We start from the raw sequence: 56,819 nt of genomic DNA on the forward strand, positions 1-56,819 counted from the left end.
ACGATTGATGCTACTTGAATCTAAGATCAGCACTGCATAAAGTTTTTTATCGTTTATATAGCCGATCGTTTATAGGACGGGAGCAGGATGAAGAACGCCACGCTGCGGCAGCTGAAGGTCTTCGAGACCGTAGCCCGCCATATGAGCTTTTCCCGCGCCGCCGAGGAACTGCACCTGACCCAGCCCGCGGTATCGACCCAGGTGCGGCAACTGGAGCACCACGTGGGGCTGCCGCTGTTCGAGCAGCTCGGCAAGAAGATCTACCTGACGCCGGCGGGCCATGAAATGCTGCATTACAGCCGCAGCATCATCCAGCAGTTCCGCGAGGCCGAAGACGCCATGTCACAGCTCAAGGGCATTTCCGGCGGCCGCCTCAACGTCGCGGTAATCAGCGCCGGCGACTATTTCTTTCCGCGGCTGCTGGCCGAGTTCATGGACCGCCACGAGGGCGTGACGCTGAACCTGGCCGTGCACAACCGCGAGGAGCTGCTGCACCAACTGGCCGGCAACCTGACCGACCTCGCCGTGATGGTGCGCCCGCCCGAGGGCATGGACACCATCAACGAGGCCTTCGCCCCGCACCCTTACGTGATCGTCGCCGCGCCCAGCCACCCGCTGGTGGGCGCGCGCAATATCCCCCTGGCCGAACTGGCCGACGAAGCCTTTGTCTCGCGCGAGAAAGGCTCGGACACCTGGAACTCGATGCAGGAAGGCTTTGCCGGCCGGCTGTCGAACCTGCGCATCGCCATGGAAATCAAGAGCACCGAGACCATCAAGCAGGCGGTGATCGCCAATATGGGCATTGCCTTCCTGTCGGCCCATACCGTGGGACTGGAGCTGCAGGCCGGCAAGCTCGCCGTGCTCGATATCGAAGGCTTTCCGGTGATGCTCAACTGGTACGTGGTGCACCGCAAGAACAAGCGGCTGCCGCCGGTGGCGCTGGCGTTCAAGCAGTTCTTGATGGAAGAAGGCGCAGACCTGATCCAGACCATCACGGGTGTGGAAGGGCTGATCCGCCAGGACGCCTGAAGGCATCCATAAACGATAACTTATGATTTCTCTATGAAACTTTAATTATCGTAAATTGTTCGCCGTCCCTATGCTTGTCTCAACCCAACTGCCAGCGCGCATCCGAGGAGACCAGCATGAACCCAGCCCAGCAGGAAAGCCGCCACGCCGCCATCACGGTCGGCGCCGACAACCAGCCGATCCCGCGCGAGACCCAGCTCGCGGCGTATAACGCGGCCTTCATCGAACTGGGGCTGCGCTTCCGCTGGGACGCCGCCATGTATGAATGGCTGTGCGGCATCGAATGCGAAAAGGGACGCGTGGCCCGCTATATCGAGGAACACCACCCTCACCTGCTGGCCGCCTACGACGCCGCGTTCCTGAGCGGGCTGATCTTCGAGAAAAAGAACGAGTACCTGCGCGCGGTCGGCCACCTCAACTGAGCGGCCCGATCGGTTCACGGCGAGGCGCGCGACAGCCGCCTCGCCGTTTTTTGTTCAACTGATCTTGGCCACCATCAGGTAGAAGATGGCAAGGAACGAGAACAGCGCCGGAAAGCCCAGGCCGAACCACCACCAGAACAGGCGCCAGTAGACACGCGGCAGCTGGGGCCCGGTGCAATCCAGCGCCACGTCGCGCATGCGCTTCTGCAGCCAGACCACCGGCAGCCAGCAGGCAATGGCGACGGCGTAAAGCACCACCGACCACTTCAGCCACGGCACCGACCACGAGAACCCGGCCATCTTCACCAGTGCATAGCCGGTCAGCGGCTGCAGGATGGCGGTGGAGGCCGTGAAGATCCAGTCGGCGATCACCACCATGCGCGCGGTCGCGGCGACGGTGCGGACATTGCGCGTCAGCGTCGCGCCGACCAGGTAGAAGGCGCTGCCGACGCCGGTGCCGAACAGGAAGGTGGCCGACATGATATGCAGCCATTTCAGCGTGACGTAGTCCATGCCCGCTCCTCGGTCAGGTGCAGCCACCACAGCACGGCCAGCATCGGCACGTTCTTGCTGAGCGGGCCATACGGATGCAGCCAGTATTCCGGCAGGCGCACGCTGATGATGGCGGTGTAGCCCAGGATCAGCGCGATCTGCGCCAGCCACAGCCAGCGCGGGCGCCGCGGCAGCACGCACAGCACGCCGAAGGCCAGGTCGAGCAGCGCCGCGCCATAGAGCGCGAGCGGCTGCAGCGCAGGCGGCACGCCCGCGCGCGCCAGCAGCGCATAGCTGTCGGCCACCGGGTACAGGCCCAGCGAAACCGCCGCGGTGACGATCCACACAAAGGCCAGGCTCCAGCGCAGCAGCGGATGCATCCAGCGCTGCAGTGCCTGCGCGCGCAACGCGCCGCGCAGTCCCGGCGGGATGAAGGCATGCGCCGCCTGCGGCGAGCGCCCGAGCACGCGCGCCAGTCCGGACGGATCGGCCACGCTGCCCTGGTCCAGCATGGTCAGCGCATCGCGCCCGAGCACGCCGCCGGTGGCGCGTTCGGCCAGCGGCATCACCGCGCGGGCCAGCGCGCGCGGCAACGGCAACAGCCAGGCCTTGCCGCGCAAACCCATGCCATGCCGCAACGCCTGCAGGTAGCCGGCCAGCGGCATCGGCGCCGGCCCCACCAGCGCCAGCCGGCCGGAGCGCCAGGGCGCTGCGCCGCCCCATCCGGCAAGCAAGGCCACGATGGCCTGCGCCACATCGTCGACATGGACCGGCTGCACCGGCTGCCTGCCGCCGCCGGGCAATGCCAGGCAGGGCAGCGTCGCCAGCGCGCAGAACAGCTGCGCACTGGTGCCGTCGGCACCGAACACCAGCGACGGCTGCAGCACCACGGCATCGATGGGCAGGCCGAGCAGGTGCTGGTCGGCCGCGCGCTTGCTGCGATGGAAGTCGGTCAGCGCGTGTTCGTCGGCACCCAGCGCCGACATCTGCACCACCAGCCGCACGCGCTGCCGCAGGCAGGCATCGAACAGCGCCTGCGGCGCCGCGCGGTGCAGCACGTCAAAGCGCTGCGTGGCGGTCTCGCGGAAGATGCCGACCAGGTTGACCACCGCATCGATGTCGGCCAGCACCGGCGCCCAGTCCGCCGCCGTCATCCGCGCGAAATCGACGGCACGAAATTCGCTTGCCGCGCAGGCATGGCCGCTGTGCGGCGCTTCGGGTGCATCGTGCGCGGGCACGCGCCGCACCCCCGCTATCACATGGAATCCTCGATCCAGCATTGCGGCACAGGCATGCCGGCCGATAAAGCCGCTGGCCCCGAGCACCAGCACGCGCTGGATGCGGTCACCGTGCTGCGCCGGGCCGCGGTCTCGGGCACTTGCGCCAGCCTGTTGTCGACCGGCATGCTCGCCTGCGGCGGCAGCGTCGACTGCGGCAGCGCGTTCGCGCCCGTCAACGCCGTCAGCCACTGGATCTGGGGCGATCGGGCCATTCACACCAACCGGCCGTCGGTGCGGCATACCGTGCTGGGCTATGTCATCCATCATGCGATGTCGGTGTTCTGGGCGGCGTTCTACGAAGGCGCGATGGCGGTGGGCGGCACACATGGCGATGTCCATGCCAGCGCGCGTCCTGCCGCATCCCCCACGGCGCCGACGCGCGTGCTCGGCGGCCTCGCGATTGCCGGCATTGCGTGCTTCGTCGACCTGAAGTGCACGCCCCATCGCCTCACCCCTGGCTTCGAGCGCCGGCTGTCGCCCGGCATGCTGGCGCTGGTCTACGTCGCCTTCGGTCTGGCGTTGCCGCTGGGCGCGATGCTGCTGCGGCACGCCGGAAAGCGCGCCTGATTCCGGCCCCAGCCCACGGTCTTTGTCCGCGTTGCTGCTGCACGCAGCGCTAGTAAATTTCACACGCCTCTCCCGCTTTTTACCGTTCCCGTCGCGCCGCGCGGGTCTTTGCGCTGCGCCCGGCAACGCGCTGTATCAGCCGTGCAAGCTCCACGCCACCGCCCCCGGCCGGATGGTGGCAGCCGGGCATGATCGTTGCGGCCGCGAGCCCCCGGTCGGTCCGTCGCCTCCACACCGCCTGACTCGACCGCTGCGACACGCCGCCCGCTCACCTCTACCGGAGAATCCACCATGTTCATGCACAACAAGCGACTGCAGTACACCGTGCGCGTCTCGCGTCCCGATCCCGGCCTGGCCAACCTGCTGCTGGAGCAGTTCGGCGGCCCGCAGGGCGAACTGGCCGCGGCATGCCGCTATTTCACGCAGGCCCTGGCCGAGGAAGATCCGGGCCGCAAGGACATGCTGCTCGATATCGCCACGGAGGAACTGAGCCACCTGGAGGTGATCGGCTCGATCATCGCCATGCTCAACCGCGGCGCCAAGGGCGAGCTGGCCGAAGGCCTGGACCAGGAAGCCGAGCTCTACCGCTCGCTGCAGGGCGCGGGCAACGACAGCCACGTGACGCAGGTGCTGTTCGGCGGCGGGCCGGCGCTGGTCAATTCGGCTGGCGTGCCGTGGACGGCCGCCTATGTCGACACCATCGGCGAGCCCACCGCCGACCTGCGCTCCAACATCGCCGCCGAGGCGCGCGCCAAGATCATCTACGAGCGGCTGATGAACGTGACCGACGATCCCAGCGTGCAGGAGGCGCTGGGCTTCCTGATGACGCGCGAGATCTCGCACCAGAAGTCGTTCGAGAAGGCGCTGTATTCGATCACGCCCAACTTCCCGCCGGGCAAGACGCCGGGCGATCCGCAGTTCGCCAACGTCTACTTCAAGATGTCGCAGGGCGAGGCGATGCGCGGGCCATGGAATGCGGACCGCAACTTCGTCTTCGTCGAAAGCCCGACGCCCGCGGTGGATGGCGGCGATGGCACCGCCCAGGTCGACCTGCCCGCCGAGCAGCAGGACACGCTGGAGGCGTTTGCAATGCGCGGCGCGTCCGACCCGCAGAGCGATCCTGTGACCGGCGCCGAACTGGGATCGGGCGAGGCCGAAGCCGACGACCTGCAGCAGAACCCGCAGCCCTGACATGCGCGTCGGGTCCGGCACGCTATGGCCGAACTACGCACTACGTCGGCACTACGGCCGCCACGCCGTCAGCGTCATCGCCACCATCGCCACGTTCATGGCGACGATGATGCCGACGGCCAGCGTGGCCAGCACGAACACCGGGCGCGAATTGGCGTAGCGGCCCATCAGCCTGCGGTCGCTGGTAAAGCGCAGCAACGGGATCGCGGCGAACGGCAGCTGCAGGCTCAGCATCACCTGGCTGACCAGCAGCAGCTGCGCCATGCCGCGCTCGGCAAACAGGATGGCGACCACCAGCGCCGGCACGATCGCCACGCAGCGTGTCAGCAGGCGGCGCGCCCACGGCGGCAGCCGCGTGCGGATAAAGCCTTCCATCACCACCTGCCCCGCCAGCGTGGCGGTCACGGCCGAGCACTGCCCGGACGCCAGCAGCGCGACGCCAAATACCACGCTGGCCCAGGTGGCACCGGTGAGCGGACTGAGCAGGCGATAGGCGTCCTGGATCTCCGCCACATCGGTGCGGCCGGCCGCATGGAACACCCCGGCGGCGGTGACCAGGATCGCACTGTTGATGACGAAGGCAACCGCGAGCGCCGTGACCGTATCGAGGGCGATATAGCGCAGCGCGCGTTCGGTGCCCTGCCGGTCCGCGTGCGGCAGGCGCGTCTTGACCACGGCGGAGTGCAGGTACAGGTTGTGCGGCATCACCGTGGCGCCAATGATGCCGGTTGCGATATACAGCGCGCCGGCGTCGCCCAGCACCGCCATGCGCGGCACCAGGCCCGCGGCCAGGTCCGGCCACGCGGGCTGCGCCAGCGCCAGCATCAGCAGGAAGCAGCCCAGCACCAGCACCACCATGCTGATGACGAAGACTTCCAGGCGCCGATAGCCGCGCTGCTGCAGCACCAGCACCAGCAGCACGTCGAGCACCGTCAGCGCCACGCCCCACGGCAGCGGCAGCCCGAACAGCAGGTTCAGCGCAATCGCGGTGCCAATCACTTCGGCCAGGTCAGCGGCGCAGATCGCCACCTCGCACAGCACCCATTGTGACCACGCCGACAGCGGCGACGCGTGCCGCCGGCACGCCTGCGCCAGGTCCAGCCCGCTGACCAGGCCAAGGCGGCTGGCCATGACCTGCAGCAGCATGGCCATGGCGCTGGCCATCGCCACCACCCACAGCAGGCGATAGCCGTAGGCCGAGCCACCGGCAAGATCGGTGGCCCAGTTGCCGGGGTCCATATAGCCGACCGCGACCAGGTAGCCGGGTCCGGCAAAACGCGCGAAATCGCGCCATGCGTAGGCCGGCGGCGCGGCGGCCAGTTCGGGAGGCATCAGCGCACGGCCAGCGGCGCTACATCGGGGGCGGCAGCAGCCGCGCCAGCATGGAGGCGGCCCCCGCCGCGACGATGAACAGGCCCAGTGCCAGGCGCACGGGATGGCAGCGCCAGCGCCGCCAGAACCAGCCGTCTCGATCCATCGCCGTCCTCCCGGTGGGCCGGACCACTGCGGTGCCGGCAGACTGGCGCAGCGCAAGGATCGTTCCCGCGCGGCAAAGCCCGCCACGCGCTCGCCGCGGCGCACGCGGCGCGCCGCGTGGTAATTCCGGCGCTGCGGCGGTCAGCGGACTTGCAAGCTTTACGCGCGGGAGCGCCGGCGTGCGCGGGCTGGAAAGCCTGCTCGAGGCCGGCATGCGGCAGGGACTGATGGCGCCGCACAACCCGCGGCTGGTGTCCGAAGCGATCCTCGGCGCCGCTCACCGCCTGCGCAGCCAGCAGTTCCTGAAGGCGGGTTAATTCAGGGCAAAGCTAGCCGCGCAACGGTGTCCGGCGTCACGCAAGCCGCGGTCGCCTCAGACCTGTTCCTTGACCTGGTTCTCCAGCTCCACCAGCCGCTTCTTCAGCGCCCGCTCCTCCTGGAAGCGCGCGGTCTCGTCGCGGATCACCGCGACGATGCCGGTCACGGCACCGGCATCGTCCTTGAGCAGCGCCACGGTGAAGGCGATCGACAACGTCTTGCCGTCCTTGTCGACCGCCGGGACCTTCAGAAGGTCATGGCCGTAGCGCGTGATGCCGGTCGCCATGGTCTTGTCGTAGCCTTCCCAATGCCGCCCGCGCAGGCGCTCGGGGATGATCAGGTCCAGCGACTGCCCCATGGCCTCGGCCTCGGTGAAGCCGAACATGCGCTCGGCCGCGGGGTTCCACAGCGTGATGGCGCCCTTGGCGTCGGAGATGATGATGGCGTCGCCGATGGCGGACACCAGTTGCGCGTAGTCGATCTGCTCTGTCATGGGGATTCCCTCTCGTCATCTGCAAACGGCGGCAGCCTGGAGCCCGCCGGTGCCATCAAGGTAGCGTGCCACAGCGCGGCGCCACAAGCAAAAACGCCGGAGCCCGCTGTGCGCGCGGCCCCGGCGTCGGCGCCGGCACGGGTGCCGGCGGTCGGCTTCAGATCACCTGGGACTCGCGCAGGCGCTTGATGTCTTCCGCGCCGTAGCCCAGGCCGGCCAGCACCTCTTCGCTATGCTCGCCCAGCAGCGGCGAACCCGTGATTTCCGGCTTGAGGTCGGAGAACTTGATCGGGCTGCCCACCGTCAGGTAGCTGCCGCGCTCCTTGTGCGGCACCTCGGTGATGCTGCCGCTGGCGCGCAGCGACGGGTCGGCGGCAATCTCCTTCATCGACAGCACCGGCGAGCACGGGATGTCGAACTTGCGCAGGATGTCGACCGCCTCGTACTTGGTCTTGTCGGCCAGCCATTCCTCGATGGTGTTGAAGATATCGAAGATATGCGGCTGGCGCGCCTTGGCGGTGGCGTAGTTGGGGTCGGCTATCCATTCCGGCTTGCCCAGCGCCTTGCAGATCGGTTCCCAGGCATGGCCCTGGATGGTGAAGTAGATATAGGCGTTGGGATCGGTCTCCCAGCCCTTGCACTTCAGCACCCAGCCCGGCTGGCCGCCGCCGCCCGCGTTGCCGCCGCGCGGCACCACGTCGCTGAAGGTGCCGTGCGGGTACTGCGGGTACTCTTCCAGGTAGCCCAGGCGGTCCAGGCGCTGCTGGTCGCGCAGCTTGACGCGGCACAGGTTCAGCACCGCATCCTGCATCGACACCGCCACCTTCTGGCCCTTGCCGGTCTTGTCGCGGCCGATCAGCGCGGTCAGGATGCCGATGGCCAGGTGCATGCCGGTGTTGGAATCGCCCAGCGCCGCCGCGGACACCGTGGGCGGGCCATCCCAGAAGCCGGTGGTCGAGGCCGCGCCGCCGGCGCATTGGGCCACGTTCTCGTAGACCTTCAGGTCTTCATAGTGGTGGCCGTCGCTGAAGCCCTTGACCGAGGCCACGATCATCTTCGGGTTGAGCTCGTTGATGCGCTCCCACGAAAAGCCCATGCGGTCGAGCGCGCCCGGGCCGAAGTTCTCCACCAGCACGTCCGACTCGCGGATCAGCTGCTCCAGGATCTTCTTGCCTTCCGGCTTCTTCGTGTCCAGCGTGAGCGAACGCTTGTTGCTGTTGAGCATGGTGAAGTACAGCGCGTCGACATCCGGGATGTCGCGCAGCTGGGTGCGCGTCACGTCGCCGGAACCCGGGCGCTCCACCTTGATCACGTCGGCGCCGAACCATGCCAGCAGCTGGGTGCAGGCGGGACCGGCCTGGACGTGCGTGAAGTCGATGATCTTGATGCCGTTGAGTGGGAGGTTCACGTTCGTCTCCTATTGGATTAGGGGGTGAAATTCGGGTGGATTACTTCTTGGCCGAGCTTTGCGGATTCAGGTTGGTCAGGCGGCCGCTTTCGGTGCCGGCTGCCGGATCGATGACGGCGTTGACCAGCGTCGGCCTGCCCGAGCGCAGCGCTTCGTTCACCGCGGCCTCGAGTTCCGCCGGCGTGGTGACGTTGGCACCGACACCGCCGAAGGCTTCCATCATCTTGTCGTAGCGCGCGCCCGGGACGAAGGTCGTGACCGCGGGGTCGGCGCCGCCGGTGGGGTTCTTGTCGATGCCCTTGTAGACGCCGTTGTTGTTGAAGATGACGATGCAGACCGGCAGGTTGTAGCGGCAGATGGTCTCGACTTCCATGCCCGAGAAACCGAAGGCACTGTCGCCGCACAGCGCCAGCACCGGCTTGCCGGTCTCGACCGCGGCGGCCACCGCGTAGCCCATGCCCACGCCCATCACGCCCCAGGTGCCCACGTCCAGGCGCTTGCGCGGCTCGTACATGTCGATCACGGCACGGGCGTAGTCCAGCGTGTTGGCGCCTTCGTTGACGAACGAGATGCCCGGGTTGGCCTTGACCACGTCCTTCAGCACGCCCAGCGCGCCGTGGAAGTTCATCGGTGCGGCATCCCTGGCCTTGGCCAGGGTCTCGGCCATCTTGGCCAGGTTGGTGTCCCGGCGGTCCGCCACCGCGTTCAGCCAGTCGGCGCCCGGCTTGGCGAAGTCATTGCCGATCTTGTCGAGCAGCGCCGTTACGCACGAGCCGATATCACCGACCACCGGCGCGGCGATGGCGACATTGCTGTCCATCTCGGTCGGCGCGATGTCGACCTGGATGAATTGCTTGGGCTTGCCCCAGGTCTTGCCCTTGCCGTGGGACAGCAGCCAGTTCAGGCGGGCGCCGATCAGCAGCACCACGTCGGCTTCGGCCAGCACATAGGAGCGCGCCGCCGAGGCCGACTGCGGATGCGTATCGGGCAGCAGGCCCTTGGCCATCGACATCGGCAGGTACGGGATGCCGGTCTTCTCGACCAGCTTGCGCAGGTCCGCCTCGGCGCGTGCGTAGGCGGCACCCTTGCCGATCAGGATCAGCGGGCGCTTGGCGGTCTTCAGCAGCGCGACCGCACGCTCGACCGAGTCGGGTGCGGGCAGCTGGCGCGGCGCCGGGTCCACCACCTTGATCAGCGACTGCTTGCCCTTTTCGGCTTCAAGCGACTGCCCCAGCAGCTTGGCCGGCAGGTCCAGGTACACGCCGCCCGGGCGGCCCGACACGGCGGCGCGAATCGCACGCGCGACGCCGACGCCGATGTCCTCCGCGTGCAGCACGCGGAACGCCGCCTTGGCGTGCGGACGGGCGATGGCCAGCTGGTCCATCTCTTCGTAGTCACCCTGCTGCAGGTCGACGATCTCGCGCTCGCTCGAGCCGCTGATCAGGATCATCGGGAAGCAGTTGGTGGTGGCATGCGCCAGTGCCGTCAGCCCGTTCAGGAAGCCCGGCGCGGAGACGGTCAGGCAAACGCCCGGCTTCTGCGTCAGGAAGCCCGCAATCGCCGCGGCGTTGCCGGCATTCTGCTCGTGGCGGAAGCTGATGACGCGCATGCCGTTGGCCTGCGCCAGACGGGCCAGATCGGTGACCGGGATGCCGGGCAGGCCGTAGATGTTTTCGATGCCGTTCAGCTTCAGCGCGTCGATGACCAGATGAAAACCATCGGTTTGTGCCTGATGTTCTTCCGCGGCGTGACGCTGCAGCTCGTTTCCGACTTCTGCCATGGTTGCTTCCTTCTATGCAGATTGACTGGGGTGGGAATTTTTGTGACTCAGGCTGCCGCGGGAGTGCTCGGGGCCCGCTTCGCTACGACTTCCGACATGCTTGGTCTCCTTTTGGACTTGTGTTCGTGGTGCGCGGGGCTGTGCCCTGCTTCGGTCGGTGCCGGCTCGGTTCGACCGGTCTTGATGACATACGGTATGTGATATATCAGAGAACGGCAAGTTATTTTCCACCTCTTCGACCAACTTTCGTCAGTGCACCGCAGCAAACCAGGCTGGATCTGCGCGTAAATCAGCGGAATTCCTCAATCCACGCCAATTATTCGCGTTTCTCACTAATGCAGACGTTCGATTTGAAATTGCCTTAAAAGGCGATTTCAGCCAGCAGATATATCACATACAACGTTCCAGCCAGCTGACGGAACGGCTACAGCGCCACTCAGGCCGGTACTTCCTCCAGCTGCCGCAGCAGCGCATCGACACTGCCCTTGGCATCGCCAAACCACATGCGCGTGTTGTCCTTGTAGAACAGCGGGTTGTCCACGCCCGCGTAGCCCGCCGCCATGCTGCGCTTGGACACCACCACGGTCTTGGCCTTCCACACCTCCAGCACCGGCATGCCGGCAATCGGGCTGGCCGGGTCTTCCAGCGCTCCCGGGTTGACGATGTCGTTGGCGCCGACCACCAGCACCACGTCAGCCTTCTCGAAGTCGTCGTTGATCTCTTCCATTTCCAGCACGATGTCGTAAGGCACCCGCGCCTCGGCCAGCAGCACGTTCATGTGCCCCGGCAGGCGGCCGGCGACGGGATGGATGCCGAAGCGGACATTGACTCCCTGTGCGCGCAGCCGCCGCGCGATCTCGCTGATGGTGCCCTGCGCCTGCGCCACCGCCATGCCGTAGCCCGGCACGATGATGACCTCGTTGGCGTCCTTGAGCAGGCTGCTGACTTCCTCGCTCGACACCGGCAGCACCTCGCCCTGCTCGGCCGCCGCGCCCTGGGCCTGCACCGCGCCGAAGCCGCCCAGGATCACCGACAGGAACTTGCGGTTCATGGCCTTGCACATGATGTAGCTGAGGATGGCGCCGCTCGACCCCACCAGCGCGCCGGTAATGATCAGCAGGTCGTTGCCCAGCATGAAGCCGGTCGCCGCCGCCGCCCAGCCGGAGTAGCTGTTGAGCATCGACACCACCACCGGCATGTCGGCGCCGCCGATCGCCAGCACCAGGTGCGCGCCGACCAGCAGCGCGACCACCGTCATCGCCGCCAGCGGCACCAGCCCCTGCTGCGGGTCCGGCGCACTGAGGAAGGCATAGCCCAGCCACACGCACACCAGCAGCGCGCCGGCGTTGAGGACGTGTCGCCCCGGCAGCAGCATCGGCTTGCCGCCCATGGTGCCCTGCAGCTTCAGGAAGGCGATGATCGATCCGGTAAAGGTGACCGCGCCGATCAGGATGCCGAGGTAGGTCTCGACCTCATGGATCGCCTTTTCGGCGCCGGCCAGCGTGGTCGGTTCCAGGTAGTTGGCATAGCCGACCAGCACCGCGGCCAGGCCGACGAAGCTGTGCAGCACCGCCACCAGCTGCGGCATCTGCGTCATCTCCACGCGCCGGGCCAGCATGGCCCCGGCAATGCCCCCCACCGCCATCGCGACGATGATGATGGCGATGCCGTCGGGACTGCCCGCCAGCACCGTGGTCATGACCGCGATCACCATGCCGGCGATGCCGAGCATGTTGCCGCGCCGGGCGGTGGCAGGATGGCTCAGCCCGCTCAGGCTGAGGATAAACAGCGCACTGGCGGCGAGGTAAGCGATATTGCTGATTCCGGATGGCATGGTTCTCTCCCTGGCCTTAGTCGCGCTGGAACATCTTCAGCATGCGCTGCGTCACCAGGAAGCCCCCGGCGATATTGATGGTGGCCACCAGCACCGCGCAGCCGGCGATCACCGCCGTCAGCAGCGACGGCTTGCCCAGCTGCACCAGCGCCCCCACCACGATGATCCCGCTGATGGCATTGGTCACGCTCATCAGCGGCGTGTGCAGCGCCGCGGTCACGTTCCACACCACCTGGTAGCCGACGAAGATCGCCAGCACGAACACCGTGAAATGCGCCATGAACGCCGGCGGCGCGACCGCCCCAAGTCCGAGCAGCGCAGCAACCGCCAGTGCCAGGGCAATCAGCGTCGTGCCGGTGCGGCTGCGCGGCGGCGCGGCTTCGGCCGGCGCCGGGACCGCCGCCGGCGCCTGCTGCTGCGGCACCGCCACCGTCAGCGGCGGTGGCGGCCAGGTCACCGCGCCCTGGTGCAGCACGGTCGCGCCGCGGATCATCTCGTCGTCCATGTCCACCACCAGCTGGCCGTCCTTGCCCGGCGTCAGCTCGCTCAGCAGGTGGCGGATATTGGTGCCATAGAGCTGGCTCGCCTGCGCCGCCATGCGGCTGGGCAGGTCGGTGTAGCCGATGATGGTGACGCCGTCGCGGCGCACGCTTTCGCCGGGCACGGTCAGCACGCAGTTGCCGCCCTGCTCGGCGGCCAGGTCGACCACCACGCTGCCGGCGCGCATCAGCCCGACGGTGCCGGCCTCCAGCAGCCTGGGCGCCGGCTTGCCCGGGATCAGCGCGGTGGTGATGATGATGTCGACCTCGCGCGCCTGCTCGGCAAAGAGGCGCATCTCCGCTTCGATGAAGGCCGGGCTCATTTCCTTGGCATAGCCGCCGCTGCCGCTGCCATCTTCTTCGATCTCGACCGTGAGGAACTCCGCGCCCAGGCTCTCGATCTGCTGGCGCACCACCGGCCGCGTATCGAAGGCGCGCACCACCGCTCCCAGGCTGCGCGCCGCGCCGATCGCCGCCAGCCCCGCCACGCCCGCGCCGATCACCAGCACCCGCGCCGGCGGGATCTTGCCGGCGGCGGTGATCTGCCCGGCGAAGGGCCGGCCGAAAGCGTGCGCGGCTTCGATCACCGCGCGGTAGCCGGCCATATTGGCCATCGAGCTGAGCGCATCCAGCTTCTGCGCGCGCGAGATGCGCGGCACGCAGTCCATCGCCAGCACCGTGGCGCCGCGCTGCGCCAGGCGCTCGAGCATCGGCATCTGCTGCGCCGGCCAGACAAAGCCGATCAGCGTGGCGTGCTTCTTCAGGAGCGCGGCTTCTTCCACGCCCAGGCTGGGGTGGACCTGCGGCGGGCGCACCTTGACCACCACGTCGACCGAAGCCCACAGGCTGGCCGCGTCGACGATGGCGGCGCCGGCGGCGCGGTAGTCGTCGTCCGAGAACGACGCTTCCAGCCCGGCGCCGGTCTCCACTACCACCTGGTAGCCGAGCTTGAGCAGTTCCTTGACCGAGTCCGGGGTGGCGGCAACGCGCCGCTCGCCCGGGTGGACCTCGCGCGGCACACCGATCGTCATTGGCATGGCATTCACCGTTTCAGGAAAGGAATGGGCGCCGGCTCAGCCGCGCACGTGGTTGACCAGCGAGCCGATGCCGGCGATCGACACCTCGACCACGGCGCCGTCCTTCATCGAACCCACGCCCAGCGAAGTGCCCACGGCAATCACATCGCCCGGCATCAGCGTCAGGTCCTGCGAGATGCGGCTGACCTGTTCCTCTGGCGAGAAGATCATGTCCGACAGCGGATAGTTCTGCCGCTCCACCCCGTCCAGCCGCGTGACCACGCTGGCGCCCTTCCAGGGGAAGCCGGTGACGATGGCCGGGCCGATGCAGCCGAAGGTGTCGAAGCCCTTGGCGCGGGTCCATTGCGGGAAATTGGGATCGGCCGTGATCAGCTCGGCCGCGGTCACGTCGTTGACGATGGTGTAGCCGAAGATATGCGCGCCGGCCTCCGCTACCGTCACGTTGCGCGCCTTCTTGCCGATGACGATGCCCAGCTCGCCCTCGTAGACGATCTTGCCGTCATAGCTCTTGGGGCGCTGCACGGCGTCGTTGGGCCCGGCCAGCGACGAGGCTGGCTTGATCAGGAACAGCGGGTGCGTCGGCACCGGCTTCTCAAGCTTGCGCGCCAGCGCGTGGAAGTTGTTCCACAGCGCCACCACCTTGCCCGGCGCGCACGGTGCCAGCAGCGTCAGCGCGGCGCGGTCGTGCACGGCGCCGGTGGGCCTGGGGTTGTCAAAGCCGTCGCGGTCATATTCCACGACGCGGTTGGGGTTGGCCTCATCCAGGCGGCCATGGCCGATGCTGCCGTCGGCGCGGCGGAAACGAATCCAGGTTTGCACAGCATGCTCCTTGCGCGGGCAAAGCGAGGCCCCGCCTGCGCCGATGTCGGTTCAGGGATCTTCGGAAAAGGGGTAGGCATGACGGCGCGCGGCCGCCGCGGGTCATTCCCGCACGCGCGGGAATGACGGGAATGACATCAGGCCGGGCTCATGCGCTCATACCGCGCCGGCCAGCTTCATCGCGGCGATCTGCGCCGGGGTGCGGCCGAGCCACTCGAGGATCTCCTCGGTGTGCTCGCCCAGCAGCGGCGAGCGTTCCACCTGCACCGGCGAGGCCGACAGCGTGATCGGGCAGCCAAGCTGCACGTAGTTGCCGCGCTGCGGATGCTCCAGTTCCACCAGGTAGCCGCGCTGGTACAGCGACTCGTCCTCGATCAGGTCCTTCATCGACAGGATCGGGCCGCACGGCACATCGACCTCGTTCAGCGCCGCCATCACCTCGAACTTGCTGAGGCTGCGCGTCCATTTCTCGATCACGGCGAAGCAGTCGGCCAGGTGCTTGAGGCGCGCTTCCGGCGTGGCGTAGTCCGGGTTGGTGATCAGATCCTCGCGCCCGCACAGGCGCATCAGCGGCTCCCAGCCCTGCGGCTGGATGATGACGTAGACATAGTCGTTGGGACCGCCCGGGGCGCAGCGCAGCGCCGCGCCCGGCTGCCCGCCGCCCGACGCATTGCCCGCGCGCGGCACGTGGTCGCCGAACTCCTGGTTGGGATACTCGCGCAGCGGGCCGTTGGCCAGGCGCTGCTGGTCGCGCAGCTTGACCCGGCACAGGTTCAGCACCGCGTCCTGCATCGCCACTTCCACGCGCTGGCCGCGGCCGGTGTGCTCGCGATGCAGCAGCGCGGCCAGGATGCCGACCACGGCATGCACACCGGTGCCGGAGTCGCCGATCTGCGCGCCGGTCACCGTGGGCACGCCGTCGGCGTCGCCGGTGGTCGAAGCCGAGCCGCCCATGCACTGCGCCACGTTCTCATAGGCCTTGCAGTCCGCGTACGGGCCCGGGCCAAAGCCCTTGATCGAGGCGTAGACCAGTCGCGGATTCAGGTCCTGCATGTGGTCCCAGTCGAAGCCCGCGCGCGCCAGCACGCCCGGGCCGAAGTTCTCGATCAGCACGTCGCTGCGCTGGATCAGGTCTTCGAGCAGGGCCTTGCCTTCGGGCGTCTTCATGTTCAGCGTCAGGCTGCGCTTGTTGGAGTTCAGCATGGTGAAGTACAGGCTGTCGGCGTTCGGCACGTCGCGCAACTGGCTGCGCGTAATGTCGCCGCGTCCCGGCATCTCCACCTTGATCACGTCCGCGCCCAGCCACGCCATCAACTGCGTCGCCGACGGGCCCGCCTGGACGTGGGTCATGTCCAGGATGCGCACTCCTTGCAGGGCTTTGGTTTCCATTGCGAAGGGTCTCCTCTTCCGCTATTTGTAGTCTCTGATGACATACGGTATGTGATATATCAGAAGAGAGCAAGAGGAGTTTGGCGCTTCCGGCGTAAATATCGACGATGCGACGCAGCAGAGAGCTGCCATCCAGACGCGCAAGGCATAAAGACCGGCGTTTTCAGTAGCGGGATGGCATAAAGGCGGCTTGCCTTTTCACATTGATATATCACACACCATTTAGCGAAATGGCGTCGTGCAAGCAAACACCGTCGAAAAGCAAAACGGCGGACCGAAGTCCGCCGTCTCTTGCACCGGATTGCCGGCTGCTTCAGTCCAGAAAATCGCAGTGCTTCTCCACGTAGTCCGCGAGGTCCAGCGAATGCTGCCGCACCAGCCGCTCGGCGAGTTCGGTGTCCCGCCTCTCCAGCGCCTCGATGATGCGCAGGTGGTCCACGATCGAGCGTGCCGCGCGGTCGCTCTGCGAGATCGTCATCTTCCGGATCGCGCGCACATGGATAAAGATGTTGCGGATTGTGTCCATGATGATCTGCGATTTGGACAGCTGCACGATCGCCTGGTGGAACGCGATATTGGCGTCGGAATACTCTTCGATATGCTCGGCCGGGGTGGAGTCACGGAAGCTGTCGAACATGCTGCGCAACTGCGCGATCTCGGCGTCGGTGGCGTTCTCGGTGGCCAGCCGGGCCGCCATGCTTTCGAGCGCGGCCCACATCTGGATCATCTCGACGATCTCGCGCTTGGTCTTGCGCATGATGTAGATGCCACGTCGCGGTACCGTGCGCAGGAAGCCCTCCTGCTCCAGCAACGTCATGGCCTCGCGGATCGGCGTGCGGCTCACGCCCATGGCCTCGCTCAGCACGCGCTCGTCCAGCCGGATCTCGTCGCGCGACTGGTAGATGTCGGCGTCGGCAATGGCCTGCCGCAACATGGCGTAGGCCTGGTCGCGCAGGCTGGCGCCGGCGTTGATCGGTTGTACCGACAGGGACAGCCCGTTGGGCTGGACGATGGATTGGCTTTGCGCAGACATGGATGTGCTCGTGTGAGACCGGCGGCCGGGCGGCCGGAATGGCTGCCCGCCGCATTGCTGCACAGCTTAGCAAAAACGCCCGATCCATTATGAAAGCGCATCAAACGATGCGCAGTCCACATGCATCGGCACAGAAGCGGTGCGCGGCCTGTCGTATATGGTATATCACAATCGCCCTGCCTTCGGACTTTGCAAGCCGGGCGTGCGTCACGTTGCGTGCCCGGCTCCCGCTGCGGTGGGACGCCCGACCCCGAGGCGTCCCGTGCTGCTCAGGCGGCCAGCTTCGCCATCGCATCGCGCTGCTTGATCAGGCCCAGTACGGCGTCGCACATCGGAGTCGGCGCACCCACCAGCCGCCCCATTTCCTGCACCACCGTCAGCAGCGGGTCGATTTCCATGGCCCGCCCCGCCTCCAGGTCCTGCAGCATCGAGGTCTTGTGCGCGCCGACGGCGCCGGCGCCGTTGATGCGCCGCTCCACGTCGACGCGGAACTTCACCCCGAAGCGCTCGGCGATGCCCTGCGCCTCCACCATCATCTGGCGCGACAGCGCGCGCGTGGCCGGATCGGCGGTAATGACGTCCAGCGTGGCGTGGGTCAGCGCGCTGATCGGGTTGAAGCACAGGTTGCCCCACAGCTTGAGCCAGATCTCGTCGCGGATATTGTCGCGCACGGGAGCATCCAGGTCGGCGGCCATCATCATTTCGCTGAGCCGGGTCACGCGCGCGGAGCGGCTGCCATCTGGCTCACCGAGCGGAAATTTCTTGCCGTAGACATGCTTGATCACGCCCGGCGCGATGATTTCCGCGGCCGGATAGACCACGCAGCCGATGGCCCGCTCCGGGCCCAGGCGTTGCCACTGGCGCCCGCCCGGATCGACGCTTTCCAGCGTGCGCCCGGCCAGATCGCCGCCGTGCTTGTAGAAGTACCAGTAAGGAATGCCGTTGACGCCGGTCACGATCGCCGTTTCGGGACCCAGCAGCGGCTGCATCTGGTCTACTACCCCGGGCACCGAATGCGCCTTGAGGGTGATGAACACATAATCCTGGTGCCCGAGCTCATGCGGATCGCTGGTGCAGCGCACCCGGGCGACGCGCTCCTCGCCGTCGATCAGCAGCTTGACGCCGTGCTCCTGCATCGCCGCGAGGTGGGGTCCGCGCGCGACGAAGCTGACCTCCGCCCCGGCGCGCGCCATTTGCGCGCCGACATAGCCGCCGATCGCTCCGGCGCCGTAGATACAGACTTTCATGCTGCCTCCTTGATGGCTCGATTGGATCTTTTGATATATCACATACTATATTCCATAGCAGCACATGGCAACCTGAGCCGGCACCCTTTATCTTTATGTGACAGGCTGCGCGGCCAAGCGACGCTGCGCTAACATGAAGCCTGCATGCGCCCTCCCATCACTCCGGAGCCTTCATGGAAGCGACGTTGGCATTGCTGCAGGATCCCGCCGCCTGGGCGGCACTGGCCACGCTGGTGGCCATGGAAATCGTGCTCGGGATCGATAACCTGATCTTTATCTCGATCCTGACCAACAAGCTGCCGCTGGAGATGCGGGAGAAGGCCCGCAAGATCGGCATCAGCCTGGCGCTGCTGATGCGCCTGGGCCTCCTGGCTACCATCGCCTTCATCGTCACGCTGACCCAACCGGTCTTCAGCGTGCTGGGCCATGGCCTGTCGTGGCGCGACCTGATCCTGATCGGGGGCGGCGGCTTCCTGGTATGGAAGGCCACGCGCGAAATCCACCAGCACGTCAACGCCGCCGAAGAAGCCGCGGAAGGCGGCACGGCCACGGCAGTGCACAGCTTTGCCTCGGCCATCGGCCAGATTCTGGTGCTGGACCTGGTGTTTTCGATTGACAGCATCATCACCGCGGTGGGCATGACCGAGCACGTGCAGATCATGTTCGTGGCCGTCATCGCGGCGGTGATGGCGATGCTGTTCGCGGCGACGCCGCTGGCCAACTTCATCAACCGCAATCCCACCATCGTGATGCTGGCGCTGGCGTTTCTGATGATGATCGGCATGACGCTGATCGCCGAAGGCCTCGGCACGCACGTGCCGAAGGGCTATATCTATACGGCGATGGCATTCTCGGCGGCGGTCGAGGGGCTGAACATGCTGGCGCGGCAGCGGCGGCGCCAGCGCCGCGCGGCGAGCGAGGTGCGCGAGATGCCGTGAGGCACCGGCGCCACCCGCTGTAACAGAGGGTGTCCGAACTTTTCCGCGGCGGCGGCGTCTTTTACAGTTCTGCACAAACCCGGACAATAAAAGGACGCTTTCGCCACATGATGAATCGCCGAACCCTGCTGGTCTCTGCCACCGCCTCAGCCGCGCTTGCCGCCCTCGGCATTACCCCATCGGTACTGGCAGCCAGCCGGATCAAGCTAGGCGAGGCCCAGCCGTTCGGCTTCGACGCCCTGATCGACCGCGCCCGCGCGCTGGCCGGCAAGCCTTACGCGCCGCCGCCCGCGCCACCGGCAGACGTGCTGTCCCGCATCGACTACGACGCCCACGGCAAGATCCGCTTCCGGACCGAGGACGCGCTCTTTGCCAGCGGCCCGGGCCAGTTCCCGGTCACGTTCTTCCACCTCGGCACCTACTTCCGCAGCCCGGTGCGCATGCATGTGATCGAGCGCGCCAAGGGCGGCACCGGCAAGGCGCGCGAGATCGTCTATGACGATGCCTACTTCGACATGCCGGCGGACAGCCCCGCGCACAAGCTGCCGCCGGGCAGCGGCTTTGCCGGCTTCCGCTTCCAGGAAAGCCGCCTGGGCGACCAGAAAACGCGCGACTGGCGCAAGAACGACTGGGTGGCCTTCCTCGGCGCCTCGTATTTCCGCGCCATCGGCGAGCTGTACCAGTACGGCCTGTCCGCGCGCGGCATCGCCATCGACGTCGCCGAAGCGGGCAAGCAGGAAGAATTCCCGGCCTTCACCCACTTCTGGTTCGAGACCCCCGAGGGCAACAGCGACACCGTCATGGTCTACGCGCTGCTGGACGGGCCCAGCATTTCCGGCGCCTACCGCTTCGTCATGCAGCGCGCCAAGGCCGTGATCATGGATGTCGAATGCGTGCTGTTCCTGCGCAAGGACGTGGCGCGGCTTGGGCTGGCGCCGCTGACCTCGATGTACTGGTTCTCGGAAAGCATCAAGGGCACCGCCGTCGACTGGCGCCCCGAAGTGCACGACTCCGACGGCCTGGCGCTGTGGAACGGCGCCGGCGAGCATATCTGGCGCCCGCTCAACAACCCGCCGCAGACCACCGCCTCGGCCTTCTCCGACGACAACCCGAAGGGCTTCGGGCTGCTGCAGCGCGACCGCCTGTTCGACCACTACCAGGACGGCGTCAACTACGACCGCCGCCCCAGCCTGTGGGTGGAGCCGCGCGACGGCTGGGGCGCCGGCTCGGTGCAGCTGGTGGAGCTGCGCACCGACGATGAGATCCACGACAATATCGTCGCCATGTGGGTGCCGAAGGCGCCGGCCAAGGCCGGCAACACCTACCGCCTGCGCTACCGGCTGCACTGGGCGGCCGACGAGCCCTACCCGTCGCCGCTGGCGCGCTGCGTCGCCACGCGCCTGGGCAACGGCGGCCAGCCAGGCCAGCCGCGGCCCAAGGGCGTGCGCAAGTTCATGGTCGAGTTCAAGGGTGCGCCGCTGGAGAAACTGCCCTTCGGCGTCAAGCCCGAAGCCGTGCTGACCGCCTCGCGCGGCAGTTTTTCCTATGTCTTCACCGAAGCCGTGCCCAATGGCGTGGCCGGGCACTGGCGGGCCCAGTTCGACCTGACCACCGAGGGCGCCCAGCCGGTCGACCTGCGGCTGTTCCTGCGCCTGAACGGCAAGCCGCTGTCGGAAACCTGGCTGTACCAGTACCACCCATTCCAGTCGCCGGCGGGCTGACGCCCCCGGCGGCGCGGGGCTGGCGCCGGGCCAGCCCCTTTACCCCGTATTGCGACACCGTGATGTCAGGCGGGCGCGAGCGGGTATGATGGCTGGCTACGACAGTTACACCGCATCCGCCAGCCTCACATGATTGCTCAAGAGTTCAACGGCGCCGCCGACAGCGGCCAGGCTGCATCGCTCCCGCGCTCGGAGCGCGCCTACCAGCAGCTGCGCGCCGCCATCCAGGCCGGCCAGCTTTCCCCCGGCACGCGGCTGCGCGAGGTGGAACTGGCCGAATCGCTGGGGTTGTCGCGCACGCCGGTGCGTGAAGCGCTGTCCAGGCTGGAATCCGAGGGCCTGGTCGTCAACGAGCCCAATCGGGGGATGATGGTGACGCAGCTCGATGCCAGCATGGTCAGCGAGCTGTACGTGATGCGCGAAGTGCTGGAGGGCACCGCCGCCGCGCTGGCCGCGCGCCACGCCACCGACGTAGAGATCTCGCTGCTGCGCGATATCGTCGAGCGCGACCTCGCCATCGCCGACGATCCCGACCGGCTCGCACTGAACAACCGGCTGTTCCATGAGACCCTGCACCGCTGCGCCCACAACCGCTACCTGCTGAAGACGCTGCGCTCGCTGCACGAGTCCATGGCGCTGCTCGGGCGCACCACGCTGGCGGTGCCGGGGCGTGCGCGCAGCTCGTACGAAGAACACATCTCGCTGGTGGAAGCGCTGGAACAGCGTGATCCGACGCTGGCCGAGCAGATCGCGCGCCGGCATATCCAGCAGGCCTACAAGGTCCGGCTGTCGCTGTGGATCCAGGAGCAGTCGGGCCGCTGAGCGGGATTGCGCAAGCGCCCGCGGCGGCGTGGCGCGCTCAGGCTGCCTGGGTCCGCGCCGCGCGCAGCGTGCCCAGGCTCAGCACCGTCAGCGCCACCAGGATCAGCACCACCGCGCCCAGCGTCTGCGGCGCGATCTGCTCGCCGCCCAGCCATGCGCCCATGGCCAGCGCCACCGGCGGGTTCACGTAGACATAGCTTGCCGCCAGCGTCTGGCTGACCGTCGAGACCAGGTACATGTAAGCGGAGAAGGCTACCAGGGACCCCGCCACCACCAGGTAGACCCAGGCCCAGCCGGCCTGCGCGCTGACGGAAGACGGCCACGGCTCCTGCCGCAGCAGCGACAGCGCCATCAGCACCGCGCCGCCGATCACCATCTCCGCGGCAAACGCCGCCGCCCCGGGCGGCAGGTCGAGCCGGCGCGCCAGCTGCGAGCCGAAGGACCAGCTTGCCACCGCCAGCAACAGCGCCACCACCCCGCCGCTACTGACCTGGAATTCCGCGCCCGCGGTCAGCACCAGGATGCCGGCGCTGCCAATGGCGATCGCCACATACTCGAACCACTTCGGCCGGTTGCCGAAGCACGCCCCCCAAATCAGCGCGAAGATCGGCATCGACCCGATCATCACCGTGGTGGCGCCCGAAGAAATCGTCTGCTCGGCGATGGCAGTGAGTCCCATGCCGCCCACCAGCAGAAACAACGCCGGCACCGCGCAATGGCGCAACTGCCGCCCCGACGGCATCGGCGTGCCGCGCCATGCCAGCCACGCACTCAGCAGCAGGCCCGCGCACAGGAAGCGCGTGCCCATCATGAACAGCGGCGGAAAGCTCTCCAGCGTAAAGCGGATCGCGAGATAGGTCGTGCCCCAGACCACATAGGTGATCAGCAGGCACAGCAGCACAAGCGGGGACATGGGCGCACGGGACTCCGGAAAGGCATCCAAGATAGCCCTGTCCGCCGCGGCGGCAAAACGAAAAGCACTGGCAAGCCTTGTGAGAGTTGCTCACAAAGCACTCCAACGCCGCAGGCAAAGCAAAACCGGCCGCGTTCACCCGGGCGGGCGCACGTATGGCCGGTTCTTCAACGCAGCCCGGAAGGGCCGCAACTACCGTACTGCTAGTGCCAGCGATCAGCCGTTGGCGTAAACCACCTTGGCCTTGCGGGCCTGGCTCTGCAGGCGCTCGATCACCGATTGCACGGTGGCGATGGCGCGCTTGACGTCGTGGGCGAAGCCCAGGCTTTGCGTGCCGAGCTCGCGCTCGATGAGTTGGCGTTCCAGTTGATCGGTCAGCTTGATATCGGATTGGGTGTTCATGGCGTCCTTCCTTTTCGGGATTACCCTTATGGGGTTTTCCCTGATTGTAGCAAAAGAATTGTCGCAATGCAGCATTAGGTGAAAGTACGTATGCCCGCTCATGGTTAAGTGATGCTTGCAGCATGGACGTTGCGGGGATCAGGTGAACCTTGGCGTCCGAAGGGATAGCTGCCGGGCCAGGCGTGGCGGCGCCGTCCCTGGCACCGCGGCGCCGGATCTGCTGGGCGACATGTTCCATGACGGCATTGATTTTTGACGGCATTCCCACCACTGGGTACCAGTCGCCGGCAGTGGCAAAGGCCGGCCGAACCGCAGCGAGGAATTCACGCGGCGATTGGCAGCCCCTGCGTGCGAGCCAGTGATCTCGGTATCGAGATTGGCCCGGGAGCACGGGCTGCAATCGATATCGGGTCTCGTTAGCTGTACAATTGACCCAAATTCTTTCGAAAGCCGGTCAAAAGAGGGCCGTGGAAGTCGATAGCTCAGATACCGATGAAAAATTCACCGAGTGCTGCCACAAGCGAGCGGACCAAGCCAGCCGCAGGTAGCGTTCCTGGCGTCATTCGGACCAATACGAGGAAGGCTGGGGACGCGACGCGCGATCGCATGCTCGATGCCGCGGAGGCATTGTTTGCAAGGAACGGATACCACGGGACCTCGATGCGGGATGTGGCAGAGGCAACCGATACCCGGATTGCTCTGGTTACGTATCACTTTGGCACCAAGGACGTTCTCTTCAACAAGGTTATCGAACGTCGCGCTTCCTATATGGCGCATCAGCGCATTCTCGCCCTCGATGCAGCACGAACTCGCGCAGGCGACAATCCTGTCCCGCTCGAAGACCTGATTACCGGTTACGTTTATCCGTTCGTGGAACGGAGTTCGCACGGAGGACAGGGCTGGAAGAACTATTCACTGCTGATCTCTCGCGTCTCCAATTCTCCCGATTGGGCGAAGTTCATCAGCGACCACTATGACCCCATTGCGCGTCAGTTTGTCGCTGAATTCCGCCGGAGTTTGCCAACAATCCCCGAAGAGGATATCTACCACGCCTTCAGCTTTATGGTTGGCGCGATGGTTGCCCTGGTGTCGGAACCTGGAAGAGTCGAGAGCCTTTCGCTGCGCAAGTTCAAATCCACCAACCTGGAACAGGCTTTCAAGTGCATGCTCCCGTTCCTGGCCGGCGGTTTTCGGGCGCTCGTTGACAGATCATGACCGTCTTGCCTGGCGGGTCCCGCAGGGGCTCTCACCGGGCATCGCTACAGGAAGTTCTGCGAGGCCGCGGTGAGGGTTCTGCATCAATTTGATATGCAGCGACGCTTGCACGTCATGACTTGGCGGCACGGTTTGCCGCGAGTACATCGGCAATCCAGTCCGCCATGTAATCCGTTGCAAGACTCATGTTGCCGATGCTGCAGTGTTGCTCGCCGCCCTCCTCGGCCGTGAAGATCCGCAGTTCGCGACGCGGGCTGTTGATGCAATCCTCATAGGTCAGATACGCCGACTCCACCGGAACCTGACGATCCAGCTCGCCGTGGTTGATAAGAATCGGCACGCGGATACGGTCGAGAATCCCTTTCAGGGTGAAGCCGCTGGCAGTATCGAGACATGCCTCCACTGATTGCGCGCCAAGCACCCATTGCACGTGCTCAACAAAATGCGGAACCGACTTTTGCGTGCCCTGACCTTCCAGCCGCATGCGGAAGCGCTTGCCGAAGTCGTAGTTCGCCCCCCAGGCGACGCAGCATTTGAAGCGCGGCTCGAATGCGGTGGCGCGCGGTGCATGATAGCCGCCCATACTCAGCGCAATCATGCCAATTCGATCGCGATCTACCTCCGGGCGACGCTCAAGATAATCGATACACGCCGCAGCGGGAACCTCAGCTTCCGGGAAGTTGTGCAGGCCGTGCTTGCGCAACGCTTCTCCGACTCCGGGATTGTCGACGATCAGCGTAGAGATGCCGCGTTTTGCCAAAGCCGCGGGGAAGCCTGACATAAACAAAAATTCTTTGACGCCATCCAGGCCATTGAAGTGCACCATGCAAGGTGCCGGCGTTGCGCCTTCTGCCTTGACCAGCAAAGCTGGCAATACAGCGTCTTGGTAGGGAACCATGACGCGCTCACAATTCACGTGGCCGAGCTCCACATACTTTGCAAAGTAATGGAGCATGCGGTCATACGCCTCCAGACGAGGCGGATAATTGTGGTGCGGCATCCGCTCCGCGGTGATGAGCATGATCGCCGCGCGTCGGTACTTCTCCGACGCCGTCAGGCCATGCCCGGCTTCTTCGTCGCCCGCGGCGCTTGCAGCCAGCTTCTGACCCGCGTCATCCCACGCGTGAAAAAACGCCTGGGCCGGGTCCATGCCTTCCGGAATTTTTCCATCGCGTAGCGAACGGGATGCCCGGTCGATCTCATCCATGTTCGCGCCCATATCCAGGGCCATGGAAAGCGACAGGTTCCAGGGGTAATCCGAAAAGTATTCAAGCATCCTCTACCTCTACTGTTTCGACAACAAGCCATCAATCTGTGAGTCTGCGCAGTAGCTCCACGGTGAAATCTACGGCGAGCGACAGACAACACACAAATTATCTGTACAGATGACCAAATTGGTATACCTAGGGATTACCCGCTGCAGCCAGACAACGCAAAGCCAACTCGTCGAAGTCGAGACCAATGGCCATTCAATATACCGACGAAATCCCGTCGATATCGGCATGGATCCCCGGTTGCATCGCCCCTCAAGGCGGGTCGAACATTGATGAAAATCCGTGTTTAATTGGTCATATGTACAGCTTGCAACTTGCCTGTGTCATCCGAATGGCAGGAATCCGCATCAAACGCGGGCCTTGATCAGGTCAGCAGCCCTCTCTGCCACCATGATGGTTGGCAGGTTGGTATTCGCGCTTGGCACCGACGGCATGACCGAAGCGTCCACGACACGCAGGCGCTCAAGGCCGATGACCCGGCAATGCGCATCGACCACCGCGTCCGGGTCACTGGCATTGCCCATCCGGCAAGTAGACGCCACATGTCCCATGGGTGCCACCGCGCCGAGAATTTCATCGTCCGAAAGGCGCCGCTGCCCCGCCCGATTCGCGATCCATTTGCCCGGCTTCAGTGCCCGGCCAAGCAATGCACGCGAGACGAAGCCCGGCGAGTTCAACGCAACCTTCGCTCCCAAGGCAAGCAGGTGCCCGCGTACACCGCCTCGATTGAACTGATTCGCCGCCATCACCGGAGGCAGAATAAAGGCGTCGTGGTAGCAAGATGCGAACTCAGGGGCGGCCAGCAGCATTTCGACCAGCCGAGCCGCCTGCAGCATCCGGGGTGCATCACGCGGGTCGTCGAAGAACCGAAAGTCGATCAAAGGGGTGACATCCGGATCCGGCGATGCCAGGCTGACACGGCCGCGGGAGAACGGCGCATACAGGGCGGCACTGAGCATGGCGAGATCGGTCCCGAAACCGCGCGGTCCGACCCGGCCCAGCAAGGAAAGGAACAGGTCACCATCGGGACTCTCCGCCTGGCCCGACGAGTGCCTCAGCCCGGCGCAGGCAAAGGTGCGCAGCGCCGCGGACTGACGCGCATGGCGCGGCATGGTCATCGCGAACTGCAGATAGGGATGGTTCTGCAGATGGCGTCCCACGCCTTTGAGATGAAGCCTAGGTGCAACCCCCAGTGCCCGCAGGCATTCGGCATCGCCAATACCGGAGCGCAGCAGGATCGCAGGCGAATGGACACCACCCGCGCAAAGGATAATCTCCTCGGCAGCGACACGGGCACGCTCCCCTTTGCTGACGTAGACGGCGCCGGTGACCCTGCCACCGTCGATCTCGAGGTGGTGGACGGTGGCATCGGCCAGGATGGTCAGGTTCGGCCTGGCACGGACTTCCCGGGTCAGATAGCACGATACCCCCGAGGATCGCTTGCCACCGCTTGCAGCGTAAGGCATGGCGAAGAATCCACACCCCGGCTCCTCGTTGATGTCGTCGATAGTCTGAAACCCTCGTGCGTTGAGCACCTTCTCAGCTGCGGCCGCAAATCCCGGCCACTCCGGGCGCGGCGGGCGGCGGATCACGAACGGGCCCGATTGACCGGGTCCAGGTCGCCTGCCGACATCCCCCTCGGCGCGCCGGAAGTAAGGCAGAACATCGTCCCAGCCCCAGCCCGCCGCCCCGGTTTTCACCCAACTGTCGTAGTTGGCCGGCAGTCCCCTCAGCGTCCACATGCCATTGATGCTCGAGCCCCCGCCGAGAACCCTAGCCTGGGGATAGGGGTATTCGTCGCCGTCGGAGCGCCGACGCGCGCGCAAGTCCTTCCAGAAATAGGCCGGATTCAGCGACGCGCTCGGAAAGTCGTCATCGATGTCCGAAGGCACGGCATCCGGTCGGATGTCGGGTCCCGCTTCGAGCAGGCACACCGTAGCCGAGGGATCTTCCGACAATCTCGCCGCGAGCACTGCGCCGGCCGTCCCGCCGCCGATGATCAGGTACGTTACTTTCACTGCGTTCCAGCCAGGATCAGGCTGCGCGACACGTCGGGTTGCGCAAGCCTTCGTTAAGGGTTTATCGATTGTCGACGCGCTTGTTGAATGCATGGATGCTGACTTGCTGCCAGAGTCCGGCGTGCGCAAACGGGTCATTGGCGTTAAAGGCTACGGCATCCCCCTTGTTCTCTGCCTCCACGAGGAAGAACGAGCCGATCATGGTTTCACCGTCATCAGCAACGAGTGGACCAGAGATCAGTGTCTTGATGCGGGCCTGTGCAAGATAGGCCTTGTGCGCATCGTAGTTCGCCAGGCGCAGGGACAGCGCATCCGGCTTGTCGACGGCATGAATGACGTAGAACATTGTTACTTCTCCTTAGTTGGCAATGTAATCAACCTGATATCGGGCGATCCGCAAGTCACCGAGTTCGCGCTTGACACGCTGGTGCTCAGGGTGGCTTGCATAGTCTTCCAGCGCGCTGCGCGAAGCGAACTCTGTATAGAGAACGACATCGCACGCATAATCAACGCGGCTTGAATCCACGCCGATCTCAAGGTGCAGAAGTCCGGGAATCCGGCCGCGCAGGCTCTCGAAGGCGGACTTGAGCCGCGCCACCGCGGAACGCTTTTCGCCCTCGCTGTCGCCACGCAGGTTCCACATCACGATGTGCTTGACGATGGTCACGGCTTCCTCCGCGTCTGGTCGGTCGCCGGATTCAGTACAAAGTCGAAATCCAGCGTGTAGAACGGCGTAGCCGATTGATCGCCATCCGGCGTCGTGCCGGCCGCATGCTCTACCCAGTCCGCGATCAGCGAGGACCGCACACCGAACACCGCATCGCTATCCAGATATTCACCGCCCTCCCGGAATACATGCGTGACCAGCGTCTCGTAACCGGGGGCCGATACCATGAAGTGCAGGTGCGCTGGCCGCCAGGGATGACGCCCCATGGCATCAAGCATCCTGCCAACCGGTCCGTCGTGCGGAATCGGATAGCTTTCCGCGACGATGGACTTGAAGTGGAAATGTCCGGTCGCGTCGGCTACCAGTGTCCCGCGTCCCTGGACATGCCCTTGCGCGAGCTGGACATCATAGAAGCCTTCGGAGTCCGCCTGCCACACCTCCAGCTTTGCACCGGGAATCGCTTCGCCAGAAATCCCGCGGACCTGTCCGCTCACGAAGCAGGGTTGTCCGGCCATGCCGTTGCCGACGTCCGCGCCAAGCTCGTATTCGGGCGCGTCATCGACATAGAACGGCCCGAATACGGTTGCCTCGGTGCAGCCCTGGGGCTTGCGGTGATTCTGCGCGGTGACCAGCGTCGACAAGCCAAGGGTATCGGAAAGCAGGATGAACTCCTGCCGCGTCGGCGAACACGTCTGCCCCACCTCGGTCAGGAACCGGATGCCGGCGGCCCACTCAGCTTCAGTCAGCCTTGTTTCGCGGGCAAAGGCATGAAGGTGCTGGATCAGGCTGGTCATGATTTCCCGGAGCCTCCTGTCCTTCATGTCGATGTTGCGCGCCAGTACCGCCTGGGTAATGGTCTCCTCATTGAGGTTGCGCATGATGGTTACTCCTGAGTTGCAAGATAAAAAGGGGGATCAGGTTTTGCTAACGTCTTCCCAGCTGGGGCAGGTGCGCTTGTCAGCAGGAATATCGAGTGCCTGAAAGTTGGACTTGTCGATCACGGTGGCCGGCAGCACGATTTCTTGCCGGACCGGCAGCCCTCGCAATTTGCGGATCGCGGTCATGGTGCCAAGGCAGCCCTGCACAAAGCCGTTGTAGTCGCCGGTCGCCAGCATCGTGCCATTCTTGATCGCGTCGATCGCTTCCTTGGTGCCATTGATGCCGGAAACCAGAGCCTTGCGATTGGCGCCTTGCAGCGCCTCGATCGCTCCGATCGCCATCGCGTCGTTCGCGGCGAAGACCGCGTCAATCTGCGGATATGACTGCATCAGGTTTTCCATCACCTGCAGTGCCTGCAGACGCTGGTAGTTGGCAGGCTGCGACGCCAGCAGCTTGATGCCTGGGAACGACTTCAGCGCCTCTTTCACCCCGCGCACGCGATCGATGCTGGTGGCGGATCCCTTGACACCTTCCAGCAGGATCAGGTTGCCCTTGCCGTCCATGACCTTGAACAGATGCGTCGCGGTCTTCAGGCCCAGTTCATAGTCGCTCGCGCCGACGAATGCGACGAAGCTGCCGGAGTCACTGCGATCCGTCACGTTGACGACCGGGATGTTCGCAGCATTGATCTTCTTCACGCCCGGCCCCATCGCCTTGTAGTCGACCGGGACGAACACCACGGCGTCAGCCTTCTTGACGACGACGTCTTCGATCTGGCTCATCTGTTCCGGAATGCTGTCCGGCTTGGTAGGGATGTAGTGCGTAGTTTTTGCATTCATGCCCTTCGCCGCCGCATCCGCACCCTGCCGCAGCGCCTGGAAGTATGGATTGGTCTGGTTCTTGGTAAAGACCGCAATCCGTTCACCGTCCGCATGCGCCGCCGTCATGGCGAGCATGCCGAAGCTGGCCAGGGCCGCTAACTGCTTGAGATGTCGGGTATTCATGAGATGTCTCCTGCTATCGGGTAAGTATTGGAATTGAAGTTCAGCGCGTACCGTTGCGGCGACGGGAAATGGTGTCGAGGAATACCGCCAGCACGACGATGACGCCAGTGAGCAGCGGCTGCCAGTTCGCGCTGATGGTCAGCAGGTTCATGCCATTGAGCACCAGCGTCAGAATGATGGCGCCGATCAGCGTGCCCGAGACCCTGCCCACGCCCCCGAACAGCGACGTCCCACCGATCAGCACCGCGGCAATGGCCGGCAAGGTCAGCGCCTCGCCGATATCGCCCTCGGCCGAGTTCAGGCGCGCGAGGAACACCAGGCTTGCAAGCCCTGCCATGGCACCGCTAACCATATAGACCAGCACCAGGCGCCGCTTGACCGGAACGCCGGACAGGCGCGCGGCGACGGGATTTGCGCCGATTGCATAGATCTCCTGTCCGAACGTGGTCTTCTGCGATACCGCCATGCCCGCAAACAGGAAGACCAGCATCAGGAATACGGGGATCGGCACCCCCAGCAAGTAGCCGCTGCCAATGGCACGGAACGCCGGCGAGAATCCGTGAATCGTTTCACCGGCCATGAACCAGTATGTGAGTCCGTGGAGTACCCACAGCATGCCGTAGGTGGCGATAAACGGTGGAATCCGCAGGGCGGCCACCAGCACGCCATTGGCAAGCCCGATCAGCATGCCGCAGCCAAGGCCGACCCCGACCCCGAGCAGCGTGGAGCCGGTAGCCTTCATGACACTTGCCGCCAGGCAGGCAGACATTGCGACATTCGCACCAACCGACAGATCGAGTCCCCCGGTCAGGATCACCAGGGTGAGGCCCGAGGCGAGCAGGAACAGCAGGCTGGCCTGGCGCAGCACATTGAGCAGGTTCCCGGTTGTCAGGAACGCATCCGATGCGATGGCCAGCAAGGCACAGAGCAGGCCGAGCGCCCCGAGCCGGTACGCGAATGAACGGGCATCGGCGGAAAGCGCAAAGCGCGGCGTGAGCGCGTGGGTGTTCATGCCTTCTCCTTATTCTTGTACGACTCGATCAGCAGGACCACGAGGACGAGCAGCCCGATGGCGGCAACTTGCACCGCGGAGGGCACGCCGAGCAGATTGAGCCCGTTGCGCAGCACACCCACGGTCAGCACACCGAGAAGCGTGCCGGGCAGCCAGCCATTGCCGCGATCGAAGGTGGTACCACCCACCGCCACCGCCGCGATGGCATCGAACTCGAGCCCGATGGCAGCGGTCGGATGCCCGGCGTTCATCCGCGCAGTTAGCAGCAATGCTGCGAGACCTGCCATCAGCCCGCCCAGGGCATAGACCGCGATCAGGTAGCGATTGACGCGAACGCCGGCAAACTTGAGTGCTTCGCGATTGCCACCCAGGGCAAAGACATAAGCTCCGAATCGGGAGCGGTAAAGCAGCCAATGGAACAGGCCGTAGCAGGTTGCGGCAATCCAGAGCGGGATCGGGATACCGAGCCACGCGCCGGCATAGATCGCCGGAATCGTGTCGCCGATGCCGACGACGCTCTGGCCGTCGGTCATCACCAATGCGAACCCTTGCGCCACACCGAGGGTGCCAAGCGTTGCCACGAATGGCGGCATGCCAAGCCACGCAACCAGTCCGCCATTGAGCAGCCCAAACGCGACGCCCACACCCAGGGCGGCCGCCAGGGCGAGGCCGACCGAACCTGTGCCAATCACAACCGTTGCCAGCACCACGCCGCATAGCGTCAGCACCGCGCCGATCGAAAGATCGAGTCCCTCCGTCATGATGATCAGCGTCATCGGCAAGGCAACCAGCAGCAAGATCGTGGATTGAGTGCCGACGTTGAGCAGATTGGCGACACTCAGGAAGCCCTGGCCGGCCACGCTGAACGCGAGCACCAGCAGAAGCAGCACCCAGGCCGAGCCTGGTACGCGCGCCAGCGCGGGGGTGAGCAAGCTGACAGGCGATGCAGCGGGCGGTCGCGACATGGCGTGCGACAACATTTGGGTATCAGGCGTATCAGACATCGTTCATCCCCAGTTGCAGAATGCTTTCCTCACTCATCTGGCCGTGCGCGAGTTCGCCGGCAATCCGGCCTTCCCGCATGACATAGGTGCGGTCGCAGACATTGATGATTTCCGGCAGCTCGGAACTGATCAGCAGCACCGCAGCGCCTTGCTTCACAAGCCCGTCGATCAGCGCGAAGATCTCGGCCTTGGCGCCGACATCGATGCCGCGAGTCGGTTCGTCGAAGATAAAGAGGCGCGCCTCGGCAAGCAGCCACTTTCCGATCACGATCTTCTGCTGGTTGCCGCCCGACAGGTTCTGCGCGAGCTGGTCGCCATTGGGGGTTGCGATGCGCAGCCGCTCGATCTCCCTGGCGGACATGACCTCCGCCTTGCCATGGCGGTACCACTGCATCGGAAATGCTCGGTTCAGCCCGGCCAGCAGCAGGTTGTCGCGCACCGAGCGAATCAGCGCCAGACCTTCGGTCTTGCGGCTTTCCGGAATCAACGCCGCGCCGAGCGCCCTTGCCTTTTCGGGTCCGCCGCGCATTGCCTGGCCAAAGATCCGGATCTCGCCCTCACGGATCGGGTCCGCGCCGAACACCGCGCGCGCGACTTCGCTGCGTCCCGAACCGACCAGGCCGGCAAGGCCGACAATCTCTCCTGCGCGCACCTGGAGGCTGACGTTCTCGATGCCATTTCCCGCACTGACGTTGCGCACATCCAGCACCAGCTCGCCGGGCAGCCCGCCCCGCTCGCGGCAATAGCTCATGTCAACCTTGCGGCCCACCATGCGCGTGACGAGCTCGTCGGGCGTCGCGTCGCCGGGCAGATAGCTGCCGACCTTGCGGCCATCACGCATCACCGTAATGCGGTCGCCGAGCGCAAACACTTCGGCCATCCGGTGCGAGATATAAATTAGCGATACGCCGTCGGCCTTCAGCCGGCCGATCACATCGAACAGCCGCTCTGTTTCGCGGTCGGAGAGCGCAGCGGTCGGCTCGTCGAGCACGAGAATGCGCGCATCCTGCGACAGCGCCTTGGCGATCTCGATCATCTGCTGCTGGGCCACGCCAAGACGATGCACCGGGGTATGGGTGCTCAGATCCATGCCGAGCATGTCGAGCAGGCGACGCGCCTCGGCGTGCATCCGTTTGTGGTCGACCGAGCCGGGAAGGCGGCCGCGCGGTTCGCGTCCGAGAAAGATGTTCTGCGCGATATCGAGATACGGGACCAGCGAAAACTCCTGGAAGATCACGGCAATGCCGAGCCGCATCGTATCTGCGGGACCCGACACCTTGACCTGCCTGCCTTCATGGTAGAACTCACCCGCGTCCGCGGCATAGACGCCGCACAGGACTTTCATCAGTGAGGATTTTCCCGCTCCGTTCTCCCCCAGCAGCATATGCACCTCGCCGGGATAGACCGAGAACGAGATATCGTCCAGTGCCCTGACCCCGGGAAAGGTCTTCGAGATGCCACGCATCTCGAACAGCGGTGTGATTTCGTGGATTGTGTTCATGGTCTCCTCTTATGCGCGGTGCCCGATGGCGGAAATAGGTTCGCCTTTCCATCAGCATGTCGACAACCAGATCGCCATGCATGGCATCCATCGTGACGGGCGCAGCGCTGCGAATCGGTGTTCGCATCATGACGTTGCCTCCTTCCTCCTGCATCAGCACTAATTGTTCATTCATTGATGACTGGCTGATTGCAAAGAAGTCTATACTTTAAAAAAACAAAAAAAAAATCGCATAAGGGAAATCAATCTTCCTCGCCGCGAGAAAATTGAACGACGCAAGTGTTGGAGACGCTGCATGGATCGGTGGACGGAAATTGAGTTGTTTGTGCAGACCGCGGAATTGGGAAGCCTCACCAAGGCCGCCGAGAATCTGGAAATGTCGAATGCCGCGGCGAGCCGCCACCTGACCTCGCTCGAGCGCAGGCTGGCTGCACGCCTGATCGAGCGAAGTACGCGCCGCCTCTACCTGACGCAGGTCGGAGAGCAATTCTTCAGGCGCTGCAAGGACTTGCTTTCAGAAATGAAGGAAGCAGAGGCCGATGTCAGCGCCAACGTGCTGGAACCGGCCGGCACTCTGACTGTGACGGCATCCCTGTCGTTCTCGATGCTCCACCTGGCGCCGCTGATTCCGGAATTTACCGAGCGCTATCCGAAAGTCAGCGTGAATATCGTTGCCGCTAATCGCTATTACGACATCATGGATAGCGGTATTGATCTCGCCATTCGCACCCGCGAGTTCGAGCCTGATTCCAATCTCACCGTGCGCCGCCTGGCGCAAATGCGCCGCGTGCTGGCGGCATCGCCCCGCTATCTTGAGCGCAAGGGGATGCCTCGCACCATCGAAGATCTCGCCAGTCATGCCATGCTGATCTATTCCTATGCGAATCGCCCCAACGAACTCACCTTCAGCCGCGACGAGGTACAGCAGACCATCAATGTGCGCAGCACGCTGGAATCGAACGACGGTCAGGTACTTCGGGCCGCCGCCCTCAACGGCATGGGCATTCTTGTGCAACCGAAGTACATCGTGTACGACGACATCGTCGCCGGACGGCTCGTGCCGGTGCTGGACGACTGGGACCTGCCACGGCTCACCGTCAATATCGCGTTCCAGACCCGTACATACTTGCCCGCACGGGTTCGGCTGTTTATCGAGTTCCTGGTGGACCATTTCCACCAGATGGACTACGAACGGAAGTGGACGACCTGAACGGTTATCGCGGTCACGACCAGGAATTAGCGCTGCGGCACTCCTGCCGCTTGCCCGGCGAACTTGATCACGGCTGCGTAGTCCTCGCCAGCAAAGCCTTGCGCTGCGGCACCTTGCAGCATCTGGCCCAGCAAAGCGGTCAAGCCCATTGGCACCCGCAGGTCCGCGCCGGCGTCGAGGATCAGGCCGACATCCTTGAGCATCTGGTCAACGGTAAAGGTCGGCGCGTAGTCGTGCACCGCTAGCTGTGCGGACTTCGCCTTGACAATGGGCGATGCGACCGCACTGGCTGCAATCACTTCCCACATGGCCTTCCAGTCGAGCCCCCCCTTCTGGCCAAGCGTCAGCGCTTCCGCGAGCATCCCGGAGGTCAATGCAATCAGCAGGTTGATGACCAGCTTCATCAGGCGGGCTTGCTCCGCGTCACCGAGATAGAACTGGGTCGGGCCGACCAGCGCGAGCAAGGGCTTGACGTGCTCAAACGCCGCGGCGGGACCGGACACCATCGCGGTCAGGTTCGCCGCCTCGGCCATATGGTTGTTGCCCGACACCGTCACCCGCAGGTACGCGATATTGCGTGCCGCCAGGTGCAAGGCCGCGGCAGCCGAAGCCGCCGGAGAAATCGTGCTGGTGTCTACATAGATGGACCCTGGCGGCGCGCAGGCCGCGACTTCAGCGGATACGGCGGCAAACGCCGCGTCGTGCGGCATAGAACTGAATATCACCTGCGCCGGTGCGACAGCATCGGCAAGCGATGCCGCAATCGCGAGGCCGGCCTCACGTGCCAGTGCAAGCTGGGCTGAGGCGATATCGAACGCCACAACCTCATGCCCACCACACGCCATGTGCCGTGCCATCGGCAAGCCCATCTTTCCTGTACCCAGGAACGCTATCCTCATGCTCTCACTCCATTCTTCTCTGTCGTTCGCGTCGTCATGCCGGGCGACTACCGTCGTATGCCGCCTGCAACAATGCCCGGATCGGTTCGCGCTCAATCGGACGGGGATTCCAGTAGGGATTGGCAAGCGCCTGCTCGACTGCGACGTCGATGTCCTGGGCGCGCATGCCGATGTCGCGCAGCGCGAGCGGCGCGCCGTGTTGCCCTGCCAGGTCGTACAGCGCAGCCGCGGCGGAGGTCTGATGGTTGCCAACTGCGCGCTGGATGCGGAACATCGCCTCAGGGGCGGCCGCGGCGTTATAGGCCAGCGCATGCGGCAGCACGATGGTGTGCGTTTCCGCATGCGGCAAGTTGAAACTGCCACCCAGCGTGTGACATAGCTTGTGGTGCAGCGCCATGCCCACGCTGCCAAGTACGGTGCCACACAGCCAGGCGCCATAGAGGCATTGCGCCCGGCCCTCGAGGTTATCCGGCGTCGTCACAACGGCAGGAATGCCTGCGGCCAGGGCGCGAATGCCCTCTTCCGCCATCAATGCCATCACCGGATTGGTGTCGCGCGCATAGAGTCCTTCGGCCGCATGCGCAATGGCATTGAGCCCGCTCGTCACGGTAAGCTGTGCGGGCAGCCCGACGGTCAGCTCCGGATCGTAAAGCGTGACACGGGGCAGCACGCGCGGATTCCGCCCGGTCTTCTTCTGCCCGCCCGCAGTCAGGCCATAGATCGGTGTCATTTCGGATCCCGCATAGCTGGTCGGGATGGCGATATAGGGCAGTCCCGTCTCCAGCGCTATCGCCTTGGCCAGGCCAGTCGTGGAGCCCCCGCCGATCGCCACCGCGCCGTCGGCATCGAGCGCGCTTGCCCGCGCAACCGCCTCCTGCGCACTCTCCTCCGGAACGTGCATGACGGCGCCAGCGTGAATCCCGGCGCAACGCGAGCCAAGCAGGTCTGCGACACGCTGCGCCTCGGATCGCTGATTCGGCGTGCTGAGTACCAAAGCGCGACGCAAACCGAGGCGCTCGGCTTCCGCCGCGACCTGCCGCAGTGCGCCAGCACCAAAAACTACGCGAGCCGCGTTCGCCTCATAGACGAATGACTGGACCGGTTCCATATGTCTCCTGTTAATGCCAGATGGCACGCGGGAAATCCGTTATCGAGACCTTACACGCACGCTGGTTGCGTCGAAACGGCGCGGGCGGAAAACAGATTTCTGGAAAGTGGAAGACTTCTCGCACCGAGCGTCGGACACAACTGCAGGTCGCACTTACTCCATCTGGATACCGAGTGACGGCAGTTGCGTCTTGAACCTCACTACTTCAGACTCCAACTCCTTCGCGAACTGATCCGGGGCCATCAGCACAACGTTCGCCGCATTGATTTTCAGGCTTGCCTGGAACTCAGGCGTCTTTACAGCCTGCTGCAAAGCAGCGTAGAGCTTCTTAACGCTTTCCGGCGACATGCCTGCGGGCCCCAGCAATCCCGACCACGCGGGCACGTCAGCGCCTTTAACCCCGACTTCTTCAAAGGTCGGCACATCCGGCAAGGTCGGGGAGCGCTTCGAAGCCGAAATGGCGAGTGCACGAACCTTTCCGTCCTTGAGCAGAGGCATTGCGGTCGACTCTCCAATGAAGATCGAGTCCACTTGCCCGCCAAGGAAATCACTGACGGGAGACCGGTACGGGACGTGCAGCATCTGAACGCCTGCACCCCTCGCGAACAATGCACCTACCACGTGCGTGGTGTTGCCGATACCGAAAGAGCCAAAGGAAACCGATCCGGGTTTCGACTTCGCTGCGGCAATCAGGTCGCGCACCGTCCGGAATGGCGAGTCAGCACGAACCAGCAGGACGAAGCCGCTGCTTTGCGTGATCATGCTGATGGGTGTGAAGCTCTTGATGCTGTCGTACTGAAGCTTGGCGTGCAGCGCAGCGTTGGTCGCGTGGCCCGCGGTGGTGTACAGCAGTGTCAGCCCATCGGGCTTGGCACGAGCAACCTCTGCAGTACCGACTATGCCGCCGCCGCCCGGCCGGTTATCGACGATGTAACTTTGCCCGGTCGCCTTGCGCAATGCTTCGGCAAGCACGCGTGCGGAGGTATCGAAACTGTTTCCAACGCCAATAGGCACTACGATTCGAACGACTTGCCCCTGCGCCATGGCCGCATTGGCGGCAAACAGGCAGAAGCACGTCGCGAGGAAGATGAACTTGCGTAACATCGATGTCTCCTTTAGCCAGACCGAATATTACACTGTACAATTGACCAAGTTCAAGGAAGGGTTTCCACCATCATGCTTTAAGCTTTTTTCGCACCACAAAGCGCGCAATTGTCCACATCAGCCCGCCCGTCTTTCCATGTAACTTGGTCACTCGTACCTCTACTGAGCAGCCTCCGAAAAAAAATTTTCGATGAAAACTAAGATGCATGTCAGCCCGGCAATCCGCACGATCATCAACGGTCGCGAAATCCCTCGCCAGATGGTCCTCGAGTGGGAGCAACGCCGCGCACAGATTGTTCTGGGAAAACTGGGCGCCCGCCCTGCCAGCCTCGACCTGGCGGCCATTCGTCGACAATTGCTAGCCCTCAAGCTGGAGCTCGGCGCGGAGGGCTTGATGAAGACCTTGCGTCTTGAGTTAGGGATCTCCTCGCCCCTTGCCGAGCTGACGGCTGCCATGTCTCGCGGCTCCCGCCGCTTCTCCGTGACAGAGCTGATTGTCTCCGGGGGTACAGCAGAACATTTCGTAGACTGGTTCCAGGCGCGCACGCGGAGCAACGACGAGCTGGCGATGCTGTCGGCCGCACCAGACCACTACATGATCCGCACGGGCGCTGGTGGTATTCAAGAAGTCATCGAAACGACTGGAGGCGCGCCATTTTCCACGCGCTTCTTTATCGACTATTCCGACCTGTCGAGCCTGCGATCCCCGCCAGACCAGGCGTACCCGCACCAGATTGCCGGAGTGGCCAGAAGTGCCAAGGGCACTGCTTTAGGAGGCGTTCGCCATCAATTTCGCAACGAAGGCCAGGGCTTCAGAGCTAAACTCCTGGTCGAGTTTCCCCTGTTGATCCTGCCGCAAGTCGTTTCGGGCCATCAATGGCACCTGGCAAGTGAATTTGGGAATTGGATCGATGCGTGCTTCGCATAATGCAAGGCACTCAACCCTGCACAGACCCGCGCAATGCGCCGAGGGCACAACATCACCGTCGCATGTACCAAGGGGGTAGAAACTCGCGGGGCGGGTGCACCTGCCTGGCTTCAGATATGGCTTCGTGCTCACGCGGCCGGCGACAAGACAAAGTTTGCGCGATTGCGGGGATACCTCAAGCCTTTTTCTCGGCGTAGCCGAAGTTGCGGGCGGAGTATCCGGCATAGAAATCCGCGAACGTCAGGTCCGCGTATTTCCTCGGCTGGTCTTCACTGCAGCAGCTCGGCACGCATGAGATGACAGCATCCAGATTCGGGTAAAGGAAGAAGATGGCCGAATAGCGCTCTTCCCTGGTCGAGGCGACCACACGATGCGGGGTAGCGATAAACTGGTCATTGGACCAGGTCCGCAGGGTATCGCCTGTGTTCACCAAAATGCCACCCTCGACGATCGGCTGGTCTATCCACGTGCCGGCCGCTGTCAGAATCTGCAGCCCGGGAGCCGTGGCCGGCGGAATCATGGTGAGGAAACTCAAATCCGTGTGACCGGGCAAACCAAACTGGTTTTCCTCCGGCTTGACCACGGGATAGAAAGCGCTTCGCATCACGGAATCGCTTTTACGGAATGCCTCGTCAAAGAAGTCCGGGGACTGACCCAACGCAACCGCGACCGGCGCCAGCAGGCGCTTGGCAAGTTCGTTGAACTCCGCGTGATAGCGCAGGAACGCTTGTTTATCTTCTTCGGGCAGGGCTTCCGGCCATTGGTTATGCCCACGAAAACGCTTGCTGCCCCGGAAATCCGGGTCCGTCGGCTCAAGTTCCGGACCGAATTTGAATGCCTCCGTGGCTTGTGGCTTTACCACCTTGTCGAAGCTGTCGCCATGAATGGCGACATTCGGTGCCTGCCAGCCCGACTGGTGCTCGTTCATGCGCACCTTGATTTTTTCGGATGCGGGCAGCGTGAAGAAACTTTCCATCGCCTTGAACACCCGGTCCACGGTCGCCTGAGATGCACCGTGATTGACGATATAAAAGAAGCCGATCTCGGTACAGGCCTCGCGGATTCGCTCACCTACATTTGCGAGAGCCCCGGGAACACCCGCGAAGTACGGCCCCACGTCGATAATGGGAATCTCCTCGGTGATGGCCTGCGACTGCTGGCCTCCGACATTGACTGAAGTCACTTCCTGCCTGCGAAGAACCTTGTTCATGGGAATCCCTGTATGTAAAGCAAATGAAGCTGGGTTAATCGGTTCGTGACACGCTCTAGCGCTGCGGAACGACGGGCAGCAGGAGATACGGGACCATGTCTTCGCCTGCATGCAGCGTGGTCCGGCCTCCAAAAACGGACGGCGGCCGGTCTTCCGGATCGTCGTGCAGGAATGGCCCGCACCCCTTCATCGGGAACTTCACGTTCGACAAGTGCGTAGCTGCTCCCGCGTACTCGTAGTCCTTCCCCCGGACAGTCAAGCTGATGCGCCAGCCGGCAGGTACAACGATGCAGGTGGGCCAGATCTCAACGTCTAGCTCGACCGGCTTTCCCGGCTCAAGCGGCTGCTGCCGCCGGTGCGCATGGTAGGGGCGCCACGGCAGCGAGCGCGCCGTGTCCAGTTCCCGGTGCGATGCGCGCAACCAGCCCTGGGCCACGGGCGTGTGCGGGTCCAAGGCCCCCTGGAAGACCACTTCCTTGTCTTGCGGATCGAACAAACCGAGCACCAGAAAGATGTCCGCGTCGGTGGTCGATGAGGACACGAACAGCTTGCAGGCGAGCGGTCCGGTGATTTCCGTTTCGCCCTCGAACGGCGCGGACATGAAGCGGATGCCGTCCCCCATCGCATCGAAAGTCGCCGAAGCCGGCTCCTCGCTGCCCTCGCTCGACAGCGACTGGCGCTTCAGGTCCAGGTGCATCCTGGTCCATTGCGTGCGCCCCAGCGGCCATTCGCTTTCCGCGCGTTCGACGAACTTGTCCACATGGCGCACCTTCAGCAGGATTGGCGGGCGCTTGTTCCAGCCGTTGTCCTCGCCCTTCAGGTAATGGCCAAAGAACTGCTTCTGCAGGCCCACACCGTAGCGGGTGTAGAACGAAGTCCAGTGCTCCTCACCGTGTATCTCCAGCCATTTCTGCTTCGACCCGGCCTGGACGAAACCCTCCACGTTCCCGCGCAGATGCAGCCCCTGCCCTCCCCAGTTGGCGGCGGACAGAACCGGCACCGTGATTTCGTCCAGCCGCGCCCGGCGCCGCGCATAAAAGTCATCGTCAAACCGGTGGTCATTGGAACGGCCCGATATTTCCGCCCGGTTGGCCTTCAGTTGCGCTTCGCTGAGCGCCTCGTCGCCACACACCAGCTTGCCAGTCACCTTGCTGCGCGGCGCGCTCTCGCCCCGCCCGTACTGGACGGTCTTGACCTGAATCTCCTGCCAGTTCTTGCCAAACGTGCACAGGATGCCGCCGTGGAACGCTGACTCCCGGTAGCCGTCGCTGAAGCCCTCCCAGGGGCAGATCGCGGCCAGATGCGGCGGCCGCATCCCCGCGACAACCCATTGGTTGGCCCCGTAGTACGAGATCCCGTTCAAGCCCACCTTGCCATTCGACCAGGGCTGAACGCCGGCCCATTCGATGCACTGGTAGTAGTCGAGTGCCTCTCGCTCGGAGAAGTGGTCGATGATCCCGGGCGAGCGCCCCGCGCCGCGCGAATCCACGCGCACGACGACGTAGCCGTCCGGCACCCATTTTTCCGGGTCGGCTACCTCCCACGCCTGGTAGAGGTTCGACGAGCCCTCCAGCGCATCCGGGTAACGCGCGGCCATCAGATCCCAGGCGGTCTTGTACCCCTCCTGGAAGGACAGCCCCTTGCCATAGGGGCCATAGGTCATGATGACAGGGTACTTGCCCGGCGCAATGGGCCTGTAGACGTCGGCCCGCAGCACGGTGCCATCGTCCATCTCGATCGGTACGTCCCAATCGATGGCCATGCCGTCTCTGATTTCCGTTACTTGTGTCATAGCGCAGATACTCCTTGAACTTGATATTGAAGTTTCGGGCGCCGGGCGGCGAAGACCATGATGACGGCCGCGGCGGCATAGAGCGCGACCACCAGGAGCAGGCTGGAGGCGTTGCTGCCCGTCGAGGTTCGCAGCCAGGTGCTGATGGAGGGCGTCACCATCGGCGCGATGTTGGCGAGCGAACTCACCAGCGCGAGGCCGCTGGCCGCCTGTTCCTTCGGAAGGTACTCGCTGACGAAGGAGAAGAACAACGGTGTCATGGAAGCCGTGCCGATGGTCGCGATCGAGAGCAGCGCAATTGACTCAGCCACGCCACCGTTCAGCCAGGCGATCCCGAGCAGGCCGGCCGCGATCAGGACCACGCCGGCCACGAAATGCCATCGCCGCTCGTTGTTCCGGTCGGAGCTGCGGCTCATGAGGATCATGCCGGCGGCGCCGACGATGTTCGGGATCCCTTGCAGCAAGCCGATGTGAAACACGTCCTGCACACCCCAACTCTGGATCAGAGTCGGTACCCAGAACACCAGTACATAGACCGCGCCGAGGTACAGGAAACAGATGAACGAGAGCACATAGACCTTGGGATCGCGCAGCAGCGCCCCAAGAGCGCCCTTGTGGCTGCCTCCACCGGACCCACCGCCCCTGGCAAGTCGATCGGCCAGCAGCTTCTTCTGCTCGGAGGAGAGCCATTTGGCCTCAGCCGGCCTGTCGCTCAGGCAGAGGTAGCAGAGAAAGCCAATCAGCAGGCAGGGCGCACCATTGACAATGAACATCCACTGCCAGCCCTGGTAGCCGAGAAAGCCGTGGCCGAACTTCATCAGCGCGCCGTTGACCGGACCGATGAGGATGCCGGAGACAACCGTGGAGGTCATGAACACCGCGATGGCCCGGCCGCGCCGGGCCGGCGGGTACCAGTAGGTGAAGTAGAGAACAACGCCGGGAAAGAAGCCCGCCTCGAAAGCGCCAAGCAGGAAGCGCAGCGTATAGAACTGCCAGGGCTCCGAAACCCAGGCCATGCCGGTAGCACAAGCGCCCCAGCACAGCATGATGCGCAGGATGGTCTTGCGTGCCCCGATCCTCTCCAGCAGCATGTTGCTCGGCACCTCGAACAGGAGGTAGCCGACGAAGAACATGCCCGCGCCGAGAGCAAAGACCTGATCGCTGAAATGGAGCTCGCCCTTCATCTGAAGCTGGGCAAAACCGATGTTCACCCGGTCGATGAATGCAAAACAGTAGGCAATCAGCAGCAAGGGCAGGATGTGCCAGTTGATCTTGGAAAAGAGCGCCTTTTCCTCCGGGCTCTCAACGAGAACGTCGCTTTTCGGAACGGATATTGCTGTCATGGATAAGCTCCTACCTGGTGTTCGAGCCCGACCGCGATGGCGCACCGCGTCTCGCACTATGCACGACATTATCTGTACACTTGAACAATTAGTGTAATCGGAAGAAACCCTGTAGGCATGGAGCGACATCGGGGAAGCTACGGATGTCAGTGGGCGTTCCGTCGTGTCGACGAATCCCGATCAGCTTAGCGAGCCAAGCTAACGCGAGCTGCACTCACCGACGGGGGCCCGGTGTCGAGTGCCACGGGTGAAGGCTATATAGGCTCAGGCGGTCGGCACGTACTCGATGGAATCCCTCTCTTTTTATTGGTCACGAGTACAGTCTAAAAATTCGGCAAGGCAGGCAGATGCCGGAGATGCAGGTCAGCTCATACCTTTCATGGCGAGTTGGAACTGGCTGAGTTCCTCGGGTCTTGCTGTCACCTTGCGTCATACAAGGGACGCGTCTGTCAGCCTTCAACGCACGAATAGATGCGAATGAAGGGGACGCCAAGCCGAGCGAAGAAGGCGAGCGAGCGGTATGAACCATGCCGGCGAGAATGCCGCAAGGAACAGCGCAAACGATATCAATCAGCGATCAGAGGCAGCTTGCTCTTCGCGACGAATTCCAAGGCGCGAAACCAGCCCTTCGCCCTTGTCCATTCACCTGACCTTTGTGCCTCAGACCAGCCTTGTCCCTGTCGCGCGTGCCAGCTCGCCGAGCAACCGATCTTGATATCGCGTGTCGTGGACGGCGGGGTGCGGCTCCTGCAGCCGCTGGTGGTACCAATACCCCCCGCTGGTCAGCGCCCGCGGATCATTGCTGGTCGCCAGCCACTCCTGGGTCAGATGTCCCAGCCGAAGGTCGTCTGGCGCATTCGCACCGCCCATCTTGGTGGGAACCCAGCCCGGATCGACTGCGTTGCTGTAGACGTCGGGCCACAACCGCGCCACGGCTGCCGCCAGGGTCGTGATGAAAAGCTTGCTCTCCGAATAGCCAGCTGTGCCGGTACGCCCGGACCAGTCGATGCGGTCAAGACTTACCCGGCCACCTTTGTGCATGCTGCTGCTCAGGTAGATCAGCCGCCTGGGGCGCCGGATCAGCGCCGTGAGCAGGTACGGCGCGACGACGTTGACCATCAGGACCTGGGGCCCTGACAGGATCCCCGCGTTGTGGATCACCGCGTCCATCGTGCCAATGGCGTTGACCTGCCGGGCCAGGTCCCGTGTCTGCTCCAGGTCGGAAAGGTCGCCGATGGTCGCGATGGCACCCTGCTCCACGAGCTCCCTGACGGCGGGCAGCCGCGCCTGGGAGCGAACGTGCACCACGACCTCATGCCCGTCGCCGAGCAGCGTCCGCGCCGCCGCATGACCGAGACCGTCGGACGAACCAGTGATGAAGATGCGGGCCTTACGTCCGCGGCTGCGTTGAACGGGTGTCGCGGCGGACCTTGCCGAGGGACTGGATGCGGGTTGCGCCAATGCAGCAGCGACGGTCAGCAACGGCGCCATGACCAGGCCCACACCCAGATGCGCACCATTCAGAATGAGTTTGCGGCGGTCCATGGCGCCTCCTGCTCAGCATGAAGTTTTTTTTGAAACAGGCGATTCTTTCAAATGTTACCAAGTAACGCAGTGAGTCAAGGGAGCGCCCGTCATTTCGCCACAAAGCGCGCCGTGACAGTCTTGCCGTCCGCAAACCGGATCGTCGCCACCAGCTTGGAGCCGGCAGTGAGTTGCAGCTTGTCGGCCGCAACCAGCGCATTGTCCGCGCCCGGGTTCAGCGCCGTTTCCGTCTTGCGGGTGCCGGTCAGCACCGTCAGCTTGCCGCTGGCGCCGGCCACGGGCAGCTTCCTGTCATGGTCGTCGACATAAATCGTGACGGCACCGTCGCGGTTGACCAGCTCGAACTGCAGGTCGCCGGCGGCCTGCACGATGCCGCCGTATTGCGCAGGCTTGGCGCCATGCGCCAGGGCCAGGCCGGAAAGCCCGGACAGGGCAACACTGGCGGCAAACAACATGGCAGGGATCTGTTTCTTCATCGCATACTCCGTTGCTGCAGCGGCTTGCGGGCGCCGCTGCCAAAGCCCGTGAATCAGTAAGTGTCCTCCGGCTGCTGCGACAGGATGCGCTGCAGCGGGCGGCGCCCGAACAGCCAGAACGCCAGCGGCGTCAGCATGGAATCGAGCAGGGTCGAACTGACCAGCCCGCCGAAGATCACCACCGCGACCGGATGCAGGATCTCCTTGCCCGGCGCATCGGCCGATACCAGCAAGGGCACCAGCGCGAACGCCGCCACCAGCGCGGTCATCAGCACCGGCGTCAGGCGCTCCAGCGAACCGCGCACGATCATCGGCATGCCGAAGGTCTCGCCTTCGAAGCGGCACAGGTTGATGTAGTGGCTGACCTTCAGGATGCCGTTGCGCGTGGCAATGCCGGTCAGCGTGATGAAGCCGACCATCGACGCCACCGACAGGCTCAGCCCCGCCAGCCACATCGCGATCACGCTGCCGATCAGGGCGAACGGGATATTGGCCATGATCACCAGCGCGAGGGTCGCGGAGCGGTAGCGCGAGTAAAGCACCAGGTAGATCAGCGCCAGCGACACCAGCGACAGCAGCACGATGCGGCGCGTGGCCTGCTCCTGCGCCTGGAACTGGCCCTCGATGCTGACGAAATAGCCACCGGGCAGTCCTGCGCGCGCCACCGCGCCGCGCACCGCGCCGATGACCTGCGCCATGTCGGAGCCGTCGGTATTGGCATAGACCACGATGCGGCGCCGGCCGTTCTCGCGCCCGATCTGATTGGGGCCATCGCCCTCCTCCACGCTGGCGATGGCCGACAACGGCACCGCGCCGCGCGGCGAATCCAGCATGACCCGGGACAGGTCCTGCGGCGTACGGCCGCTATCGGGCAGGCGCACCACCAGGTCGTGGCGGCGCACGCCGTCGATCAGCTGCGTGACGCGCGTGCCGTCGGACAAGGTCTGCAGCGCCTTCAGCGCCTCACCGGCAGGGATGCCGTACTGCGCGGCCTTGCGATAGTCGAGCCGCACATTGACCTGCGGAATCAGCACCTGGCGCTCGACCGTGATGTCGACCAGGCCGGGTATCGCCGCCAGGCGCCCACGCACGTTCTCAGCCAGGCCGCGCAGCGTATCGAGGTCGTCGCCATAGATCTTCAGCGCGATCTGCGCCCGCACGCCGGACAGCAGGTGATCCAGCCGATGCGAAATCGGCTGGCCGATCGCCACCGACGCAGGCAGCCCGGCCAGTTGCGCGCGGATCGCGGCCATGACCTGTTCCCGGCTGCGGCCGGAGGGCTTCAGGTCGATGTCGATCTCCGAGGCATGCACGCCTTCCGCATGTTCGTCGAGTTCGGCGCGGCCGGTCCGGCGCCCGACCCGCGTGACCTCCGGAACCTGCAGGATGAGCGTTTCCGCCAGGGCGCCGATGCGGTTGGCTTCGGCCAGCGAGGTGCCGGGATTGAGCATCAGCGACATCACCATCGAGCCCTCGTTGAAGCCCGGCAGGAAGGCGCGCGGCATCCACGGCACGGTGGCGGCCGCCAGCACGACCGCGACGGCGGCCACGGCGAGCACCGCACGCGCGCGCGGGAACGACCAGTCCAGGATGCGGGCATCGGCGCGCTTGAGCCATGCCACCAGCGGACTGTCGGGATGTTCGAGCCGCTTCATCCGCGGCAGCAGGTAGTACGACAGCACCGGCGTCACCGTCATCGACACCAGCATCGACGCCAGGATCGACACGATGTAGGCAATCCCCAGCGGCGCGAACAGGCGCCCTTCGATCCCCGGCAGCGCAAACAGCGGCACGAACACCAGCACCACCACCAGCGTGGCATAGACGATGCCGGAGCGCACTTCGACCGAGGCGCGCCAGATGGTCTCCAGCACCGGCGGCGGGTTGTCCATGCCGGCACGCTGCCGCAACCGGCGCTGGATATTCTCCACGTCGACGATCGCGTCGTCGACCAGTTCGCCGATGGCGATGGCCAGGCCGCCCAGCGTCATCACGTTGATCGACTGGCCCAGCAGGTGGAAGGCCAGCGCGGACACGGCCAGCGACAGCGGGATCGCCACCAGGGAGATCGCGGTGGTGCGCGCGCTCAGCAGGAACGCGAACAGGATCACCGTCACCATGATGGCGCCATCGCGCAGCGCCTCGACCACGTTGCCGATCGAGGCCTCGATAAAGTCGGCCTGGCGGAACAGCACCTGCGGCGTGGACAGCCCCTGCGGCAGCCCCTGCTTCAGTTCGCCCAGCGCGGCTTCCAGGTCGCGCGTCAGGCGCACCGTGTCGGCGGCGGGCTGCTTCTGCACGCTGACGATCACCGCGGGCTTGCCGTTGAAGCCGGCGTCGCCGCGCTTGAGCGCCGCGGCGTAGCGTACCTGGGCTACCTGCTCCAGCAGCACCGGCACGCCGTCCTTGTAAGCAACCGCCAGGCCCTTGAGGTCGTCGAGCCGGTTCGTGCGGCCGAGATTGCGGATCAGGTATTCGCGGCCGTTGAGGTCAATGAAGCCGCCACTGGTATTGGCGGCGAAGTCGCGCAAGGCACCCTGCACCTGTGCCAGCGCCACGCCGAATTGCGCCATGCGCGCGGTATCGGGCTCGACCCGCAATTGCCGCACCTCGCCGCCGATCGGGATCACCTGCGACACGCCAGGCACCGACAGCAGCCGCGGCCGCAGCACGAAGTCGGCATACTCGCGCGCCTGCATCGGGCTGGCGCGCGCCGGATCGATCGGCAAGGCGATCAGCATGATCTCGCCCATGATCGACGAGACCGGGCCGAGGATGGGCGTGAGCCCGCCCGGCAACTGCTCCTTCACCAGCGCCAGCCGTTCCGACACGAGCTGGCGGTTGCGGTAGATATCGCTGCCCCAGTCGAACTCCGCATAGACAATGGACAGGCCGACGCCGGACACCGAGCGCACCCGCGTGACGCCGGGCATGCCGTTGAGCGCGGTCTCGATCGGGAACGACACCAGCAGCTCGACTTCCTGCGGCGCCATGCCGCCCGCTTCGGTGATCACGGTCACCAGCGGCTTGTTCAGGTCCGGGAACACATCGACCGGCGTGCGCCATGCGGTGAGGCCGCCGTAGACCATCAGGATCAGCGCGATGGCCAGTACCAGCAGCCGGTTGCCCAGGCTGGCGCGAACGGTCCAGTTGAACATGCGCGCCCCTCAGCGAATCTGGTTGATCAGCGCCGCGCCGGACACCACCACCCGGTTCTCCGGCGACAGTCCGCCGACCACGACCACGGTGCGCGCATCGAGCACGCGCGCCTCGACCGGCTGCGCGATAAAGCGCTGCGTGCCGGACTTGATCCACACCACCGGCAGGTTGCTGGCGTTGCGCACCAGCGCCTCGCTGGGCAGCGCGATGCCGCGGACGGTATCGCTCAGCGTCGCGACCACGGTCACGGGCTGGCCGACGGCCAGCGGCACGTCGTTGGCGGTCAGCCGGAACGTCAGCGGCACCGCGCCGTTCTTCAGGCTGCGGCCGGCACCGACGAATTCCAGCTTGCCGCCAGTGCCGCTAGCCAGGGCGCCGCCCTTGATGCGGCTGGCCAGCGAACTGTCCGCGGTGCTGGCCTCGATCAGCAGGCGGGCGGGGTCGACCACCTCGTACAGCACGTCCCCGGCCGCAACCACCTGCCCCGCCAGCACATTGGCGCTGGCGATCACGCCACTGGCCGGCGCGGTCAGCGTATCGGTCTGGTGCAGGCTCTTGCCAACCGCATCGCGCTGGCCGGACAGGCTCTGGACCTCGGCGCGGGCGGCTTCGATTTCCTTGCGCGGGATGCTGTCCGGCAGCGACTCCAGCCGCTGCAGCCGCTGCCGCGCCAGCTTCAGGCTGGCGCTCAGGTTGGCGAACTGTGCCTGCTGGTTGCCGATGTCGAAGGGCTCGCTCTTGTGGCGCAGCACGGCCAGCACCTGGCCCTTGGCGACACGCTGCCCCAGCACGGGAAAGCCGCCCGGCGGCGGTTCGATCCAGCCCGGGTGGCCCGCCTGCAGGCGCCCGCCCGCGTTCGGATCGATCGCCACGACGGCGTTCAGTTCCACGGTCACGGGGTGCGCGGCAGGCTGCGGCATCGCGGTCCGTATGCCCATGCGGCGCTGGGCCAGCTTGGGCACGTGGACGCTGCCGTCGGGCAGCCGGGCCAGGCCACTGCCGACCGGCACCGCGGCCGGTGCATCGAGGTGTTCGCCATTCGGGCCGTGCGCGCCGGGTCCGGCCAGCGCCGGCAAGGTTGACCAGGCGGTCAGCGCAATCACCAGGGTTGCGATATGGGTTGCGATATGGGTCGCGATATGGGTCGTCTTCATCACGCCATGCCTCCGTTCCTCTTGCCAGCGCGGCGCTTCACGCCCCAGGCCGCGGCTGCCGCAAGCAGCGCCGCAAGCAGGACCAGCCACGGCCAGCGCGCCTGCCACCACGCCAGGCCGTGGTCGTGTCCGTCCGCCGCGACGTTCAGGGTGCCCTCGATCAGGTCCGACTCGTTGCCGGTGACGAGCGTAAACACCAGCGCATGCTGGCCGGGCTGGCGCAGCGCCAGCAGCAGCTTCTCGTCGCTAAAGGCATAGTCGCCGGCATCGGCATGCAGCTTGCCCTGGGCCTTGATGCCGTTGAACTCGACCTCGAGCGTGCCGTCGAGCACCGGCTCGTTGGTGACGTAGCGGTCCACCATGACCGAGAGTTCGTCCGTGGAGAGGGTGCCGACCAGTTCGAATGCTTCCGTATGGGCTTCGATGGTCGGCTGGGCGTGCGCCGCCGCGCCAGTGCCGGCGGGCGCGTCCAGGTGCTCGCCATTGGGGCCGTGCGCGCCGGGGCCGGCATGCGCCGCCGGCGCCGCGAGCGCGAGCGACAGGAACAGGGAAAGAAACAACTGGCGGATCATGGCAGGACTCCGAGCGCCTGGTTCAGGGTGGCAATGGCGATGCCGTGCCGGGCACGCTGGCGCACGAGGTCGGCCTCGGCTTCCAGCGCCTGGTTTTGTGCGCGCAGCACTTCCGGCAGGCCGATCTCGCCGGCATCGAAGGTCTTGCGCAGCAGCGCCGCCCGTTCGGACAGCGTGGCGCTGCGCTCTTGCGTCAGGCCGAGCTGCTGCCCGGCCAGCCGCAGCGCGGCCTGCGCCGCGTCGATCTCGGCGCGCACCATGCGTTCGGTGCGCGCGAGTTCGGCCCGGGCTGTCATCAGCTCGGTCTGCGCGGCGGCTTCGCGCGGCAGGTTGCGCGCATCCGTGGCGAACGGGATCCTGACGAACAGGCCGACGGTCTGGTCGCCGGGCATGCCGCCGCCGGCCCGGTCGTTGCGGTACATCACGCCGACTTCCGGCGGGTCGCGGCGCGATTTGCGCAGGTAGCCCAGCTGGCGTTCGCTGCGCAGCACGGCCTGTTGCACCGCTTCCAGGCGTGGATGGCTCGCGGCCAGGCCGCCCGGGTCTCCCGGCGGCGCCGCCGCCTCGTCGTACCGCGACGGCAGCGCGGCAACGCCGGTGGCTTGCAGCAGCCGTGCGCTGGCCTCGACCACGCGCGCCTCGCTGTCGGCGAGCAGCCCCTGTGCCGCCAGGTGGTCCTGCTGCGCCAGCAGCAGGTCGGTGCGCGCCAGGTCGCCCGCATTGACGCGCCGGCGGACATCGTCGCGCAGCGACGCGGCGATCCCGTTGCGTCGACGCATCACCTCGCGCTCGCCTTCCGCGGCGGCCAGCTGCCAGACGCGCTCGCGGACTTCCGCGGCAAGATTCAGCCGCGCCAGCGCGACGCCAGCCTCGGCCTCGGCCGCCTGGGCGTCGGCCAGCTCGCCGCGTGCCGCGCGCTGGCCTGGCAGCCACACCGGCACGCCCAGCTGGACCTCGCTCTCGCGCACGCCGCGCTGCTCGGTCCAGCGGTCGTCACGGTGCAGCAGGCCGAGCGTGGGCGGTCCCGCGATCAGCGAATCGGCCTGGACCCGGCTGGCCGCCGCCTCCAGGCGCCGCCCCTCGGTGGCCTGGAAGGCGACGGAGCGCTCCCAGGCGGCATCGAACAGCGCGCGCAGGTCGGCCGGCGCGGGCTGGCCATGGGCCGCCGGCATCAGCAACGCCGACGCCACCACGGAGATGAAGAATTTGTGCATGGAATCCCCAACGCAGATTGCGACAAGCAGGCAATGCGGCGGGGCGCGGCGCAAGGCATTGCGCCACGGCAGGCAATCAGCAGATCAGTGCCCCGCCGTCAGGCGGGCGCGTGAGGGGGGCGTAACGGTGGACTGGAGCCCGGGTCGGGGATGCGACTGCCGAGGAACGACGGCTCGCGCTGCGTCTGCAGCGTCAGCGGCGGCACCATGCCGGCTGGCAATGGCGCCTGGAAGTGGGTGCCGTAGTCGAAGTCGAGCTGGTGCGACGCGGAAGCCGCGGAATCGTCGAAGGCGATTTCGCCATCCTCATCATGGTGATGCGGAACATGTTCGGCGTGCGCGGCCATGTGGTCCGGCGGGAAGCCGGCCGCGTGCGCGAGCTGCCGCTGCGCTGCGGCCAACGCCTGCAGCGGCAGGATCAGCATCAGGAGCAAGGCAATCATGCGCGACATAGGGCGGGATTCTACCCGAGCTGCCGGCAATCGAGTGAGACCGGGGCGCCGAATGCCGTAAGCGTCGCCCGAAACGGATTGCCGGCACGAGCAGCCAGGCCGGGACGCCGTTCGCACCGGACAGGCGCGAAGGCAAGCCGGCCGGCCCTGACGCCCTGCCGCTCAGAACGAGCGCGGCAGGCCCAGCACGTGTTCGGCGACGAAGGAGTAGATCAGGTTGGTCGAGATCGGCGCCACCTGGTACAGGCGCGTCTCGCGGAACTTGCGCTCGACATCGTATTCGCAGGCAAAGCCGAAGCCGCCGTGGAACTGCAGGCAGGCATTGCCGGCCTCCCAGCTGGCCTTGGCGGCCAGGTACTTGGCCATGTTGGCCTGGGCGCCCATGGACTCGTGCTTGTCGAACAGCTCGCACGCTTTCCAGCGCATCAGGTTGGCGGCCTCGAGTTCGATGAACGACTCCGCGATCGGGAACTGCACGCCCTGGTTCTGGCCGATGGGGCGGCCGAAGACTTCGCGCTCCTTCACGTACTTCGTCACCCGATCCATGAACCAGTAGCCGTCGCCGATGCACTCGGCGGCGATCAGCGTGCGCTCGGCATTCAGGCCATCGAGGATGTACTTGAAGCCCTTGCCCTCCTCGCCGATCAGGTTTTCCTCGGGAATCTCCAGGTCCTCGAAGAACAGTTCGTTGGTCTCGTGGTTGACCATGTTGGGGATGGGGCGCACCGTCAGGCCCTTCTTCTGCGCCTCGTGCAGGTCCACCATGAAGATCGACATGCCCTCGCTCTTCTTCCTGACCTCGGCCAGCGGCGTGGTGCGCGCCAGCAGGATCATGAAATCGCTGTGCTGCACGCGGCTGATCCATACCTTCTGGCCGTTGACGACGTAGCGGCCGTCCTTCTTCACCGCCGAAGTCTTGATCTTGGTGGTGTCGGTGCCGGTGGTGGGCTCGGTCACGCCCATCGACTGCAGGCGCCATTCGCCGGAGGCGATCTTGGGCAGGTACTTTTCCTTCTGCGCGGTTGAGCCGTGCCGCAGCAGCGTGCCCATGTTGTACATCTGGCCATGGCAGGCACCGGAATTGCCGCCGCAACGGTTGATCTCTTCCATGATGACCGAGGCTTCGGTCAGGCCCAGGCCGGAGCCGCCGTATTCCTGCGGAATCAGCGCTGCCAGCCAGCCCGCCGCGGTCAGCGCATTGACGAAGGCCTCGGGATAGGCGCGTTGTTCATCGACCTTGCGGAAATACTCGTCGGGAAACTCGGCGCACAGCGCACGGATGGCATCGCGGATTTCGTGGAAATTATTCGATAGGGTCTGTTCGATCATGGCGCTGCCTTGCGGTCGGTCTGTGTCTGTGGCGGTCGGGTACGTGGCGATCTATGCGGCGACGTGGCGGATGGCCGACGCCGCGTGATAGCCGCCATGGTCGCGGCGTTCGGCCGGCGGGACAATCAGCGATTCCGAAAGCGCGCCTTCCACGCGGCTTAAGTCCCGGCAGCCAGCGCCCGGCCGGCATTTCGCCAGTGCCGAAGCCGGCCATTGGCATTGTCGAATAGCGCAAACGCGGCTTTGGCGACATGCTTCGGGCTATCCGGCGCGGCCCTGCCGATTTCCGGCCGTGAGCCGACCCAACGTTTTCCCGTGGACATGCACGACCTGGCTTCCCGACTGCAAACCCTGATCCGCCCCGGCGATCACCTCTGGTGGGGACAAGCCACCGCCGAGCCGCTGACGCTGACGCGCGCGCTGGTGGCGCATCGCCATGCCATCGCGCGAGGCGGGCGCTTAAGCGTCTTCGTCGGCATCGGCCAGTCGGACACGCTGCAACCGGAGCAGGCCGATGTCATCGATTTCTTCGGCTATGCCGCCAGCGGGCCGCATCGCCGGCTGGCCAGCGCGGGCGTGCTCGACATCGTGCCGAGCCATTATTCGCACCTGCCGGGGCTGATCCGGCACGGCACGCTGCGTGCGGACGTGGTGCTGGTGCAGGTCTCGCCCGCCGACGAACAGGGGCGTCACAGCCTGGGCCTGGTGCACGAATACCTTCCCGCCGCACTCGACCGCGCCCGCGTGATCATTGCTGAAGTGAACCCGGAGGTGCCGTGGACCCACGGCAGCCGTTATCTCACCGCTGACCAGATCGACCTGCAGGTCGAGGCGCTGTATCCGCCCATCAGTCTGGAGCGCAGCGCTGCCGGCCCCGCGGAACAGGCCATTGCCGGCCATATCGCCGGCTGGGTGGAGGATGGCGCGACCCTGCAGATGGGCATCGGCAACCTTCCTGAAGCAGTGGTTGCCGCGCTGCATGACCGCCGCGACCTGGGGCTGCACAGCGGCGCGGTCGGCGACGGCATTGCCGCGCTGGCCGAGGCCGGCGTGCTGACCAACGCACGCAAGCGCATCGATACGGGCATCGGCATTGGCGGCATCCTGATGGGCAGCGAGCGGTTGCGGCGCTGGGCTCATCGCAATCCGCAGCTGCAGCTGCGCGAAACCGCCTACACCCACCATCCCGAAGTGCTCGCCAGCGTGGACAAGCTGACCGCGATCAATTCGGCGATCGAGGTCGACCTGACCGGACAGGTCAATGCGGAAGTTGCCGCCGGCGTCTATGTCGGCGCCGTCGGCGGCGCGGTGGATTTCCTGCGCGGCGCCGCGCGCAGCCGCGGCGGCCTGCCGATCGTGGCGCTGCCTGCCACCGCCAAAGGTGCGAGCCGCATCGTCGCGCAATTGTCCGGCCCGGTCAGCACGCCGCGTGCCGACGCCGGCCTGATCGTCACCGAGCATGGCGTGGCCGACCTGCGCGGCCAGCCCCTGTCGCAGCGCGTGCGCCGCATGCTGGACATCGCTGCCCCCGAACACCGCGCCGACCTGGAGCGCCAGGCCCATGCGCTGCTGCGCCAGTGCGGCGCGGCCTTCGTCGCCCTTCCGGGGACGACGCACACCGACTAACTTGATGATTCACCCGATACCGAATACCAAGGAGACTTCCATGCGCAGAGCTGCAATCGTCACCCCCCTTCGCACCCCCGTCGGCACCTTTGGCGGCAGCCTGCGCCCGGTGCCGGTCGAGGAACTGGCCGCGACCGCCGTGCGCGCGGTGGTGGAACGCAGCGGCATCGACCCGGCGCGCATCGACGACGTCGTCTTTGCCCAGTCCTATGCCAACAGCGAAGTGCCGTGCGTGGGCCGCTGGGCCGCGCTGCAGGCCGGCCTGCCGGTTGAGGTGCCGGGCATGCAGCTGGATCGCCGCTGTGGCGGCGGGCTGCAGGCCATCGTTACCGCGGCGATGATGGTGCAGAGCGGCGCGGCCGACGTGGTGATCGCCGGCGGCGTCGAAAGCATGAGCAATATCGAGTACTACACCACCGATATGCGCTGGGGCGCGCGCTCCGGCAACGTGCGCTTCTTCGACCGGCTCGACCGTGGCCGCGAGCGCTCGCAGCCGGTGGAGCGCTTCGGCAAGATCTCGGGCATGATCGAGACCGCCGAGAACCTCGCGCGCGACTACGGCATCAGCCGCGAAGCCGCCGATGCCTTCGCCGTGCGCAGCCACCAGCGCGCCGCGGCCGCCTGGGAGGCCGGGCGCTTCGACGCCGAGATCGTTCCGGTGCAGGTGCCGCAGCGCAAGGGCGAGCCGGTGGCATTTACGCGCGACGAGGGCTTCCGCCCGCAGACCACGCCCGAAAGCCTGGCCAAGCTGCGCGTGCTGATGCCGAACGGCACGGTCACCGCGGGCAACGCAAGCCAGCAGAACGATGCGTCGGCCGCCTGCCTGATCGTCGCCGAGGACAAGCTCGCCGAACTCGGCCTGACCCCCATGGCCTCGCTGGTGGGCTGGGCGGCTGCCGGCTGCGAGCCGTCGCACATGGGCATCGGCCCGGTGCCGGCGGTGAAGAAGCTGCTGGCGCGCCTGAACCTGACGCTGGACCAGATGGACCTGGTCGAGCTGAACGAGGCCTTTGCCTGCCAGGTGCTGGCCGTGCTCAAGGGCTGGGACTGGCAGGACCAGGACGCCATCGAGCAGAAGCTCAACGTCAACGGTTCGGGCATCTCGCTGGGCCATCCGATCGGCGCCACCGGCGTGCGCATCCTGGCCACGCTGCTGCACGAACTGCAGCGCCGCGGCGGCCGCTACGGCCTGGAAACCATGTGCATCGGCGGCGGCCAGGGCATTGCCGCGGTATTTGAACGCTATTGATGCCGCAGCGGCGGCGTGGGGCCCTGTGCTTGCCGCACGCCCGCCGCACGCTTTGCCCCGCACCAGGACGCCTGAATCATGCCACCGGACCGAGCCCCCCTCACCCGCATCAGCGACATCCCGCGCCACTGGGCCGCGCACACGCCCGGCCATGTCGCCGTGTTCGAGGAAGACCGAAGCACCACCTATGCGCAACTGTGGGCCGGCATCGGCGAGGCGCAGCGCTACCTGCAGTCGCAGGGTGTCGGCAGCGGCGACCGGGTGCTGGTGGTGGCCGAGAACTGCCTGGCGGTGGTCACGCTGGTGTTCGCACTGGCGGAGCTGGGCGCATGGCCGGTGGTCGTCAACGCGCGCCTGTCCGAGCGCGAGATCGAGGTGATCCGCGCCCACTGCCACCCGCGGCTGATGCTGTTCACCCACGCGGCCTCGCCGGATGCGCTGCGCCACGGCGTGCGCTATCGCGCCCGCGAAATTGCCCCGGCCGGCCTGGGCCCGTTGATGGCCGGCGCCGTCGACGAGACCGCCACGCGCGAGCCCGAAGCGCTGGCGCGCGAGGTGGCCGCGCTGATCTACACCTCGGGCACCACCGGACAGCCCAAAGGGGTGATGGTCACGCACCGCGGCCTGCTGCACTTTGCCGACGTAACCGTGGCCTCGCGCCGCATGCAGCCGGACGACTGCGCCTACGCGGTGATGCCGATGTCGCATGTGTTCGGGCTGGGCAC

52 protein-coding genes (1 of these 52 only partly in view) are annotated in these 56,819 nt (G+C 65.3%); 14 read left to right on the top strand and 38 right to left on the bottom strand.

Going from position 1 to position 56,819, the window contains the following annotated elements:
- The first annotated feature begins 87 nt into the window (after nt 1-87).
- Nucleotides 88-1,029 (top strand): LysR family transcriptional regulator, encoded by a 942-nt coding sequence (locus CBM2588_RS23295; RefSeq protein ID WP_115682695.1) that lies wholly within the window; start codon nt 88-90, stop codon nt 1,027-1,029.
- 116 nt (nt 1,030-1,145) lie between these two features.
- Nucleotides 1,146-1,451, top strand: a complete 306-nt coding sequence (locus CBM2588_RS23300; RefSeq protein ID WP_012356314.1) for a hypothetical protein — start codon at nt 1,146-1,148, stop codon at nt 1,449-1,451.
- Nucleotides 1,452-1,505: 54 nt separating this feature from the next.
- Here CBM2588_RS23300 and CBM2588_RS23305 read toward each other — a convergent pair whose 3' ends face one another.
- The gene (locus CBM2588_RS23305; protein ID WP_115682696.1) at nt 1,506-1,964 is read right to left on the bottom strand and encodes a DUF2269 family protein; all 459 of its coding nucleotides are present in this window, start codon (nt 1,962-1,964) and stop codon (nt 1,506-1,508) included.
- Nucleotides 1,946-3,223 (bottom strand): SDR family oxidoreductase, encoded by a 1,278-nt coding sequence (locus tag CBM2588_RS23310; protein WP_231942248.1) that lies wholly within the window; start codon nt 3,221-3,223, stop codon nt 1,946-1,948. The genes CBM2588_RS23305 and CBM2588_RS23310 overlap by 19 nt, the downstream gene beginning before the upstream one ends.
- Before the next feature lie 12 nt (nt 3,224-3,235).
- On the opposite strand from CBM2588_RS23310, the gene CBM2588_RS23315 reads away from it, so the two are divergent.
- Entirely contained in the window at nt 3,236-3,790 is a 555-nt protein-coding gene (locus CBM2588_RS23315) for a hypothetical protein (RefSeq protein ID WP_231942249.1), read from the top strand.
- Between the two features lie 291 nt (nt 3,791-4,081).
- Complete coding sequence (locus CBM2588_RS23320) at nt 4,082-4,981, top strand: manganese catalase family protein (protein WP_115682699.1); 900 nt, start codon at nt 4,082-4,084, stop codon at nt 4,979-4,981.
- Between the two features lie 51 nt (nt 4,982-5,032).
- Here CBM2588_RS23320 and CBM2588_RS23325 read toward each other — a convergent pair whose 3' ends face one another.
- On the bottom strand, nt 5,033-6,313 hold the full coding sequence (locus CBM2588_RS23325; protein ID WP_115682700.1) for an Nramp family divalent metal transporter: 1,281 nt from the start codon (nt 6,311-6,313) through the stop codon (nt 5,033-5,035).
- A gap of 19 nt (nt 6,314-6,332) precedes the next feature.
- Nucleotides 6,333-6,458 carry a hypothetical protein gene (locus CBM2588_RS31395; protein WP_269462437.1) on the bottom strand — a complete coding sequence of 42 codons (126 nt, stop codon included), beginning with the start codon at nt 6,456-6,458 and terminating at the stop codon, nt 6,333-6,335.
- 178 nt (nt 6,459-6,636) lie between these two features.
- Here CBM2588_RS31395 and CBM2588_RS23330 point away from each other — a divergent pair, with 178 nt between their 5' ends.
- Nucleotides 6,637-6,774: a hypothetical protein gene (locus tag CBM2588_RS23330; protein WP_231942250.1), complete on the top strand. Its 138-nt coding sequence runs from the start codon at nt 6,637-6,639 to the stop codon at nt 6,772-6,774.
- Nucleotides 6,775-6,830: 56 nt separating this feature from the next.
- On the opposite strand, the gene CBM2588_RS23335 is transcribed toward CBM2588_RS23330, so the two are convergent.
- From CBM2588_RS23335 to CBM2588_RS23375, 9 genes are all read right to left on the bottom strand, one after another.
- Complete coding sequence (locus CBM2588_RS23335; protein ID WP_115682701.1) at nt 6,831-7,268, bottom strand: PAS domain-containing protein; 438 nt, start codon at nt 7,266-7,268, stop codon at nt 6,831-6,833.
- Between the two features lie 157 nt (nt 7,269-7,425).
- Entirely contained in the window at nt 7,426-8,676 is a 1,251-nt protein-coding gene (frc, locus tag CBM2588_RS23340) for a formyl-CoA transferase (protein ID WP_115682702.1), read from the bottom strand.
- Between the two features lie 40 nt (nt 8,677-8,716).
- Nucleotides 8,717-10,456, bottom strand: a complete 1,740-nt coding sequence (gene oxc, locus CBM2588_RS23345; protein WP_115682703.1) for an oxalyl-CoA decarboxylase — start codon at nt 10,454-10,456, stop codon at nt 8,717-8,719.
- 436 nt (nt 10,457-10,892) lie between these two features.
- Nucleotides 10,893-12,290, bottom strand: a complete 1,398-nt coding sequence (pntB, locus tag CBM2588_RS23350) for a Re/Si-specific NAD(P)(+) transhydrogenase subunit beta (protein ID WP_115682704.1) — start codon at nt 12,288-12,290, stop codon at nt 10,893-10,895.
- 16 nt (nt 12,291-12,306) lie between these two features.
- Nucleotides 12,307-13,866, bottom strand: a complete 1,560-nt coding sequence (locus CBM2588_RS23355) for a Re/Si-specific NAD(P)(+) transhydrogenase subunit alpha (RefSeq protein WP_115682705.1) — start codon at nt 13,864-13,866, stop codon at nt 12,307-12,309.
- Between the two features lie 36 nt (nt 13,867-13,902).
- Entirely contained in the window at nt 13,903-14,685 is a 783-nt protein-coding gene (locus CBM2588_RS23360) for a fumarylacetoacetate hydrolase family protein (protein ID WP_115682706.1), read from the bottom strand.
- 156 nt (nt 14,686-14,841) lie between these two features.
- Nucleotides 14,842-16,074: a formyl-CoA transferase gene (frc, locus tag CBM2588_RS23365; protein WP_115682707.1), complete on the bottom strand. Its 1,233-nt coding sequence runs from the start codon at nt 16,072-16,074 to the stop codon at nt 14,842-14,844.
- Nucleotides 16,075-16,387: 313 nt separating this feature from the next.
- Nucleotides 16,388-17,107 carry a GntR family transcriptional regulator gene (locus CBM2588_RS23370; protein ID WP_012356329.1) on the bottom strand — a complete coding sequence of 240 codons (720 nt, stop codon included), beginning with the start codon at nt 17,105-17,107 and terminating at the stop codon, nt 16,388-16,390.
- Between the two features lie 269 nt (nt 17,108-17,376).
- On the bottom strand, nt 17,377-18,354 hold the full coding sequence (locus tag CBM2588_RS23375) for a 2-dehydropantoate 2-reductase (RefSeq protein WP_115682708.1): 978 nt from the start codon (nt 18,352-18,354) through the stop codon (nt 17,377-17,379).
- Between the two features lie 173 nt (nt 18,355-18,527).
- On the opposite strand from CBM2588_RS23375, the gene CBM2588_RS23380 reads away from it, so the two are divergent.
- The 3 genes from CBM2588_RS23380 to CBM2588_RS23390 all read left to right on the top strand — a co-directional run bounded on the left by CBM2588_RS23380 (nt 18,528) and on the right by CBM2588_RS23390 (nt 21,835).
- Nucleotides 18,528-19,292, top strand: coding sequence for a TerC family protein (locus tag CBM2588_RS23380; RefSeq protein ID WP_115682709.1), 765 nt, complete (start codon nt 18,528-18,530; stop codon nt 19,290-19,292).
- Nucleotides 19,293-19,399: 107 nt separating this feature from the next.
- On the top strand, nt 19,400-21,013 hold the full coding sequence (locus CBM2588_RS23385) for a glucan biosynthesis protein (RefSeq protein WP_115682710.1): 1,614 nt from the start codon (nt 19,400-19,402) through the stop codon (nt 21,011-21,013).
- 129 nt (nt 21,014-21,142) lie between these two features.
- The gene (locus tag CBM2588_RS23390; protein ID WP_115682711.1) at nt 21,143-21,835 is read left to right on the top strand and encodes a GntR family transcriptional regulator; all 693 of its coding nucleotides are present in this window, start codon (nt 21,143-21,145) and stop codon (nt 21,833-21,835) included.
- A gap of 37 nt (nt 21,836-21,872) precedes the next feature.
- On the opposite strand, the gene CBM2588_RS23395 is transcribed toward CBM2588_RS23390, so the two are convergent.
- Both CBM2588_RS23395 and CBM2588_RS23400 read right to left on the bottom strand, forming a co-directional pair.
- Nucleotides 21,873-22,748 (bottom strand): EamA family transporter, encoded by an 876-nt coding sequence (locus CBM2588_RS23395; protein WP_115682712.1) that lies wholly within the window; start codon nt 22,746-22,748, stop codon nt 21,873-21,875.
- Nucleotides 22,749-22,964: 216 nt separating this feature from the next.
- Entirely contained in the window at nt 22,965-23,150 is a 186-nt protein-coding gene (locus CBM2588_RS23400) for a hypothetical protein (protein ID WP_062802878.1), read from the bottom strand.
- A 606-nt stretch (nt 23,151-23,756) separates the two neighbouring features.
- On the opposite strand from CBM2588_RS23400, the gene CBM2588_RS23405 reads away from it, so the two are divergent.
- Complete coding sequence (locus tag CBM2588_RS23405) at nt 23,757-24,365, top strand: TetR/AcrR family transcriptional regulator (RefSeq protein WP_172581824.1); 609 nt, start codon at nt 23,757-23,759, stop codon at nt 24,363-24,365.
- A gap of 112 nt (nt 24,366-24,477) precedes the next feature.
- On the opposite strand, the gene CBM2588_RS23410 is transcribed toward CBM2588_RS23405, so the two are convergent.
- The 9 genes from CBM2588_RS23410 to CBM2588_RS23450 all read right to left on the bottom strand — a co-directional run bounded on the left by CBM2588_RS23410 (nt 24,478) and on the right by CBM2588_RS23450 (nt 33,724).
- Nucleotides 24,478-25,641 carry an alpha/beta hydrolase family protein gene (locus CBM2588_RS23410; protein ID WP_115682714.1) on the bottom strand — a complete coding sequence of 388 codons (1,164 nt, stop codon included), beginning with the start codon at nt 25,639-25,641 and terminating at the stop codon, nt 24,478-24,480.
- 345 nt (nt 25,642-25,986) lie between these two features.
- Nucleotides 25,987-27,657 carry a GMC family oxidoreductase gene (locus CBM2588_RS23415; protein ID WP_115682715.1) on the bottom strand — a complete coding sequence of 557 codons (1,671 nt, stop codon included), beginning with the start codon at nt 27,655-27,657 and terminating at the stop codon, nt 25,987-25,989.
- Nucleotides 27,658-27,718: 61 nt separating this feature from the next.
- Nucleotides 27,719-28,003 (bottom strand): YciI family protein, encoded by a 285-nt coding sequence (locus CBM2588_RS23420; RefSeq protein ID WP_115682716.1) that lies wholly within the window; start codon nt 28,001-28,003, stop codon nt 27,719-27,721.
- 12 nt (nt 28,004-28,015) lie between these two features.
- Nucleotides 28,016-28,324, bottom strand: coding sequence for a Dabb family protein (locus tag CBM2588_RS23425; protein WP_115682717.1), 309 nt, complete (start codon nt 28,322-28,324; stop codon nt 28,016-28,018).
- A complete protein-coding gene (locus CBM2588_RS23430; protein ID WP_115682718.1) occupies nt 28,321-29,202 on the bottom strand; it encodes an intradiol ring-cleavage dioxygenase in 882 nt (293 codons plus the stop codon). Before CBM2588_RS23430 ends, CBM2588_RS23425 begins: the two co-directional genes overlap by 4 nt.
- 36 nt (nt 29,203-29,238) lie before the next feature.
- Entirely contained in the window at nt 29,239-30,207 is a 969-nt protein-coding gene (locus tag CBM2588_RS23435) for a sugar ABC transporter substrate-binding protein (RefSeq protein WP_115682719.1), read from the bottom strand.
- A 40-nt stretch (nt 30,208-30,247) separates the two neighbouring features.
- The gene (locus tag CBM2588_RS23440) at nt 30,248-31,219 is read right to left on the bottom strand and encodes an ABC transporter permease (RefSeq protein WP_115682720.1); all 972 of its coding nucleotides are present in this window, start codon (nt 31,217-31,219) and stop codon (nt 30,248-30,250) included.
- Nucleotides 31,216-32,223: an ABC transporter permease gene (locus tag CBM2588_RS23445; RefSeq protein WP_231942251.1), complete on the bottom strand. Its 1,008-nt coding sequence runs from the start codon at nt 32,221-32,223 to the stop codon at nt 31,216-31,218. The genes CBM2588_RS23440 and CBM2588_RS23445 overlap by 4 nt, the downstream gene beginning before the upstream one ends.
- Nucleotides 32,216-33,724: a sugar ABC transporter ATP-binding protein gene (locus CBM2588_RS23450; RefSeq protein ID WP_115682721.1), complete on the bottom strand. Its 1,509-nt coding sequence runs from the start codon at nt 33,722-33,724 to the stop codon at nt 32,216-32,218. The genes CBM2588_RS23445 and CBM2588_RS23450 overlap by 8 nt, the downstream gene beginning before the upstream one ends.
- A gap of 295 nt (nt 33,725-34,019) precedes the next feature.
- Here CBM2588_RS23450 and CBM2588_RS23455 point away from each other — a divergent pair, with 295 nt between their 5' ends.
- Nucleotides 34,020-34,934: a LysR family transcriptional regulator gene (locus CBM2588_RS23455; protein WP_115682722.1), complete on the top strand. Its 915-nt coding sequence runs from the start codon at nt 34,020-34,022 to the stop codon at nt 34,932-34,934.
- A 26-nt stretch (nt 34,935-34,960) separates the two neighbouring features.
- Here CBM2588_RS23455 and CBM2588_RS23460 read toward each other — a convergent pair whose 3' ends face one another.
- The 3 genes from CBM2588_RS23460 to CBM2588_RS23470 all read right to left on the bottom strand — a co-directional run bounded on the left by CBM2588_RS23460 (nt 34,961) and on the right by CBM2588_RS23470 (nt 38,045).
- Complete coding sequence (locus CBM2588_RS23460) at nt 34,961-35,833, bottom strand: NAD(P)-dependent oxidoreductase (RefSeq protein WP_115682723.1); 873 nt, start codon at nt 35,831-35,833, stop codon at nt 34,961-34,963.
- Nucleotides 35,834-35,867: 34 nt separating this feature from the next.
- Nucleotides 35,868-36,941 carry a maleylacetate reductase gene (locus CBM2588_RS23465; protein WP_115682724.1) on the bottom strand — a complete coding sequence of 358 codons (1,074 nt, stop codon included), beginning with the start codon at nt 36,939-36,941 and terminating at the stop codon, nt 35,868-35,870.
- A 153-nt stretch (nt 36,942-37,094) separates the two neighbouring features.
- Nucleotides 37,095-38,045 carry a Bug family tripartite tricarboxylate transporter substrate binding protein gene (locus CBM2588_RS23470; protein WP_115682725.1) on the bottom strand — a complete coding sequence of 317 codons (951 nt, stop codon included), beginning with the start codon at nt 38,043-38,045 and terminating at the stop codon, nt 37,095-37,097.
- 190 nt (nt 38,046-38,235) lie between these two features.
- Here CBM2588_RS23470 and CBM2588_RS23475 point away from each other — a divergent pair, with 190 nt between their 5' ends.
- Nucleotides 38,236-38,973: a hypothetical protein gene (locus CBM2588_RS23475; RefSeq protein ID WP_197717971.1), complete on the top strand. Its 738-nt coding sequence runs from the start codon at nt 38,236-38,238 to the stop codon at nt 38,971-38,973.
- A gap of 175 nt (nt 38,974-39,148) precedes the next feature.
- On the opposite strand, the gene CBM2588_RS23480 is transcribed toward CBM2588_RS23475, so the two are convergent.
- The 11 genes from CBM2588_RS23480 to CBM2588_RS23530 form a co-directional block, all read right to left on the bottom strand.
- A complete protein-coding gene (locus CBM2588_RS23480) occupies nt 39,149-40,183 on the bottom strand; it encodes an isopenicillin N synthase family dioxygenase (protein WP_172583655.1) in 1,035 nt (344 codons plus the stop codon).
- Nucleotides 40,184-40,238: 55 nt separating this feature from the next.
- Nucleotides 40,239-41,975: a CocE/NonD family hydrolase gene (locus CBM2588_RS23485; protein WP_231942252.1), complete on the bottom strand. Its 1,737-nt coding sequence runs from the start codon at nt 41,973-41,975 to the stop codon at nt 40,239-40,241.
- Nucleotides 41,972-43,318, bottom strand: coding sequence for an MFS transporter (locus tag CBM2588_RS23490; RefSeq protein WP_115682729.1), 1,347 nt, complete (start codon nt 43,316-43,318; stop codon nt 41,972-41,974). Before CBM2588_RS23490 ends, CBM2588_RS23485 begins: the two co-directional genes overlap by 4 nt.
- A gap of 660 nt (nt 43,319-43,978) precedes the next feature.
- Nucleotides 43,979-44,863, bottom strand: a complete 885-nt coding sequence (locus CBM2588_RS23495; protein ID WP_115682730.1) for an SDR family NAD(P)-dependent oxidoreductase — start codon at nt 44,861-44,863, stop codon at nt 43,979-43,981.
- A gap of 89 nt (nt 44,864-44,952) precedes the next feature.
- The gene (locus tag CBM2588_RS23500) at nt 44,953-45,339 is read right to left on the bottom strand and encodes a hypothetical protein (protein WP_115682731.1); all 387 of its coding nucleotides are present in this window, start codon (nt 45,337-45,339) and stop codon (nt 44,953-44,955) included.
- A 53-nt stretch (nt 45,340-45,392) separates the two neighbouring features.
- On the bottom strand, nt 45,393-48,497 hold the full coding sequence (locus CBM2588_RS23505; RefSeq protein WP_115682732.1) for an efflux RND transporter permease subunit: 3,105 nt from the start codon (nt 48,495-48,497) through the stop codon (nt 45,393-45,395).
- A 9-nt stretch (nt 48,498-48,506) separates the two neighbouring features.
- The gene (locus CBM2588_RS23510) at nt 48,507-49,652 is read right to left on the bottom strand and encodes an efflux RND transporter periplasmic adaptor subunit (RefSeq protein ID WP_115682733.1); all 1,146 of its coding nucleotides are present in this window, start codon (nt 49,650-49,652) and stop codon (nt 48,507-48,509) included.
- Nucleotides 49,652-50,224 carry a hypothetical protein gene (locus CBM2588_RS23515; RefSeq protein WP_115682734.1) on the bottom strand — a complete coding sequence of 191 codons (573 nt, stop codon included), beginning with the start codon at nt 50,222-50,224 and terminating at the stop codon, nt 49,652-49,654. The genes CBM2588_RS23510 and CBM2588_RS23515 overlap by 1 nt, the downstream gene beginning before the upstream one ends.
- Nucleotides 50,221-51,438, bottom strand: coding sequence for a TolC family protein (locus CBM2588_RS23520; RefSeq protein ID WP_115682735.1), 1,218 nt, complete (start codon nt 51,436-51,438; stop codon nt 50,221-50,223). Before CBM2588_RS23520 ends, CBM2588_RS23515 begins: the two co-directional genes overlap by 4 nt.
- Nucleotides 51,439-51,536: 98 nt before the next feature.
- Entirely contained in the window at nt 51,537-51,863 is a 327-nt protein-coding gene (locus CBM2588_RS23525) for a hypothetical protein (RefSeq protein ID WP_231942253.1), read from the bottom strand.
- Nucleotides 51,864-52,052: 189 nt separating this feature from the next.
- Nucleotides 52,053-53,219 (bottom strand): acyl-CoA dehydrogenase family protein, encoded by a 1,167-nt coding sequence (locus tag CBM2588_RS23530; protein WP_092310014.1) that lies wholly within the window; start codon nt 53,217-53,219, stop codon nt 52,053-52,055.
- Between the two features lie 321 nt (nt 53,220-53,540).
- Here CBM2588_RS23530 and CBM2588_RS23535 point away from each other — a divergent pair, with 321 nt between their 5' ends.
- The 3 genes from CBM2588_RS23535 to CBM2588_RS23545 all read left to right on the top strand — a co-directional run.
- Nucleotides 53,541-54,845, top strand: a complete 1,305-nt coding sequence (locus tag CBM2588_RS23535; RefSeq protein ID WP_115682737.1) for an acetyl-CoA hydrolase/transferase family protein — start codon at nt 53,541-53,543, stop codon at nt 54,843-54,845.
- 40 nt (nt 54,846-54,885) lie between these two features.
- Complete coding sequence (locus tag CBM2588_RS23540) at nt 54,886-56,094, top strand: acetyl-CoA C-acetyltransferase (RefSeq protein ID WP_115682738.1); 1,209 nt, start codon at nt 54,886-54,888, stop codon at nt 56,092-56,094.
- A 78-nt stretch (nt 56,095-56,172) separates the two neighbouring features.
- Nucleotides 56,173-56,819, top strand: the start of a protein-coding gene (locus tag CBM2588_RS23545; RefSeq protein ID WP_115682739.1) for a class I adenylate-forming enzyme family protein. 886 nt of this gene lie beyond the right edge of the window; the window shows 647 of its 1,533 coding nt (coding positions 1-647); its start codon is at nt 56,173-56,175; the stop codon falls past the right edge of the window.

Source organism: Cupriavidus taiwanensis, assembly GCF_900250075.1.
Taxonomy (GTDB): Bacteria; Pseudomonadota; Gammaproteobacteria; order Burkholderiales; family Burkholderiaceae; genus Cupriavidus; species Cupriavidus taiwanensis_C.

Coding starts and splice junctions, on each gene's coding strand:
- frc (WP_115682707.1), bottom strand. CDS start 16,074: ATGGAAACCAAAGCCCTGCAAGGAGTGCGCATCCTGGACATGACCCAC.
- CBM2588_RS23420 (WP_115682716.1), bottom strand. CDS start 28,003: ATGTTCTACGTCATTCATGCCGTCGACAAGCCGGATGCGCTGTCCCTG.
- CBM2588_RS23520 (WP_115682735.1), bottom strand. CDS start 51,438: ATGCACAAATTCTTCATCTCCGTGGTGGCGTCGGCGTTGCTGATGCCG.
- CBM2588_RS23485 (WP_231942252.1), bottom strand. CDS start 41,975: ATGACACAAGTAACGGAAATCAGAGACGGCATGGCCATCGATTGGGAC.
- CBM2588_RS23445 (WP_231942251.1), bottom strand. CDS start 32,223: ATGTCTGATACGCCTGATACCCAAATGTTGTCGCACGCCATGTCGCGA.
- CBM2588_RS23335 (WP_115682701.1), bottom strand. CDS start 7,268: ATGACAGAGCAGATCGACTACGCGCAACTGGTGTCCGCCATCGGCGAC.
- CBM2588_RS23505 (WP_115682732.1), bottom strand. CDS start 48,497: ATGTTCAACTGGACCGTTCGCGCCAGCCTGGGCAACCGGCTGCTGGTA.
- CBM2588_RS23315 (WP_231942249.1), top strand. CDS start 3,236: ATGCCGGCCGATAAAGCCGCTGGCCCCGAGCACCAGCACGCGCTGGAT.
- CBM2588_RS23495 (WP_115682730.1), bottom strand. CDS start 44,863: ATGGACCGCCGCAAACTCATTCTGAATGGTGCGCATCTGGGTGTGGGC.
- CBM2588_RS23515 (WP_115682734.1), bottom strand. CDS start 50,224: ATGATCCGCCAGTTGTTTCTTTCCCTGTTCCTGTCGCTCGCGCTCGCG.
- CBM2588_RS23385 (WP_115682710.1), top strand. CDS start 19,400: ATGATGAATCGCCGAACCCTGCTGGTCTCTGCCACCGCCTCAGCCGCG.
- CBM2588_RS23450 (WP_115682721.1), bottom strand. CDS start 33,724: ATGAACACAATCCACGAAATCACACCGCTGTTCGAGATGCGTGGCATC.
- CBM2588_RS23535 (WP_115682737.1), top strand. CDS start 53,541: ATGCACGACCTGGCTTCCCGACTGCAAACCCTGATCCGCCCCGGCGAT.
- CBM2588_RS23295 (WP_115682695.1), top strand. CDS start 88: ATGAAGAACGCCACGCTGCGGCAGCTGAAGGTCTTCGAGACCGTAGCC.
- CBM2588_RS23490 (WP_115682729.1), bottom strand. CDS start 43,318: ATGACAGCAATATCCGTTCCGAAAAGCGACGTTCTCGTTGAGAGCCCG.
- CBM2588_RS23440 (WP_115682720.1), bottom strand. CDS start 31,219: ATGAACACCCACGCGCTCACGCCGCGCTTTGCGCTTTCCGCCGATGCC.
- CBM2588_RS23430 (WP_115682718.1), bottom strand. CDS start 29,202: ATGCGCAACCTCAATGAGGAGACCATTACCCAGGCGGTACTGGCGCGC.
- CBM2588_RS23380 (WP_115682709.1), top strand. CDS start 18,528: ATGGAAGCGACGTTGGCATTGCTGCAGGATCCCGCCGCCTGGGCGGCA.
- CBM2588_RS23475 (WP_197717971.1), top strand. CDS start 38,236: ATGAAAACTAAGATGCATGTCAGCCCGGCAATCCGCACGATCATCAAC.
- CBM2588_RS23325 (WP_115682700.1), bottom strand. CDS start 6,313: ATGCCTCCCGAACTGGCCGCCGCGCCGCCGGCCTACGCATGGCGCGAT.
- CBM2588_RS23525 (WP_231942253.1), bottom strand. CDS start 51,863: ATGCTGATCCTGCCGCTGCAGGCGTTGGCCGCAGCGCAGCGGCAGCTC.
- CBM2588_RS23375 (WP_115682708.1), bottom strand. CDS start 18,354: ATGAAAGTCTGTATCTACGGCGCCGGAGCGATCGGCGGCTATGTCGGC.
- CBM2588_RS23355 (WP_115682705.1), bottom strand. CDS start 13,866: ATGCCAATGACGATCGGTGTGCCGCGCGAGGTCCACCCGGGCGAGCGG.
- CBM2588_RS23480 (WP_172583655.1), bottom strand. CDS start 40,183: ATGAACAAGGTTCTTCGCAGGCAGGAAGTGACTTCAGTCAATGTCGGA.
- CBM2588_RS23390 (WP_115682711.1), top strand. CDS start 21,143: ATGATTGCTCAAGAGTTCAACGGCGCCGCCGACAGCGGCCAGGCTGCA.
- CBM2588_RS23370 (WP_012356329.1), bottom strand. CDS start 17,107: ATGTCTGCGCAAAGCCAATCCATCGTCCAGCCCAACGGGCTGTCCCTG.
- CBM2588_RS23405 (WP_172581824.1), top strand. CDS start 23,757: ATGCTCGATGCCGCGGAGGCATTGTTTGCAAGGAACGGATACCACGGG.
- oxc (WP_115682703.1), bottom strand. CDS start 10,456: ATGGCAGAAGTCGGAAACGAGCTGCAGCGTCACGCCGCGGAAGAACAT.
- CBM2588_RS23300 (WP_012356314.1), top strand. CDS start 1,146: ATGAACCCAGCCCAGCAGGAAAGCCGCCACGCCGCCATCACGGTCGGC.
- CBM2588_RS23310 (WP_231942248.1), bottom strand. CDS start 3,223: ATGCTGGATCGAGGATTCCATGTGATAGCGGGGGTGCGGCGCGTGCCC.
- CBM2588_RS23470 (WP_115682725.1), bottom strand. CDS start 38,045: ATGTTACGCAAGTTCATCTTCCTCGCGACGTGCTTCTGCCTGTTTGCC.
- CBM2588_RS23400 (WP_062802878.1), bottom strand. CDS start 23,150: ATGAACACCCAATCCGATATCAAGCTGACCGATCAACTGGAACGCCAA.
- CBM2588_RS23500 (WP_115682731.1), bottom strand. CDS start 45,339: ATGAAGAAACAGATCCCTGCCATGTTGTTTGCCGCCAGTGTTGCCCTG.
- CBM2588_RS23530 (WP_092310014.1), bottom strand. CDS start 53,219: ATGATCGAACAGACCCTATCGAATAATTTCCACGAAATCCGCGATGCC.
- CBM2588_RS23305 (WP_115682696.1), bottom strand. CDS start 1,964: ATGGACTACGTCACGCTGAAATGGCTGCATATCATGTCGGCCACCTTC.
- CBM2588_RS23540 (WP_115682738.1), top strand. CDS start 54,886: ATGCGCAGAGCTGCAATCGTCACCCCCCTTCGCACCCCCGTCGGCACC.
- CBM2588_RS23455 (WP_115682722.1), top strand. CDS start 34,020: ATGGATCGGTGGACGGAAATTGAGTTGTTTGTGCAGACCGCGGAATTG.
- CBM2588_RS31395 (WP_269462437.1), bottom strand. CDS start 6,458: ATGGATCGAGACGGCTGGTTCTGGCGGCGCTGGCGCTGCCATCCCGTG.
- CBM2588_RS23320 (WP_115682699.1), top strand. CDS start 4,082: ATGTTCATGCACAACAAGCGACTGCAGTACACCGTGCGCGTCTCGCGT.
- CBM2588_RS23465 (WP_115682724.1), bottom strand. CDS start 36,941: ATGGAACCGGTCCAGTCATTCGTCTATGAGGCGAACGCGGCTCGCGTA.
- CBM2588_RS23395 (WP_115682712.1), bottom strand. CDS start 22,748: ATGTCCCCGCTTGTGCTGCTGTGCCTGCTGATCACCTATGTGGTCTGG.
- CBM2588_RS23435 (WP_115682719.1), bottom strand. CDS start 30,207: ATGAATACCCGACATCTCAAGCAGTTAGCGGCCCTGGCCAGCTTCGGC.
- CBM2588_RS23460 (WP_115682723.1), bottom strand. CDS start 35,833: ATGAGGATAGCGTTCCTGGGTACAGGAAAGATGGGCTTGCCGATGGCA.
- CBM2588_RS23510 (WP_115682733.1), bottom strand. CDS start 49,652: ATGAAGACGACCCATATCGCGACCCATATCGCAACCCATATCGCAACC.
- pntB (WP_115682704.1), bottom strand. CDS start 12,290: ATGCCATCCGGAATCAGCAATATCGCTTACCTCGCCGCCAGTGCGCTG.
- CBM2588_RS23410 (WP_115682714.1), bottom strand. CDS start 25,641: ATGCTTGAATACTTTTCGGATTACCCCTGGAACCTGTCGCTTTCCATG.